This is a genomic window from Moritella sp., assembly GCF_013215705.1.
GTDB lineage: Bacteria > Pseudomonadota > Gammaproteobacteria > Enterobacterales > Moritellaceae > Moritella.
This window is the reverse complement of sequence record NZ_JABSQR010000017.1, coordinates 1-50588: the sequence shown is the minus strand read 5'-3', so window position 1 is coordinate 50588 and position 50588 is coordinate 1. Positions and strand designations below refer to the sequence as shown.

The window sequence follows — 50588 nt, the reverse complement described above, 5'->3', positions numbered from 1 at the left end:
GGTGCGGATGGGAGGAGTCGAACCTCCGACCGCCTGGTTCGTAGCCAGGTACTCTATCCAGCTGAGCTACATCCGCACATATTTGGTCTAACCTATAATTTTTATAACTAGATTAAGTATTTTCAACTTCTACTAATTACTTAGAATTAATTCTAATCGAAATAATGGTGCGGATGGGAGGAGTCGAACCTCCGACCGCCTGGTTCGTAGCCAGGTACTCTATCCAGCTGAGCTACATCCGCATACAATTATTTCTTCCAACGACCAAAAAGCTGACCAAAACACTATAACACATTTTCCAACATGTGATAGAAGCTAGGACAACAATGGCGGAGAGGGAGGGATTCGAACCCTCGATGGGATTTAAAGCCCATACTCCCTTAGCAGGGGAGCGCCTTCGGCCACTCGGCCACCTCTCCGTGTTGTTGGCGCTCATAATACGGATACTGGAAAATAAGTCAAATATTAATTAACCGCACTTAAGCAACTGTTTAAGTTTCAAACAACAAAACTACTATTGCAGCAAAAATAGGATGCAAAGTCCCAAAATAATCAAAAACAGATAAAAAAAAGGGTTTAGCATCGCTAAACCCAATCTGTAATAATCTTATTATTCTAATTTAGAAGTTGCCTTCAGGGCTTTCGCCTTTTTCTGCTTGAATTCGCATGTATATCTCTTCACGATGAACAGATATTTCTTTAGGCGCATTAACACCGATACGAACTTGATTTCCTTTCACACCTAAAACAGTAACAGTAACTTCGTCACCAATCATAAGCGTTTCGCCAACACGGCGCGTCAATATTAGCATTAATTTATTCCTCAACTAATTCATTATATTTTTGTTAGGCCGCTTATTATTCTATTAAAAGCTTCAATATAAAACAAGAAAAGAATAAACAAGACTTAATTTGCTGTTAATTCACTCAGTTCAAGCAACATCTAAGTTGAATGCAGCGTGCAATGCACGTACACCGAGTTCTAAATATTTCTCGTCAACGATCACTGAAATTTTAATTTCAGAGGTTGAAATCAACTGCATGTTGATCCCTTCATTACCTAAAACTTCAAACATTGTTTTAGCGACACCTGGATGATTCCACATACCGACACCTACTATTGAAATTTTAGCAATACGATCGTTACCTTGCACATTTTTTCCAGATAATTCTTCACAAGTCTTTTCCAAGAGTACTCTCGCGGCTTGGTAATCGTCACGATGTACAGTAAAAGTGAAGTCAACAAGGCCATCTTTACCATGTGCATTTTGGACGATAACGTCAACATCAATACCGGCATCACCAATTGGCGTTAAGATATTGGCTGCAACTAAAGGTTCATCAGGAATACCTGATATTGTTAAACTTGCTTCATCGCGGTTAAACGCAATGCCAGATATGATTGCTGATTCCATTTTTTTTACGTCCTCGTAAGTAATCAATGTCCCTTCACCGTCTTCAAATGAAGATAGTACACGTAAAGGTACATTGTATTTCCCTGCAAATTCGACCGAGCGAATTTGTAATACTTTGGCACCTAAGCTCGCCATTTCAAGCATCTCTTCGAAAGTGATGCGATCTAATTTCCGTGCGCGCGGTTCAACCCGAGGGTCGGTGGTATAGACGCCATTAACGTCAGTATAAATCTGACATTCATCAGCTTTCAGTACAGCTGCAATTGCAACAGCGGTAGTGTCCGAGCCGCCGCGCCCTAACGTCGTGATATTATTATCTTCATCACGACCTTGGAAACCTGCAACTACGACCACTTTACCTGCATCTAGATGACGTTGTAAGTTGTCTGTTTCAACAGTTTTGATGCGCGCCTTACCATGACTGTTATCGGTTTTCATTTGAACCTGATCACCCGTCATTGATATCGCATCGACACCTGCTTTTTGCAGGGCGATGGTTAACAAAGCGATAGTGACCTGCTCTCCTGTTGAAACTAATACATCCATTTCTCTGCGAGCTGCATGCTCATCAAGTGCTTTTGCCATACCCAGTAAACGGTTAGTTTCACCAGACATTGCCGACACGACCACAACTATTTGATTACCCTGTTCACGAGATTTTTTCACTCGCTGGGCAACAGCTTCAATTCGCTCAATTGAACCAACTGAAGTACCCCCATATTTTTGTACATACAACGCCACAACAACTTCCTTTAATAACCTTTAAATTTATCACCGCCTGTGCTCAAAACAACGAGCCGGATTGCCTGCTCGTTGCCATTACACTGTTTATTTAAACTTAGTTAATCACCATTAACGACTCGCTAATCATAGCTAACTAATTATTACTAGTACTGACTTACAGTTTTTCAGTTAACCAAGGCGTCACTGATTCAAGCGCTGCTGCTAGTGCTTCAGGCTTTGAACCACCCGCTTGCGCCATATCAGGACGACCGCCACCTTTACCACCAACTTGAACGGCAAGGAAGCTAACTAGCTCACCCGCTTTCACTTTACCGATTAAGTCTTTAGTTACACCCGTGATCAGGTTAACTTTACCTTCGCCTGGAATACCAAGCACAATAATACCGCTTTGCAGTTTGTTCTTCAGTTCATCCATCGAGCTACGTAGCGACTTAGGATCAGCACCTTTTAGGTTAGCAACAAGTACTTTAACACCGTTAATCACTTGTACCTGGTCGATCAAGTTAGCATTCGCAGCACTTGCTACTTGTACGTTTAACTTCTCAACTTCTTTTTCTAGGCTACGGTTGCGGTCAAGTACTTGACTCACTTTTGCCACAACTGTGTTTTGGTCCGCTTTCACTAAGCTTGCAGTTTCTTGCATTTTAGCAACAAGATCGTGCACATAAGCCAGTGCAGAATCACCAGTTACCGCTTCAACACGACGTACACCGGCGGCAATACCGCTCTCAGATAAGATCTTGAAGAAACCAATGTCACCAGTACGTTTAACATGCGTACCACCACATAGTTCAATTGAGAAGTCACCCATGCGTACTACACGCACTTCATCATCGTATTTCTCACCGAATAACGCCATTGCTCCCGCTTCACGCGCCGCATCAATGTCCATGACTTCCGTTACAACTTCGTGGTTAGCACGAATCTGAGCGTTAACAAGTCGTTCAACTTCAATCAGTTGCGCAGGCGTTACTCCTTCAAAATGTGAGAAGTCAAAACGTAAACGTTCAGGTAATACTAATGAACCTTTCTGTTGTACATTGTCGCCAACAACTTTACGTAATGCAGCGTGTGCTAAGTGAGTAACAGAGTGATTAAGGCCAATCGCTTTACGACGACTTACATCAACATCGGCGATAACTTGGCTATTTACTTCGATCACACCCGAAACTGACCCGAAGTGAACAGTTGCATTACCCGCTTTTTTGGTATCTGTTACCGTAAATACTGCATCACCAATTTTGATCACACCTTGGTCACCAGATTGGCCACCCGCTTCTGCGTAGAATGGTGTTTTGTTTAATACAATCGCACCTTCTTGACCGTCATTTAACAGCTCAACTTCAGCGTTATCTTTAATTAATGCCACGATTTGTGCATCAGATGTCAGCGTTTGGTAACCCAAGAATTCAGTTTTCGCATCAATTTTTAGCATTTCGTTGTAATCAGTGCCAAAGTTAGAACCTTGACGTGCGCGATTACGTTGCGCTTCCATTGCAGCTTTAAAGCCGTCTTCGTCAATGGTTAGCTCACGTTCACGGGCAATATCAGCGGTTAAATCCGATGGGAAGCCGTAGGTATCGTAAAGTTTGAATACTACATCACCCGGCACCACTTTACCGTCTAGTTGTGACAGTTCGTTGTCTAAAATGTTCAGACCACGCTCAAGTGTTTTACCAAACTGCTCTTCTTCGATAAGTAAGATTTTTTCAACAATTGCTTGTTGTTTTACCAGATCGTCAGAAATGTCGCCCATGAGTTCGACCATTTTCGCAACCAGTTTGTTGAAGAATGGACCTTTAGCGCCAAGCTTATTACCGTGACGTACTGCACGGCGGATAATACGACGTAGCACATAACCACGACCTTCATTTGATGGCATAACACCGTCAGAGATCAGGAAGCTACATGCACGGATGTGATCGGCAATGACGCGTAATGATTTATTTTCTAAATCTGTAGTACCGATAGTCTCTGCAACATGCTTGATTAAGCTTTGGAAGATATCGATTTCATAGTTTGAATGTACATTTTGCATAATTGCAGCAATACGCTCAAGACCCATACCTGTATCCACAGATGGTTTTGGTAATTCTTCCATGGTGCCGTCAGCTTGACGGTTAAACTGCATGAATACTAAGTTCCAGATCTCAATAAAACGGTCACCGTCTTCTTCTGGAGAGCCAGGAACGCCGCCCCAAATGTCTTCGCCGTGATCGTAGAATATTTCAGAACATGGACCACATGGGCCAGTATCACCCATTGACCAGAAGTTATCTGATTCGAATTTCTTCTCAGGCGATTTATCGCCAATGCGAATAATTTTATCTTCAGGCACGCCGATTTTGTTCGCCCAGAATGAAAATGCTTCATTATCACTTTCATACACAGTAACAAGTAACTTTTCTTTTGGTATTTTCAGAACAACGGTTAAAAATTCCCATGCAAATAAGATCGCATCTTCTTTAAAGTAATCACCAAAGCTGAAGTTACCTAACATTTCAAAGAATGTATGATGACGCGCAGTATAACCTACGTTATCTAAGTCATTGTGTTTACCACCAGCACGTACACAGCGTTGCGACGTTGTGGCACGTGTATATGAACGTTGTTCTGCACCGAGGAATACGTCTTTAAATTGGTTCATGCCCGCATTTGTAAATAACAAAGTTGGATCATTAGCAGGAACAAGTGAGCTACTTGTGCCTTTGTTGTGCCCTTTACTGGCAAAATAATCAAGAAACGCGTTGCGGATCTCAGCTGTAGACATAGTCATGTAATTGTCCTGGGTGCTTAAAATATGAGCGATTGTTTAGATTTAATAATATAAACGGATCTGTTAATGAAGTGATTATACCCAAACCGCGTCAAAATGCTAACTCAGAGACGCCCTTGAGGCTGTATTTTACCTGCGTTATTAATCCAATCAGTAAAGATATACCCAAGTTACTTCAAAATCCTATATCAGAGACGAGCAGGGATATCAGAACAAGGCACAATATGTAGATAATGGTTATTCCATTTTCAAATATTGTAACGCTGTGCTGTTATAACTGATTGTGCATCTTGAAGTAACTTGGGTATATATAACAAAAAAAAAGCACCGAACATAAATGCGCGGTGCTTTTCAAAAATTATATCTATTTCAGCGAGCCATCTCACTGATAATAATCAGATCGCTTCTTCGTTTTCTTCACCTGTACGAATACGGATCACACGTTCTACAGCGGTAACAAAAATCTTACCATCACCAATTTTACCCGTGTGCGCGGTTTCAACGATAGAGTCGATACAGGCATCAACATCATCGTCTTGCACTATAAGATCAAGTTTTACTTTAGGTAAGAAATCAACCATGTACTCTGCACCACGGTAAAGTTCGGTGTGGCCTTTTTGACGGCCAAAACCTTTTACTTCAGATACAGTCATCCCTGTGATACCAATCTCGGCAAGCGCTTCGCGTACATCATCCAGTTTAAACGGTTTAATAATCGCTTCAATTTTTTTCATTGTCAGTCCCTGTTTGCCCCTAAATATAACTCTTAGCATACCTAAGCAAATTCAAATTGCCAATCAGACAAGCAATTAAATCGATGAAATTGTTAAACTTATGATTTAACGCTAATCACCAGCAATCCGCGGTTACTGTATTTGCGCTATTCAACGAGGTCGTCACACCAAAATGATCAATCGTGAAAGAGGTGCAATCGGTATCATTTTCCTGCGTACTTGCAGCTTCGACAGTCGCGATTATCGTATAGTTGTTTTTAGTACTACTCGCGCCAAGTGCAAAACTGTAATAGTCACTGTCATCATGCCAGCCAGATCCAGATAAGGTATTCGTCGCGCCACTGGCTAATGACGTTGCATACTGGCCATGATCTAAATAAAACTGCTCTTGTAATAACTGTGCTTTATACAATGCCGTTTTCGCATCATTACGATTGTTACTCATAATATAAGCACTGTAAGAGGGATAACCAATCCCGGCTAAGATGCCAACAATCGCCACCACGATCATCAATTCAACCAGGGTGAAACCCGTCTGTTTATTTGCCATTATTGTACCGCCTCATTGAAGTAACGGTAGGTAGAATGTGGTACTAACTTCATATCGGTTTCCATCGTACCTGTAGGATTATTTCCGTCTTCATCAGTATCTCCTTTACCCACACCTAATAAGCGTAGTATCGATGCACCACTCGCCGACGCAGCATGCACTGAGATACTTTTTGCAAGTACATTGGGCAGTTCAATCGGTTTCTTAAACGTTATTCCTGTCAGAAGGTTAACGGAGTAATACGTGCTTGTTCCTGATTTATCAGTTCCACATTGCTCACCATTATTATTATTTTCGTCATAAGGAGTATAAGCATTAAAATGAACAATACCATTCACAACAACCGCATCACCGAGTGACTTTTCTCCTGATGTAGTTTCATCAGAATTTGTTCTACCTAATTTAAAACGCCAACCAGCTACACTTGAATTTGTCATCTCCTCGACATTACTTTTGTTATTCTCAAAGCTATAGGTCACCTCACTAAGGTTTGATATTAATATCGTGCTAGGAGCTGCACCACTTCCCCAATTAACTGGCGCTTTATTTGTATCTTGTATATTGAAGAAGTAATTATCCACTGTAAGATCTGAATTTGGCCGGGTAATATCACCACTACCAATTAATAAGCCATCATAAGCGATACCATTCTTTATTGTTCGTACAATACTCGGAGGGTTGAAAAATCGACGGTCGTCAGAGCCAGTTCCACCAAGGGATGCCAGTGTTATCATGTTCCATGTATCAAAATCGATCTTATCATTAATTCTAAAAACTGATGGCATATCAGCACGATAAATATTACCACTGGTATCCGGTGCATAAATTCGGTCGGTATAACCATCACCATTGCTGTCTAGCACGGCTACTTGGCTTGCAATACTCCCACTAATACTCCCATTAATAGTCGAACTAAATTTTTTAATAATGTCACCTGTATCTGCATCCACAATAAAAATAGCATTACCTACTGCATCATCTTCGCAAGAGTGATCGGTTCCAGCACCACATTCATCTTTTTGAACATCATAACCACCACCAAAAATCAGTACAGGTTTATCATTATCACTTTGAGTTTTATTACGCATAACTTTTGTTACAACAGGTGTCGACCAAGTTTGTCCGATCTTGTCTTCTACCTTGGTGCCTATATCATCCTCGTTCTTTGACCCCGACATTAGCCAATTAAGTTCAGGCTTACTTACACCATCCTCAAGATTTACAGTTAAAGAATAAAGTGTATTACCACCTCGGCGCATGCCAAAGGTGATGATATGATCAGAACCACTTCTGGCGAGAACAGGGCTCGAGTCGATACCATAAATGCGATCTTCCATCGTAGTGCTACCTAGATATAACTTCAGCGCATTATTAATATTTTCTTTAGGTATAAACGCCCATTCCTCTGTTACTTTTCTTTGCGTTGCGTCATCCTTAAACGCATGAAAGAAACCAGCGTTAGTACCGATAAAGATCCGCGTATTGCCGTCTGAATAATCAACAGCTAAAGGACTAGAGTGCATTGGGTCACCAAAGATATCATCTCTAAACTCACCGGATTCATTTTTGCCCTGCAACCAACGAATCGCATCATCTAATGTTACTTCGGATACACCGATTTTATTCGCAAGGTCAACATCATCACTGACACCAAATACTGTTAGTAAATTAGTTTTATTTAATAGTACTAAATTGGAATTGGTTTTATCTGTCATATATAAATTTCGATCTTCGGTTCTATTTTTTAATGCTTCAGCCACACCGCCAATCTTGACATCATTCAACCCAGCTGTATTACTCCAACCAGAATAGAGATCGTCATTAAAAAACATTAACCCTTCAGAAATGGCAGATTTTGTTAGGGCGGTACTTAACGTTGATGCAGCGCTTGCTGATGCGCTCCACGCACTTAATACACCATTATCAGAAATCTTCAATTTACGCAGATTACCTGACCACTTACTTGTTTGGTTTGGTGCAAACATTGAGTAATACACATACTCTTTATTTTTAGTGACATTACTCGTATTCGTTGAAGTTTCAACAGCTGTCACAACGCCTTGTTTGGCTCTCATATCGTCAATGGCTAAATTTAATTTATCACGCAACTGATTTGCATTCATCGCATTATAAAATTTACCACCTCCTCCCTCAGCTGTTTTTAACAGTAAATTTTTATTATCTATAGGAAGGTTCATCGTAGCCGCTGAACTTTCAATTAAGTTGCCATCCGTATCATATGTAGGCTCTATACTACCTAAGCCAATCGTATAAGTAACAATATGTTCCTTTTCAGGTGTTTTGTCATTAATATCATTATTAGCTAACCAATGGGATAACACAGGCAAATAATTCTTTTTACAATCATTTCCTATCGTAATGGCACGCGTTAGGTCTACACCTGGAAGAGACTTGATTTTACTATTCGCATCTTTATCATGATCATGATCTTTAATTCCCCAGCATTTAATCCAATTGAAAAAATTGCTTGTAATATCATGATATCCTGGTGAAACAATGATCACATAGGCTTTTGTTTGGCATGTTTGAGACCATTCTTTTAAAGGGTTTTTATATTTCCCATTGTCTTCAATACTCCTATCACGCATAGGCTTTGTTAATGTGGAAAATTTATTACCATATTCCATATTCTGACCGTACAAATACAAGTAACCTTCATACAAACTTTCACATAAAGCAGAACGATTTATTCTAGTCGTGAGAATATCACCGACACGATTACGTAGTAATGCTCGACTAGTTTCAGTATCATAGGGTTGAATGCCTGATATGATCCTACCGCCATGATTATTCGCAATCAGATCCCATAAACCCTTACCTTCATTCGAATTAAATATTTCTAAACCGATATCAACGTCTTCTGTGTTTAACATTAACTCATATATTATTTTTTTAGCTATTTGTAATTGAGACAGTGTAAAATTATTATTAGTATCTACTTTATTTTCTGTTTTTAATGCTGCCCATTTTACGAGGTTTTCTGAATATAAAGTTGTTTTATAACTTTCAATTGGTGGTTTATCATTATCATCATTCTCAATATCAATATCAATATCATTAAAACTAGTTTTATTTTTATCATAAGCTTTCCACCATACCTTTTTCTTAGGTATATTTAACCACCCTGTATATTGGTTCGCATTTGGAAAACCTTGTCTATCAGTATCTGCCGCATAACCATCAATTTCACCATCTGCTATATCCTTACGAGCTTCACTATTTGAATTAACCGAAAGCAGGACTTTATGTTCGAAACCAGGATTTTTAGGATCATTATTAACTAGATCCTGCTTACACTCGACATGTTCAGTAAAAAAAACATCGAATAATCCGCTACTGGGTTTTATTTTCGTCCAACTGTAAAGAGCTAGGTTTGAATTCCATTGCGTCAGATAGTCGCTATAAGCGCCTAAAGCGCTATCTAAATTACTTACTGCAGCATTACAGTTCATTTCCTCAACACGAATGAAGTTACCACTTCTTCCCGGAATCGTTTCTACAAAATCCTTATATTCTTTAGAAATATTAAATGGTATGGTCTTATCTTCACGACTCTGGTATGCGTTATACTCTGCAAGTTGCTTTTCTGCGGCGGCATGACGTTGCTTATTATAGTCTTTAGCACTGCTTTTTGTACTATCCTCTGCACTGTACTCTGTACTACCCCCTGTACTAAAATAAACTTTGTCCGCGCCAAACACGCTATTAACAAGTGAGTTACCAACTGTATCACTGGTTGGTGGATAAGCGATAAAAGGGTCATATACCTCAGGATATGGATAGCTGACTTTTTTTCTCATATGAGAAGAGGTATCCAAAATAATCAGTACTTGTGGTTTACTGTTAGCACCTGCTAATGCAGCTTGATAAATTTCACTTTCATCTGCGCTCACATTCATGGCGGTAGCCCCCAAAAGTGTGGCAAACATGGCGACACTAAGGCTTTTGGGGATGGTTTTATTGAAGTTCCATTTCATTGCTCTTTCCTATTGATTCTGTGCCGCTAAAAATGGTTGCTCTGCACCAGCTGTGATTGCTAATGGTTGAACACGTCGACTGTTATTTTGTGAAAAATCCATTTTCACAAATCGACAATTAATTAGGTTAACGCTCGACGCCTTTGCGCTTCGTTTACAATAACCTTCGCCTCGCTGAGTCAGCGCCACCGTGATATCAGGTGATTGGAGATTTCCCAATGCAGAACTTGCTGTTGCCGTCAGCCCCAGAATATCATTAATTAAATTAGGGTTACTCATCACTTCACTAAATCCGCCTAATAGCTCTTGTTCATTGGCTAATTTTTCTTGGGTTAAGCCAATCGCATTTTGTCCAAGTCGTGTCTCAGTAATAACCGCAGCAGCTAAAGAAGTAACTACAACCAATATAATTATGACGATAAATAAGGTAATTCCTTGCTGATTTTTCATTGCGTCATCGCCATCATGTTATTGATGATAACGACCGTTGTACTTAATAAAAAACGGCGATAGTTATCATCATTCGGTGGATCAAAAGGCATAAATCTGTCATTAAAATCATCATTGTTATTTAAGGTCAGATCTTTATTTTTAGCGCGCGCGAGTACATAAATGCGGGCTGCGACAATTTGATTACTATCCCACATTAACCTGGTAATGCCACTGCTCTCTATATAGCGATTAGCGCGACCATCGCCATTGCTATCAACGCCAAAATTAATGCGAATACGTTCAATGTTATTCACCACTAAATCATTAACAAATGCATTATCAATAAAACTAAAACGACTTAATCTGGAACCTTCTGAGGCGTGATTTTGTGTAAAGTAGGTATGGTGTATATAAGGGTATATATCAGCGTTTTCAATATTAGGGAGGGTACTACCTTTAAATGATGTCGCTTGAGAAGGTGAAATAGCTACATAGTTGCCATTAGTAATTACCGCACCAGAAGCGATTATGGTACCTCGGACACGTGCGATAAATAAAACATCACTATCATCCGTAATAGTAAAGCCAGTAGCAAGGCAACCTGCGGTACTTACATTCGCACCTGCCGAGATCCCACTAGTACTACTTGCAACACTTGCGGGTAGCATATTACAGCCTCCATCAGCAATAGCGGCAGTAACAGCAGACGGTACACCCGTAAATCCTTCCCCAGAAAACTCTGCCCAACTGTTAATACCACGCACGTCTTCGACTAATATCTGCAGCGCTAACTGTGCCTGCTGCTGTAAACTCGATACAGTCGAAGAGCGGTTAGCCGATACCTTCGTATCCACAAACATCGTGGTGATAGACATCATAAGCACTAAACCAATTACCATCGCAATCATCAGTTCAACTAAGTTAAAACCCGCTTGTTTCACTGTCATATCGCCCCCGAGATCAAACTGGTTAATACCACTTGTCGGCGATTGATTGCCGGATCGATTGCCTGACCACATTCAGCGCCATTAGCAGCTGCTGATGAGCTTGCTGCATTTTGAATCTGCCAACTCACCGCGAAGGTGACGGTTCCTGAGCCTGAGCCTAAACCTGTAATATTACGGCATAATGCCATATTATTGATTGACGCAGAGCTTGCTGCATTAGTGAGAATGTCGGTGATGACGGTGTTTTGGGCCGCGCTGGAATTGGTAGTAAGCCAACGGGTATCCGCGCGTAATTCTTCCAACGCTGTACGCGCAAGAAAAGAGGCTTGAATTTGCTTGTCTGTATCTGCTAATGATTTCTTCGCAATCCCTTGCAATGCCACTATGCCCAACAGGCCAACGGCAAGGATGAATGATGTGATCATCACTTCAATGAGACTGAATCCAGATTCCGTTCTAGATTGCATACTTAACTCACTTTAATAATTTGCACTTAAACATGTTACACAAATGTGCAATTAATGTAAACACAATGCACTTTCATTCTGTGAGACATAACGTTGAATTAGGTCAATAGTTCAATGAAATAGAGCCAAGGAAGGCAATACGAATAAAATAGTCAGTGTGAGTCAGTGGTATTAAAAGGGAATGGATAAACAAAGCTCGTTCAGTCGATAACTAAACGAGCTGCTTCGTCATGATGATTAATCTACTTGTTTGATACGTAATTCAGCAGGCACTTCAAATATCGTGTTTTCGGCACGACCTTCCACTTCAGTCACCAACTTGCCACCACAACTTTTCAACTTTTCAACCACTTGATCGATTAAGATCTTAGGTGCAGATGCCCCTGCAGTAACACCAACTTTCAACTTACCTTCCAATAGTACCGGATCAATATCACCAGCATTATCAATCAGGTAAGATGGTACACCAAGGTTTTCAGACTTTTCACGTAAACGGTTCGAGTTCGATGAATTTTTCGAACCAACCACAAACATAATATCCACCATGCCAGCTAATTTAGACACCGCATCCTGACGATTCTGTGTTGCGTAGCAAATATCATCTTTACGTGGACCCTTGATCTCAGGGAAACGTTCTCGCAATGCGTCAATGATACCAGAGCAATCATCAACTGATAATGTCGTCTGTGAGCTGAAAGTAAGATTCGTCACATCTTTTACTGTTAATGTCGCAACATCAGCAATCGACTCAACCAGATACATACCACCATCAGCATTATCATACTGACCCATAGTACCTTCGACTTCGGGGTGCCCTTTATGACCGATCAATACACATTCAATACCACGGCGACTGGCACGTGTTACTTCCATGTGTACTTTTGTCACTAGCGGACAAGTTGCATCAAATACCTTTAAGTCACGACGTTTCGCTTCAGCTTGCACTGCTTTTGATACCCCGTGCGCACTAAAAATAACCACACGACCATCTGGAACTTCATCAAGCTCTTCGACAAAAACAGCACCGTTCTCTTTTAGGCCATCAACCACATAACGGTTATGTACAACTTCATGACGTACATAAACAGGGGTTTCAAATAACTCAAGTGCACGTTCAACAATGCTAATAGCACGGTCAACACCAGCACAGAACCCTCGAGGATTAGCGAGTAAAATTTCCATCATCAACCTTATTTATTCTGCATTAATTTCTAAAATTTCAACTTCAAACGTCACGACTTGTCCAGCTAACGGATGATTAAAGTCGACAGTGACCGAGTCACCAATCACGTCACGGATCATACCTGGTAGCTCAGCGCCATCTGGCTGAGTAAAACCAACAATTAAGCCAACTTCCGCTTTCACTTCCGTAAACTTAGCTCGATCTAAATAGTAAATATTATCTGGATTCGGCTGTCCGAACGCATCTTCTGGTTGCAGTTCAAACTTGTTCTTATCGCCAACAGTTAAACCGAGTAAGCAACGCTCAAAATTAGGGGTTAAGCTGCCATCACCAATCACCAACTTAGCAGGCTTACCTTGTAGCTCGGTGCTATCGGCAACAGAACCGTCTGCTAAAGTAATAGTGAAATGCATGAGTACTTGGCTATCATCGCCAATTGTTGCTACGTTAACTGTCATTTGATGATTCCTTGTCGTTTTTGCTTTCCATAATGGCTTCCAAGATTAACATCGCGGCACCAATACAGATCCAGGTGTCTGCTAAATTAAAGATTGGGAAATGGCTTGAATCCCAATACACATGTAAAAAATCGATTACATAACCATGAATAATACGGTCATATAAATTGCCTAATGCACCACCTAAAATGAGCGCATAAGCAATGTTGCTCCAATATTGCTTGACTGATTGTTGCTTTAACCAATAAATCAACAAGCCAGAAACCGATACCGCGATCACGCCAAAGAACCAACGTTGCCAGCCACCTGCGTCAGCAAGCATGCTAAAGGCGGCACCATAGTTACGTGCATAGGTGAAATTGAATATAGGTAATACATTTACCGATTCACCTAATTGAAAATGACTGACTACAAAAGACTTGGTACCCAAATCAATAAAAAATGCAATAACGGCTAGCCACAGCCAAATTAATCCCGTTCTCTTATGTGTGCCTACGGTCATTATTATCCTTTGATACGTCAACGTAATGACGATAAATGTCATGCCACGACAGCATTATTATCACTATCAATCCAGCATCTTTAAATAGATTGTTAACAATCATATCATTTTCATGACATGGGTTAAGCTTTTATCCATAAAAAAATGCCTACTGTGTTTATACTGATTAAGCTAACCAGTACACAGTAGGCATTCTATGTGAACGATAATAACAACTTAATGGTTATTACCCTTCTTTACTCGCGCTGTACTTACACTCTGCACTTAGCATAAGCGTAATGAACACACTAGCGATTAAGCAAATTGACGTTTCTCGCCTTCACCTTCGATGTTGTCTTCACAACGCGCACAAATAGTAGGATGCGCTTCTGACTGACCTACTGTTTCGTTATAGTGCCAGCAACGCTCACACTTCTCAGCGTCACTCTTAGCAATGCTAATCCATAAACCGTCAATAGCGCTTGCTTCAACGCCTGCAGGCGCTTCTGTTACAGCAACAACGGTCGTGTTTGACGTCAGCAGTACGAAACGAAGTTCAGCACCTAATTTATCAAGATCAGCCGCTAATTCTGCATTCGCATACAGCGTTACGTCAGCCTGTAGTGAACCACCGACAACAGCATTGCTACGTGCTAGTTCAACAGTCTTGTTCACTTCACTACGAACCGCTTGTAGCTTGTTCCAGTAAGCGTTGTTCAGCTCAGCATCGTCTGCAAGTGGTGCTAGACCTGTGTACCATTCTTCAGTAAATACATACTCAGCACGTTCACCAGGCATTGCATTCCAAATTTCAAACGATGTGAAACTTAGAATTGGCGCAGTCCAACGAACCATGGCTTCTAAGATATGGAACATCGCAGTTTGACAACTACGACGTGCAACACCATCTGATTTTGCAGTGTACTGGCGATCTTTAATGATATCTAAGTAGAAACTACCTAATTCCATTGAACAGAATGTCATTAGCTTTTGCGTCACACTCTGCATTTGATAGCTTTCATAATCTGCTAGGATTTCAGTTTGTAGTGCGTGTGCACGACCCACAGCCCAACGATCCAATGCCACCATATCTTCTGTTGCGACAAGATCAGTTTCTGGGTTAAAACCTTCTAGATTCGACAGTAAGAAACGAGCCGTATTACGAATACGACGGTAAGCATCTGCACTGCGATCTAAGATCTCATCAGATACTGTCATTTCACCGGTGTAATCGGTACTTGCAACCCACCAACGTAGCACATCACCACCAAGGCGGTTCATTACGTCTTGCGGCGCCATTACGTTACCGATAGATTTAGACATCTTACGGCCTTTCGCATCGACCACGAAGCCGTGTGTTAATACTTCTTTGTAAGGTGCTTTACCGTGAATAGCCGTCGAGATCATCAATGATGATTGGAACCAACCACGATGTTGATCAGACCCTTCAAGATAAAGGTCGATCTCTGCGCCCGCGTATTCTTTACGTGCATCAACCACAGAGAAGTGCGTTGAGCCCGAATCGAACCATACATCGACGGTATCAGGTGCTTTGGTATAATTAACAGCGTCATCACCGAGGAGATCGGCCGGATCAAGATCCCACCACGCTTGAATGCCTTTCTGTTCAACTAACTTAGCAATATCTTCCATTAGCTCAGCTGAACGAGGATGCGGTTCTTGTGTTTCGTTATGCACGAATAAAGAAATTGGTACACCCCACGTACGCTGACGAGAAATACACCAGTCAGGGCGGTTAGTTACCATGCTTTCGATACGTTCTTTACCCCAAGAAGGTACCCATTGCACATTTTTAATTTCGCCCATTGCCGCATTACGCAGACCATTTTGTTCCATGCTGATAAACCATTGTGGTGTTGCACGGAAAATGATTGGCGTTTTATGGCGCCAGCAATGTGGATAGCTGTGTTTAATTACTTGGTGGTTTAGTAACGCACCTTTTTCGGTAAGTACTTCAATCACATTATCATTGGCTTTAAATACGTGTTGACCAGCAAATAACGGCGTATCTTCAAGGTAAACACCGTTGTTACCAACAGGGTTTGCAATTTCTAGATTATAACGTAGACCAGCCACGTAATCTTCTTGACCATGTCCAGGTGCAGTATGTACCACACCCGTGCCCGCTTCAGTCGTTACGTGGTCCGCTAAAATAGCCGGTACGTCGAAATCATAGAACGGGTGATTAAAGCGTAGGTTTTCTAGCGCAGCACCTGTACAAGTACCCAGCGTAGTAAAGCTTTCTGGTGCGAACACCGTCATGCAAGACTCAACTAAGTCAGTTGCTAGGATTAACTGCTGTGAACCCGATTCAGTGACCATATTAACTAACGAGTATTCAACGCGTTCAGCAAGTGCAACCGCGCGGTTAGCAGGTAATGTCCAAGGAGTAGTGGTCCAGATAACGGTTGATACTAAGCCTTCAACATCGCTACCAAATACCGCTTTCACTGCAGCTTGATCTTGCGCGGTAAAACGCACGTAGATAGCCGGTGATTTTTTATCTTCGTATTCAACTTCAGCTTCTGCTAATGCAGAACCACAGTCTGTACACCAATGCACAGGCTTAGAACCTTTTTGTAAATGACCGTTGGCAACGATTTTACTTAAAGCACGAATAATGTTTGCTTCAGTGTTGAAATCCATGGTGAGGTACGGATTCTGCCAATCGCCTAATACACCAAGACGGATAAAGTCTTGACGTTGACCGTTAACTTGTTTGGTCGCATATTTACGACATTCTTCGCGGAACTGTGCAGCCGTTACTTTACGACCTGGTTTGCCCACTTTCTTTTCTACCATCAATTCGATAGGCAGACCGTGACAATCCCAACCTGGAATGTAAGGTGCATCAAATCCAGACAAGCCTTTGGCTTTAATAATAACGTCTTTCAGGATCTTATTAACTGAGTGACCAATGTGAATACTGCCATTCGCATAAGGAGGACCATCGTGCAAAATAAAGGTTTTTTTACCTTTCTTAGCGGCACGGATTTTTCCGTATAAATCATCAGTCGTCCACTGCTTCAACATATTTGGTTCGCGGTTCGCTAAGTTAGCGCGCATTGCGAAGCCAGTTTTTGGCAGGTTCAGCGTTTTTTTATATTCGCTCATGTATCCTAATTCCGTTATTGGTATTATTAAAAATTAAACTGACAGGCCAAAAAAGGTTTTGGCTGCAATGACATCTCGTTCTATTTGCTGGCGAAGTACATCAAAAGATGCAAATTTCTGTTCGCCGCGTAATCTTTTCTTCAGGACAACCTCAAGCTGTTTGCCGTAAAGGTCACCATCAAAATTAAATAAATTCACTTCCAGTTGGGTACGTACGCCGCCAACTGTAGGACGTTTGCCAATGTTGGCAACGCCCTGTATCGCATCATCACTGATACCTAACACTTCAACTACATAGACGCCATTTATGGGATCTACGCAGCGTTTTAATGGGATATTAGCGGTCGGAAACCCGATAGTTCGCCCTAATTTAGCGCCGTGAGCGACCTTACCAAAAATACTGAATGGTCGGCCCAATAGTTCGGCGGCTAAATCAAGGTCGTCTTGTGCTAACGCGTCGCGGATCATGGTACTGCTCACGCGAGCTTGAGCAACGCTAAAGGTATCCATGCTCACCACGTCAAAGCCATACTTAGCACCAGCAGCTTGCAACATAGCAAAGTCACCCGTACGTTTATGGCCAAAACGGAAATCATCACCAACGACTAAATATTTAACACCTAATTTATTCACTAACAACTGGGTAATAAATTCATCCGCAGACAATGCCGCAAATTTACTATTAAAATTAACACATAATAGCTGATCGATATGTTGATCTTTTAATGCTGCGTATTTATCACGTAACCGTGTTAATCGCGCAGGTGCTTTATCGCCAATGATCATCTCTAGTGGCTGCGGTTCAAATGTCATCACCGTTGCTGGCAAATTCAATTGTTTCGCTTTTTCGATTAACTGTCTTAATACTGATTGGTGTCCGAGATGAACGCCATCAAAGTTACCGATAGTTAAAACACACCCTTGATGGTGTGGCTTCAAATTGTGAATGCCTCGAATCAGCTCCATGTCTTTGCCAACTATTCCACTAAAATGACAAATTATAACTTAGTCAACGCACAGGGTCAGCAACAATTTGTACTCAGTCAGTAATTTTAAAATGTCGCGGGCGTAAACCAAGTACCAATAAAGCCATAAAATAGCTTATTATAGCCAATCCAATTAGCCCTAGCAGGCATAAACTACTGTCTAACAGACCCCAGTCATACCACTGCTGCATGTCGGGTTTAATATATTGCACTAAACCAGCCATTAAGCCAGCCGACAAGAATAACTTGGCGATCACCTTGCCGGTAGCGGTATTAACCTGATACACACCTTGTTTGTGTAATCCCCAATATAACAACCCCGCATTTAAGGTCGCAGAGCCCGCCGTCGCCAGTGCTAAACCAACATAACCAAATGGGATCGCTAAAATGATATTAAAGCCCATATTACTGATCATCGCAATAATGCCAAACTTAACCGGTGTGCGGGTATCTTGGCGCGCGTAATAGCCTGGGGCAAGTACCTTAATCAACATGAAACTGAGTAAACCAGAGCCATAAGCCATCAAACTCATCGAGGCCATGGATACATCATTAGCACTAAACTCACCGCGCATAAACAACACTTTAAGCATGGGACTCGCCAGTACTATCATGCCCATCATCGCCGGAGCACCTAACAATAGAACCACCCTTACGCCCCAATCCATGGTTTGCTTAAACTCGCGATCTGAATTGGCAGAATGTGTTCGAGACAGCGCGGGTAAAATAACGGTCGCGATCGCAATACCGAACAAGCCAAGCGGAAATTCGAGTAACCGGTCCGAGTAATATAACCAACTAATCGAACCCGTCATTAAAAATGAGGCAATAAAAGTATCAAACAATAAATTGATTTGGCTTACTGATACCCCAAACATAGCCGGTATCATGAGTTTACGAATTTTAGTCACGCCAGGATCACGCCAGCCCCAACGCGGCTTTACTAACATCTTCTGTTTTGCTAAAAACGGGATTTGAAATAAGAACTGAATTGCACCACCGATGAATACCCCGATAGCGAGCCCTATTTCAGGCTGTTCTAGATTAGGTGCGATGAACAATGCCGCACCAATAATGGCAATATTTAAAAACACTGGGGTAAAGGCAGCAACAGCAAATTTACCCAAAGTGTTCAAAATTGCACCAGATAATGCGGTAAAAGTAATAAACCACAAATAAGGAAAAGTAATTTTTAGCATAAATGAGGCAAGTTCAAACTTGTGGGCATCGGGTCCATCATTAAGCCAATCAACAAACCAGCCAGCACCAAAGAGAATGGTAATTAATGGCGAACCTATTACCCCAAACAAGGTAACAATTGTCACCAAAACACCTAAGGTACCCGATACCGATGCAATGAGGTCCCGCACCTTTTGTTTATCACCAGTCTGTTGATATTCGGTCAGAACTGGCACAAAAGCCTGTGCAAATGCACCTTCAGCGAAAAGACGACGTAAAAAATTAGGGATCTTATTGGCGAAGAAGAAAACATCGGCAGCGGCACCCGCGCCCATTAAATTTGCAACAATAACATCTCGAACTAACCCTAAAATACGTGAGATCATGGTCATTGAACTGACGATAAGGCCAGATTTTATTAATTTATTACTCAAGAAATACCTTTTATGTCAATCAAGCCCTATTCGTCGGGCGCATTTGCTGCTAAAATATGTCCCACATCTTAACTGTCATTGCAGTTAGTTGCCAATATTTTGCTTGTTATTTACACAAAAAATATTGACAAATTTCGTTAGGCAAGGCATATTCCTCGCCTTTATAAAATTAACGTCTTTAGACATTTAGGAGTAGGACCTTGGCTAATATCAAGTCTGCTAAAAAACGCGCAATCCAATCTGAAAAACGCCGCAAGCACAACACTTCACGTCGTTCAATGATGCGTACACTGACTAAAAAAATTCTAGTAGCTATCGCTGCTGGTAATAAAGAAGAAGCGACTGCTGCATTTATTACTGCACAACCGATTCTTGATCGTATGGCTACTAAAGGCCTGATCCACGCAAACAAAGCTGCTCGTGTTAAGAGCCGTCTTTCTGCTAAGATCAAAGCACTTTAATTATTGCTTTAATACGATAATGAAAAACCAGCTTCGGCTGGTTTTTTTATATCTAAAATATAATATATCGCCTTAACCTGATAGACTTTTATACCCAAGTTACTTCAAGATACATCTTGAAGTAACTTGGGTATAGCCTATCCAGACGCTTCCTCTTCAATGTCTATCTTTTTTTCAGTTGTGGTCGCACAAGCAAGTAAATAATAACCAAATACAGCCGCCAACGTTGATCCCAGCAATATTCCTAATCGCGCCAGATCCGCCATCACCGGGTCAGTAAACGCTAATGATGTAATAAACATCGACATGGTAAAACCAATACCGCACAACACGGATACCGCGAAAACCTGTTTAAAGTTAACCCCCTCCGGTAACGTCGCAATTTTAAACCTCACCGCGAACCAACTAATACTAAAAATACCCAAAGGTTTACCAATAAAGAGTCCCAGCGCCACACCAATAGGCAGTGCTGAAGCCATATCCGTGAATTGAATATTGGTTAACGATACCCCGGCATTGGCAAATGCAAACAGTGGTAAAATTAAATATTTAGTCCAAGGGTGTAACCAGCACGCCAATGTTTTCGCTGGTGAATGCGGGTTCTCGACATCATTTTTATCATCTTTACGATACAGAGGAATAGCAAAACCAATCACCACGCCAGCCAAAGTCGCATGTACACCCGATTTCAATACCGCGACCCACAGCAACCAACCGATAATTAAATACGGCGTTAAAGTCATGATATTGTAACGGTGCAATAGCCATAATAGGCTAATACAGGCGCACGCTAAGCTCAGTGATAATACCGACATATCCACAGTGTAAAACAAAGCAATAATGATGATCACGCCTAAATCATCCATGATCGCCAGCGCTAATAAAAATATTTTCAAATTGACAGGCACCCGTTTACCCAATAGCGACAACACCCCTAATGCAAATGCAATATCGGTGGCAGCAGGGATAGCCCAACCTTTAACAGCTTCGGGATCAGCACTATTAAAACTCAAATACACCAGTGCGGGGGCAAGCATACCACCAGCCGCAGCAATAATAGGAAACAGGGATTTTTTACGACTCGCCAGCGCCCCTTCCACCAGTTCTTGTTTTACTTCTAAACCAATCAATAAGAAAAACATCGCCATCAGACCATCATTAATCCAATGACTGAATGATTTATTGATATCAATATCGGCCACACGTATTTGGATCTCAGTGTGTAAAAAATTCAAATACAGTTCAGAAAAAGGGGAATTAGCCACCACCATCGCTAATACTGCGGCGATGATAAGTAATACACCGCCTGATGATTCAGTGCGTAAGAATTGCGTTAAAGATTTATGCAAATCAGCCTCCTTGCTTGTTATTGGGTGTTTTCATTGAATAATAATCAAAAGCATCAATCACATAGATCTAGTATAGAAAGTTCACAAAGATTTAACCTTTAAATCGTTCAATTTAGCTATATTGGTATGCATTAATTATTTTTTCATCCTATCTAGGTAATTATTAATGCCCTTAAAAATCCAACCACCGCCATCGTTACCCGAACTCGAACAGTTAGAAACGCTGATAGCACTAGGGGGTAAACACCTGCATAGTCAAGTGTTAACCCATGTATCAGCTAACAACGCCAGCTATCCTGTGTATTCCGTGAGTATGGGTTCACAAGCGCCCAATGCACCGGTGATCGCCTTTATTGGTGGCATCCATGGTATTGAACGTATTGGTACACAAGTTATCTTAGCGTTGTTTGAGAGCCTCATTCGGCGATTGAAGTGGGACCAATCACTGCATCAAGAACTCAGTCACGTAAAACTGCTATTCCTGCCACTGATGAACCCGATTGGGATGCTTAATAATAGTCGCGCCAATGGGAATGGCGTCGATTTAATGCGTAACGCACCGATAGATGCTGTGGGCAGTGTACCTTGGCTGGTTGGCGGTCAACGTATTAGTCATATACTGCCTTGGTATCGCGGTAAAAAAGGCCAAGCCATGCAACCAGAATCACGGGTATTGGTGGAGCATATCAGTCAACAATTATTAACGGCCCCCTTTAGCATTGCGTTAGATTGTCATTCCGGTTTTGGTTTTAACAACCAGATCTGGTTCCCTTACGCCAAATCAAAACAGCCGATCCCACACCTTGCAGAAATATTTAAACTGCGAAAAATGCTTATTGAAACCTACCCACACCAAGATTATGTATTTGAGCCGCAAGCACGTAATTACATGACCCATGGCGATCTGTGGGACTACTTATACGACCGATCGCTGACACTCAACACCACCTTTCTGCCTCTCACATTAGAAATGGGATCATGGACCTGGATCAAAAAAAATCCACTGCAAATATTTCAATCCACGGGGATCTTTCACCCTATTCAACCGCACCGTATTAAGCGGGTATTACGACAACACCATGTCCTAATGGAGTTTTTAATCAAGGTAACTGGCTCTTATACTCACTGGCTCCCGCAACTAAACAAGGAAAGTAACCATGCCGATGCAACCTCGCTCTGGTATACCGAATAGTTTGATAACGTCATCAACGGATAACAAACCGACTCCAACCTGGTTATTAATACGGGGGTTATGCCGTCAACAGCTGCACTGGGAAGACTTTCCCGTTAAACTGGCACAACGACTTAATTGCCAAGTGTTTTGTGGCGACATTGCGGGTACAGGCACTGCATGGGAACAATTGACGCCAACCTCGATCACCGATATAACCCTGCAATTCAGGCTAGTATTTAGACAGCAGAACCCAGATATTAGTTACCCTATTCACCTACTAGGCATTTCAATGGGTGGCATGATAGCGACCGAATGGGCAACTATTTTCCCCAATGAAATTGATGCCATGGTGTTTATTAATACCAGTTTCAAACAATTCAGCCCGATCTATCAGCGCTTAAAACCCAATAACATCACGACGCTGATGCGCATACTGTGCAGCAATTCGTTACAACAAGAACAACTCATTTTAAACATGACCAGTCACACCCAACACCGCCATTTTCACAGTCATCAAGCATTAGCACAACGCTGGAGTGAGTATGCCCAGCAGCAACCGGTAAGCCGTCAAAACGCCTTGCGCCAACTGTATGCAGCAAGTCGTTTTAACCCACCGTCAACGGCACCAATTGAGCATGTTTTATTACTGGCAAGCACCCATGATCAACTCGTTGATGTGCGTTGCAGCACTGCCATCGCCACGCAATGGCATTGTCCAATCTATTATCACCCCACCGCAGGTCACGACTTACCTTTAGATGACAGTCCGTGGATCTGCGATAAAATATGGCACTGGCTCACACATCCAATCCCAAGCCGTCACTCAATTGCCATATAAAACCACTAAAAACGTCACATCAAGCTTCTATGCTAACAACCAACAATAATCTAAAGGATGAAGATTATGCTCAACATAGAAGCGGAAATAAACCAACGTTATCCGGATTTTTTGCAAAAAAAAAGTACCCGTCTCATTGCCAAACCTATACTGGCAACACTCAGACTGCTGTTCCATGAACGAGAATTACGTCAATTTGGTGAAACCTATGCTCATCTCACGGGTATCGAGTTTATCGAACAAGTATTCGAACATTTTAGCTTTAGCTATTCAGTACGTCCCAATGAGATAGAACGTATTCCGGCAACAGGTAAAGCAGTGATCGTCGCCAATCACCCCATAGGTACGCTTGATGGCATGGCGCTACTTAAAATGGTCAGTAAAGTCCGCCCAGACGTAAAGGTCGTTGCCAATGATATGCTTATGATCATCAAGCCCGTAAGAGATTATTTATTACCGGTTGATAATATGAATGGCGGTACGGCCAGCGGACGCTTACAAGCCATAAAAGACCATCTCAAAGATGAAGGGGTGATTATTATGTTCCCAGCGGGCGAGGTCTCTCGCATCAGCCCACAGGGAGTTAAAGACGGTAAATGGCGTAATGGTTTTTTACGCATTGCCAGTAGCGTCCAAGCCCCGATCATCCCCATTTATATCAATGCTAAAAATTCATTGTTTTTTTATACCTTGTCCATGCTCTCAAAACCGATATCGACCTTGTGGTTGATCCGTGAGATGTTTAAACACGCACACAACTGCGTCTCAATCCGTATTGGCGAGCAGATTAATTATCAAACCTATCAATCATTAGATTTACCCATTAATACCAAGACGGCATTATTTCGCAAACATTTATACCGTTTAACCAAAGATAAACCGTCGATTTTCAGTACCCAGTCGGCCATTGCTCACCCTGAAAATAAAGCCTTATTACGCAGTGAAATACATGCTTGCCAGAAAATCAGTGAAACCCGTGATGGTAAACAAATATACTGCTACCGCCATCAAGCAACCTCCACCATCATGCGCGAAATTGGTCGTTTACGAGAAGAGTCATTCCGACTGGTTGGTGAAGGTACTGGCGAGCGCCGTGATGTGGATATCTACGACAATTCTTATGTGCATATCCTCCTGTGGGATGATAAAGAGCTGGAGTTAATCGGTGCCTATCGTTTGCTAGAAACCAATAAAGTTGCTTTCGTTGATGTACAGCAGCAACTCTACAGCGCTACCCTGTTTGACTATCACGCGGCAATGAGTCCTTATCTGGCCGCAGGTATTGAACTCGGTCGTAGCTTTATTCAACCAAAATATTGGGGAACACGTAGTCTAGAATACTTGTGGCAGGGGATCATGGAATACATTATTCAGCACAGTGATTGCCGTTATTTATTTGGTACAGTAAGTATCAGCAACAGCTATTCTCAGCCAGCAAAAGAGTTATTGGTTTATTACTATCAGCACTTCTACGGTAATTCGAACAATATTGCCAGTGCCAGTATGCCATTCCGTTTGTCAGAAGAAACACGCTTACGTTTAATCGATTTATTTGCTGATTCTGATGCAGAAGAAGGTATGGCGATTTTAAAGGCGCAGCTTAATCATATGGGCTTTAGTGTGCCGACCTTGTTTAAACAATACACCAAGTTATGTAAACCAGGCGGAGTACAGATATTTGATTTTAATATTGATCCGAATTTTAATCATTGCATCGATGGTTTGATCGTATTAGACCTTACTCAGTTTACGGATAAGAATAAAAAACGTTTTAACGCACAAGCACTGCAACTCGAACACCCTTAACTACTGCTGATCTCCGCATTATCTTTGCTATCAGCGCAACGATAATGGCTTATCTTTGCTACATTCCTATTTGTAACCCCAGCGGATCTATGTAAAGATCCGACTCACGAAAATTAATGCACAATAATTAATGTATAACAATAAAAATAGGGTAGTAGTCGATGAAACAGTATCTTGATTTATGTACACGGATCGTGGAACAAGGTGTTTGGGTTGAAAATGAACGTACCGGAAAACGCTGTTTAACCGTAATCAATGCTGATCTCACTTATGACGTAGCGAATAATGAATTTCCATTAGTCACCACACGTAAAAGCTTTTGGAAATCAGCGATTGCCGAGATCATTGGTTACATCCGTGGTTATGATAACGCCGCAGATTTTCGGGCATTAGGCACCAAAACTTGGGATGCCAATGCCAATGACAACCCCGCTTGGTTAGCAAACCCACACCGTAAAGGTAAAGATGACATGGGCTATGTGTATGGTGCATGTGCGCGTAACTGGGTAAAACCACAAGGTGGCACCGTCGACCTACTACGTCAGATCATTGATGATCTATCCAACGGTATTGATAACCGTGGCGAAATATTAACCTTCTTCAATCCAGGTGCGTTTGAACTGGGCTGTTTACGTCCTTGCATGTATAGCCATCACTTCTCACTGTTAGGTGATACTTTGTATCTCAACAGCACCCAGCGTTCGTGTGACGTGCCGCTAGGACTAAACTTTAATATGGTGCAAGTACATGTATTGCTAGCGCTGGTAGCGCAAATCACCGGTCATAAAGCCGGTCAGGCGTATCACAAAATTGTTAACGCCCATATTTATGAAGATCAGCTGGAGTTAATGCGTGACGTGCAATTAAAGCGCGAACCATTACCGTTACCAAAATTACACATCAATCCCAAAATTAAAACCCTCGAAGATTTAGAAACTTGGGTAACAATGGATGATTTTGAAGTGACTGATTATCAGCATCATGATGTGATTAAATATCCATTTTCGGTGTAAATATATCCGTACATATTAAAATAAAAAAGGGTGTTAACTAATTTAGTTAACACCCTTTTTATTGTTTATCTGCATAAATAATTATTTTTTCTGTTTACCTGCAAACAGTGTCGGTTTTTTATAAGCCATAAACATAATTAACGCACCAAGGAAGATCATTGGTGTCGATAAAATTTGTCCCATACTAATCAAATCAAAATACAGCCCTAGCTGTGAATCTGGTTGGCGGAAGTACTCAGCCACAAAGCGGAAAATACCGTAACCGAATAAGAACAGGCCAGAAATAGCACCAACAGGTCGCGGTTTACGGGCAAATACTTGTAAGATGATAAACAGTAATACACCTTCCATGGCAAACTGATAGAGCTGACTTGGATGACGTGGTAAATCACCACCAGTGGGGAAGATCATCGCCCAAGGCACATCCGTCACACGTCCCCATAGCTCGCCATTGATAAAATTACCAATACGTCCTGCCGCTAAGCCAAACGGCACCATAGGCGCGACAAAGTCAGCGATAACAAAAAATGAACGCTGGGTTTTACGACCAAAATAAGCAAACGCTAACAATACACCAATCAGCCCGCCATGGAATGACATGCCACCGTCAGTGATGCGGAATAAATACATTGGATCATCAAGGAATAACCCAAAATTATAAAACAGTACATAACCGATACGACCGCCGAGGATCACACCAAGGAAACCATAAAATAATAAATCACCGACTTCGTCTTTATCCCAGCTACTACCCGGTTTCGCTGCTTGTCGATTACCCATCCAATTAGCAAATAAAAAACCAAGTAAATACATCAATCCATACCAATAAACATTAATAGGACCGAGGCTGATCGCAATAGGATCAATTTCTGGATATTGTAGATATGTCTGCGACATCATTAAGTTCCTGAGTAGAAGAAAGTGCTTGCCTACGCTAAGGCAATAAAGTTAAATCACACCTTACACCAAATACTAGCCACAACAAAGAAACCGCCGTCATCAAATCGGTAAAATAAGGTAAATAAAACCAAAGTATTAGGTAGAGAATGAGTATCTAAAATAGAGGAATAAAATAATCGCGTGGAAACATGAATAAGTAATGCCTTTGTATTGGATCGTACAGACAATTCAATACGCAGGCATTATTTAGCATTAACGTCGTTTACGTTTTACGTCTTTGCGTAAAAAGGGTAATGCCACGGGTGCAAACTCTTTCATTACACGACGATAGACGTCTTTTTTAAACGATACAACCTGACGAACTGGATACCAATAACTGACCCAACGCCAATCATCAAATTCAGGATGTCCTGTACATTTAAAGTCGATTTGACTGTCATCCGCTTCCAGACGCAGTAAAAACCATTTTTGCTTTTGCCCAATGCAGACCGGTTTACTATCCCATCTGACTAATCGTTTTGGTAATTTATATTTCAACCATGTTTTAGAGGTCGCCAGAATCGAAACATGTTTCGCTTTTAGCCCAACTTCTTCATATAGTTCTCGATACATTGCTTGCTCTGCAGACTCTCCATTATCTACACCACCTTGCGGAAATTGCCAAGAATGTTGCCCACAACGTTTAGCCCATAAAACTTGACCATCACGATTACAAATTAGGATGCCTACATTAAGACGATAGCCATCGCTATCAATCACATTAGCACCTTAAGGGTAGAACTTAGTTAACTTGATTGTTTCATATAAATCAATGAGCAGCAAATTTACACCCACAGTTTTGCTCAAGATCCATTTACAAAGGCAAAATATCGTCGATTTATCTCTAATTCAGAACTTCAGAGCGGCGTTGTTGAAACAACCCCCTTCTTTACAGAGAATCAAGTATGATCAATATCTTAAAATAAAACATGGGATGAAAAGAATATTTCTACCTTTAATTCCAATATAGTAGGCATTTACCTTACTCTCGATTGAGTAATAAAGCACCAATATGCCAATAATATCTCTTCTCACCCACAATATGCACAGTTATGCACATTACATGTGTGGAAAAGTAATTAAAACTGAGCTAAACAGTGCTATTTATCGCTGTTATCGATATTTATTAACAATATATGGCTATTAATCGAAAGTTATCCACCGTTTCTGTGGATAACCTTGTGAGGAGTTTACATTATTACCATTTAACATAATAAAACCATGATGAAATTATCCACAAGCTATTTTAACCACAATAAACACCTATTAAAACAACAACTTAAACACACGCTGCAGCATGAAACATCTAGGTAACATTAAAGTGAGACCTAAGTCTCACTTTGTATGGAAAACGACCGTTAACAGCTAGATTTAAAAATGTTATTCTGCTAAGTGAGACCTTAAGATATAAGAATTATTTGAAATGCCTGCAATTATAAATGAACCCCGAGATATCAATGAACTGATGTTCCGCGCCCACGCTATTGCCGGGTTTAACCTACAGCAAATAGCCGCATTGCACCAACTCTGCGTGCCTGATGATCTACGCAAACAGAAAGGTTGGATTGGACAACTGCTAGAACTGCATCTTGGTGCGACGGCAGGCAGTAAACCCATTCAAGACTTTCCAGAGTTAGGCGTTGAATTAAAAACCATACCAATCAACGCACAAGGTAAACCACTGGAAACAACCTTTGTCTGTGTCGCGCCCTTAACCGGTAACTATGGTGTTACTTGGCAAACCTGCAGTGTCGCCAATAAATTGAAGCAGGTATTGTGGATACCGGTGCTTGGTGAGCGTGATATTCCGGTGGCAGAACGTATTGTCGGTTCACCACTGCTCTGGCAACCCGATGAACTTGAAAACGCACAATTACAACAAGACTGGGAAGAATTAATGGATATGATAGCGCTCGGACAGGTGGAACAGATCACCGCGCGTCACGGTAAGTATCTACAACTTCGCCCTAAGGCGGCAAACAATAAAGTGCGTACTAAAGCCTACGGTAGCGAAGGCGAGATAATTCAGGTGCGGCCACGTGGGTTTTATCTCAAAAAGGCATTTACCCATCAGTTACTCAAAAAACACTTCAATATCTGAGCTACCTAAGAAATCAAAATGCTAAATCGCAGGCAAAAAAAAGGCCCGTCAGAAGACGGACCTTAAACTGCATGAAAAATGGATTATTTACTTTTACGTTTACCCAATTTTTCTTTAATACGTGCAGCTTTACCAGTAAGACCACGTAGGTAGTATAGCTTAGCTTTACGAACATCGCCGTGACGCTTAACAGTGATGCTTGCTACCACTGGAGAATGTGTTTGGAATACACGTTCCACACCTTCACCGTTTGAAGTGATTTTACGTACAGTGAATGCAGAGTGCAGACCACGGTTACGGATAGCGATAACTACGCCTTCAAAAGCCTGTAGACGTGATTTGTCACCTTCAACAACTTTTACTTGTACTACAACTGTAGCACCTGGGCCAAAAGTTGGTAGATCTGTTTTCATTTGCTCTTGTTCGATCTGTGCAATTATGTTGCTCATTTTCTATACCCTAGAATAAACTGAAAAACTCTACTTTAACTCGCGACTTTCGCGAACGATCTCAACAAGAATTTTCTCTTGCAGATCAGTCAGAGCTAGGTTACTTAATAAATCAGGTCGTCGTTCTAACGTTCGAGCTAAAGACTGTTTCTGTCTATATTGGCTAATTTTACTATGATTGCCACTAAGGAGAACCTTAGGAACAGCCAACCCATCTAACACTTCCGGTCGCGTATAATGCGGACAATCTAACAGACCATCTGCAAACGAATCTTGCTCCGCGGATGCCTGAGTGCCTAAAACACCCGGTATCATGCGTGAAACAGCATCAATTATCGTCATTGCGGCAAGTTCACCACCGGTTAACACGAAGTCACCGATAGACCACTCTTCATCAACTTCCGATTGGATGATACGTTCATCGATACCTTCATAACGACCACAAATAAAAATCATCTTCTCATTTGTTGCCAAGTCCAGTACGCCAGCTTGATCCAATTTACGTCCTTGCGGTGAAAGATAAATAACTTTCGCCTCACCACCTGCTGCCTGTTTTGCTGCATGGATAGCATCTCGTAATGGTTGAACCATCATCAACATGCCAGGGCCACCACCATAAGGGCGATCATCGACCGTCTTATGTTTATCGTGGGCAAAATCTCTTGGGTTCCAAGTTTGGAACTTAAGCAGATCGCGTTTTATTGCTCGACCGATGACTCCTTGTTCAGTGATGGCGTTAAACATCTCTGGAAAAAGGCTTATAACCCCTAACCACATACTAGCCTCCGCTGACAATGAGTCTTAAAAACTCGGGTCCCAATTAACAATAATTTTTTGAGCGGTAATATCAACACTGATAATTACTTGCCCATCAAGATACGGAACTAACCGCTCTTTTTTTCCGAAAGCATCTGTTGCATTGGCTTTAATTACTAATACGTCGTTAGAACCAGTTTCCATCATATCAGTGACTTTGCCTAACGTATAACCCTTGTCTGTCTCAACAGAGCAGCCAATGATGTCACGCCAGTAAAATTCATCTTCTAATTCAGGAAGTTGATCTGCGTTAATAGCAATTTCAGCACCCGTAAGGGACTGCGCTTCTTCACGAACATCAATACCTACTAACTTAGCAATTAAACCTTTGCCATGGCGCTTACAATCTTCAAGCGCCACTTCAACCCACTCGCCTTTTTGCTCGATGAGCCAAGGTGAATAGTTAAAGATCCCTTCAGGAATATCGGTAAAGGAGTTGATTTTCATCCAGCCTTTAATGCCGTAAACAGCACCAAGACGACCAACTACCATAGGTTTGTCAGTTGAACTCACAAGATCTCCTTACCTTAAGATAATTAAGCAGCTTTAGCAGCGTCTTTGATTAACTTAGCAACTGTGTTTGAAACTGTAGCGCCTTTAGCAACCCAAGCTTCAATTTTCACGTTGTCAAGACGAACACGTTCTTCTTGACCAGCAGCCATTGGGTTAAAGAAACCTAGCTTCTCGATGAATTTACCATCACGAGCATTACGGCTGTCTGTAACAACAACTGTGTAGAACGGTGATTTCTTAGAACCACCACGAGATAAACGAATAGTTACCATATCGTCCTCTTTATAAATTAAGTGTGTATTCCGGCCTTGCACTGACAAGACCCCATAGTGTTCAAATAGTACTCACGAATGAGACGATTCGAAGTCGCGCAATTTTACTCTTATTTTAATTAAAAGCAACCTTATTGTGTTTCACAACCACTTTAGTTAACGCTATTAATACTAGAAACAATCATTATATTGCGATTACGCCTATCCGGAGCATATTAGCAAGCATCAGCAGAAACAAAAAAGCCCTGCTATTAGTTAGCAAGGCTTGAGATAACATGACTATATAAAGAAGGGCTCTAGTACTGGGTGTTAACCAAACGGTCCTTTACCACCGCCCATACCACCCATGCCGCCGCCCATTCCTGGTGGCATCATACCTTTCATTTTACCCATCATTTTCTTCATGCCGCCTTTACCCGACATTTTTTTCATCATTTTTTGCATCTGAGTAAACTGCTTAAGCAGCTTATTCACATCTTGGATCTGGGTACCAGAACCCGTCGCAATACGGCGCTTACGAGAGCCTTTGATGATATCGGGACGTTTACGCTCTGCGGGTGTCATAGAATTAATGATCGCTTCCATACGGTTCGTTAATTTATCATCCATTTGGTCTTTAACCGCATCAGGAACCTGGCTCATGCCCGGTAACTTATCCATCATGCTCATCATGCCACCCATGCTTTTCATTTGCACAAGCTGGTCACGGAAATCTTCTAAATCAAAACCTTGACCTTTCTGAACTTTTTTGGCCAGTTTTGCGGCTTTGTCTTTATCTACGTTACGTTCGACTTCTTCGATAAGTGATAGCACATCACCCATGCCCAAAATACGAGATGCGATACGTTCGGGATGGAAAGGTTCTAACGCATCAATTTTTTCGCCCATACCGATAAACTTAATTGGCTTACCGGTGATATGACGAATAGATAATGCAGCACCACCACGTGCATCGCCATCGGCTTTGGTTAAGATGATACCCGTTAATGGTAACGTCTCATTAAATGCTGCTGCTGTGTTTGCCGCATCTTGACCTGTCATTGCATCCACAACAAACAGAGTCTCGATAGGGTTAATTGCCGCATGTAGATCTTGAATTTCCTGCATCATGTCAGTATCAACATGTAAGCGACCCGCAGTATCGACAATCACCACATCAATAAATGACTTACGTGCGTATTCGATTGCCGCGTTGGCAATATCAACTGGCTTTTGCGAGATATCACTTGGGAAAAATTCAACATCGACTTCTGCAGCTAATGTTTCTAGCTGTTTGATTGCCGCAGGACGGTAAACGTCCGTACTCACAACCAATACTGATTTTTTCTCACGTTGTTTTAAGAACAGTGATAATTTCGCTACCGTGGTCGTTTTACCCGCACCTTGTAAACCAGCCATCATTAATACTGCAGGCGGTTGCGCAGCAAGATTTAATGTTTCGTTAGCATTCCCCATTGCCGACTCAAGCTCAGCTTGCACTATCTTAATGAAGGCTTGGCCTGGATTCAGACTCTTAGATACATCTTGGCCTAGGGCATTTTCTTTCACATTTTTAATAAATTCGCGTACGACAGGTAAAGCAACATCCGCTTCGAGTAACGCCATGCGTACTTCACGTAGTGTGTCTTTGACGTTATCTTCAGTCAAACGACCACGGCCGCTGACGTTTTTCAGCGTGGCTGATAAGCGATCGGTTAAATTCTCAAACATGACGTTATCCGTTTTAAATTAGATTAAATTCAATTATTACTGATGATTATAACCTTATTTGAGGGCAAAAATCACACTCTCAAGGTGTGCTAGGTATTGTTTTATAAAAAAATAATATTTTCCTTTCCAAATAATGCATTTGAATATAGCTCTATAGATACAGCAAGCGTATACTGGACTGTATAATTATATATAAATCAACATTAAAGTGAGCCCTATGGAACTGTTTGCTCTTGGCGCTATTATTTTCTATATAGCTGCAATTTATCATTGCATTAAAGCCTTAACCGTAAAACAGCAGGCGAGTATACGTACTATTTTTACCTTAGGCGCAGGCGCGACACTTTGCCATCTATTCTGGATGGGCTTTGATATTGTGACGGCAGCAGGCATTAATCTGAGCATTGTCAATGTAGCTGCACTTATCAGTTTGCTGATCTCGATCATCATGACCCTGTCGATTAATAAATTTAAAATATTACCTTTATTACCTATCGTGTATGGCTTTTCAACCATTGTCATTACGATAAGCTATTTGTTACCAACAATTTACATTTCCAATTTAAGTGATAATACACCACTTGTTGTCCATATTATCGTGATCTTATTTGCTTATTCGGCTTTCATTGTCGCCAGCTTACTTGCCCTGCAAATGGCTTACTTAGATTATCAACTCAAGCACAAACGCCCAATCGCAATGCACCCAGCTCTGCCATCGTTAATGACCATAGAAAAACAACTCATCAGGTTATTAAGTATCGGCTTAGTACTGCTATCCGTGGCAATAGTGACAAGTTTTATGTTTTTTGAAGATACTTTTACCCATTCGCAAGCACATAAGACCGTCTTGTCAATTTTAGCCTGGCTGTTTTATTCTGTGTTACTCTGGGGTCACTTTAAACAAGGCTGGCGTAGTAATAAGATTGCTTTTGGTACACTATTTGGTTCTGTATTACTATCATTAGCCTATTTCGGTTCTCGTTTTGTAAAAGAGATCCTACTTCATTAATACATAAACATACTTATAACCACCATATATTAATTACTATACATACACTCGCGTAATCAAAGGATAACACTTGGACGACATATCAACAGGAACCTTATTTGGCCTCCTGACTATTTTAATCCTCATATCAGCTTATTTCTCTAGTTCTGAAACCGGCATGATGTCTCTCAATCGTTACAGGCTTAAGCACCTGGTTAAAAATAACCATACGGGTGCGAAACGTGTAGAAAAACTCCTCAACAGACCGGATCGTTTGATCGGTCTTATTCTTATTGGTAACAATCTAGTCAACATCTTGGCTTCTTCTATTGCAACGATTATCGGTATGCGCTTATTTGCAGAAAATGAAGCGCTTGGTTTAGCCGTGTCGACAGGTCTCTTAACGATCGTTATCCTTATTTTTGCTGAAGTAACGCCTAAAACTTTAGCCGCACTGCACCCAGAAAAAGTCGCTTTTCCAAGTTCACTGTTATTACGCCCGATGCTAACTTTGTTTTATCCATTGGTATGGCTGGTAAACATTATCTCGAATGGCCTGCTGCGACTCTTGCGCGTAAATATCAATCATAATGACAATGGTGCACTAAGCTCAGAAGAGTTTCGTACGGTGGTACATGAAGCGGGGGCAATGATCCCACAACGTCACCAAGATATGCTGATAAGTATTCTCGACCTTGAAAAAGTCACGGTGGACGACATTATGGTGCCACGTAACGAGATCATCGCGATTGATATTAATGATGATTGGGAAATTTTGTTACGCCAATTACGTAATATTTCACATACTAGGGTATTGCTGTACCGTGACACTATCGATGATGCAGTGGGTTTTGTGCATACCCGTGATGCACTGCGTCTATTACTCAAAGAACAATTAGATAAAACCACACTGTTACGTGCGGTAAAAGAGCTGTACTTCATTCCAGAGGCGACACCGCTTAATGTGCAACTATTAAAATTCCAACGTAAAAAAGAACGTATCGGTTTAATTGTAGATGAATATGGCGACATTCAAGGCTTAGTCACGCTAGAAGACATCTTAGAAGAGATTGTTGGTGACTTTACTACAACGATGGCCCCATCGGTGAGTGAAGAGATTCAGCCGCAACCTGACGGTAGCTATATCATTGATGGCACAGCAAACGTGCGTGACATTAATAAAGAAATGAACTGGCACTTTCCAACTAAAGGTCCAAAAACCCTCAACGGTTTGATTTTAGAATATTTGGAAGAGATCCCAGAGGCCAATATCAGTTTGATCATTGAAGGGCACCCGTTAGAAGTATTAGAAATTGAAAACAATGTGATCCAACGTGTTCGCGTGCAACCGGTAGAAAATAAGAAATCTCAAATAGCGCATTAACCGATGCCTTTATTCTTCCTTTAAACAAATTGTAGATAATAAAAAAGCACCTAATTAGGTGCTTTTTTCATTAATTTTTAAATTAATAAAAATTAATATTTATTTGTTTGCGTTTTTAACTGCGTCTTTCAATGCTTTACCAGCAACGAATGCAGGAATTGTAGCAGCAGAGATTTGAATTTCTTCACCCGTTTGTGGGTTGCGGCCAATACGTGCTGAACGTTCGCTTACTTTAAAAGTACCGAAACCAATTAGCTGGACAGCTTCTTTTTCTTTAAGACTTTCAGTGATTGCACTTAGGATCTCTTCTAGTGCTGCTTTAGCTTGTACTTTCGTTAAATCTGCTTTCGCTGCAACTGCATCGATTAATTGAGTTTTATTCATAAGAATGTCCTTTCTACTATTCAATAACATTAAACTGTTAAACACTGTATTCAAAAAAACCGTTGACCGCAAAGGATTTATCGCTTTAATTCAGTCAATTGCTGAGAGAATAGTCAACAAATGAGGTGGCGCTCACACTAATCTCACTCTATGTACAAAAAAACATCATAAAATAATCACTATTATTACCGTGACACCTTACCGAGCTTGCCCTGACTACCTGCGTTAGCGGCTGTTTAATGAGTTTGAAATCAATTAATCTAAGCTAATACCAATATTAGAAATACCGCCATTTTTAGCAAACTGACGAAGCGCCTTAATGCTATCAGGTGATTTCTGTACCGTTAATAGATCCAGTACCGCTTGCTGAAATTCAATTTCTGTTTTCATCAGCTCATCAGCGAAGATGATATCCTCGTCAAGTTCTTCACCCGCCAATGCTTCTAAATAACTTGCAACAGTACCAATAGAAACTCGCGATGCATTCATTGCTTCGTTCACATCCGGATCGGGGGCAACTAAACTATTAAAGGCACTGTTTAAAGTCACACATGCATCCAGTGCAGGGTAAACACCATACACATCAAATTTGTCTACATTGGGAATAATCGGTTCGAAACGATCAAATTGAATCGTAAAATTGATTTTGCTGTTTTTAACCGTTAGCGATTCCCAAAACAGATCTAATGATAAACGGAATTGCTTTGCATCACCGGTTTCACAAGCTTCAGAGAATAATTTGTAATTAGGAAAGCTGCGTTCAGCAAGTGCTGCAATAAAGCTCACTTTCTGCCAAGGTAATAATTTCATTAATTGCTGTTGGTAGTTTGCTTCAAGCACAAAAATAACCTCTTATTTATGGTTTTTATACCCACGTTACGTCAAGATCCTATATCAGAGACTAGCATCTTGACGTAGCTTAGGGATATTCTTTCTATAATAGTTAAATATTCTCAACGTCATGAAGATATTTATCTAACGCTATTTATCTAAACATAATTGCGACAGTCGTCTACTCGAGTTTTATCATTATCGATCCCAAGCCATGTCGATTCAACAACAATAAAGCATGAGGTATTTATCTCATACTTTGCGACTTTCATTATCGCTCAACAAACCACACGGTACTGTTTTTATATTATAAAATTTAGTATCTCACTATGAGTCCCGCTATTTATACTCGCTATATTAGTGAGATACAAGACAGACCAAACCAATCACACTAAATCGACGTCAATTCAAACGAAAAGATCAAGATCACAAATTCATTCCTGTAATCTAGTACTTAACATCAAACTTTAGTTCACTCATCCAATGCTAATATTTATTCATCAAGCAGCATACATCATTCACGGTTCATTACAGCGAAATGGCTCGGTCGGTTAACGGATTAATCAACACATTATCGCGCTAATAATTTACCGAATAAACGCTTGTCTAACAAACATTGCACCGCATAAAAATCAGGGATCGATATGAAACGTTCATTAATTATTTCAGCACTAACCTGCGCCATCGCACCAACCGCTTTTGCCTCTCAATTGTATTTTGATGCCCGTAACGATGCGATGGGTGGTGCTGGTGTGGCGTCGTCCGATTTTGTTACCGCTGCGTTTGTTAACCCAGCACTATTAGGTCAAGGTAAAACCAATTATATTGGCGTGATCTTACCAGCTATCCCATACAGCAATGATGGTCACGCTCGATATGCGCCAACCTCTTTTGGTGTCCAAACAGATACTTCAGATGCATTTTTAGGTGCCTTAGATAATGTTAAATCAGCACAAGATGCGTATGACAATAATACCAATCTACAAACCGGCGCGGCCTACGCCAGTGCCCTAGGTCAATTTGATGGCCAGCGCATGGGCATCAACGCTGGTACTAGCTTTGCGATTGCACTACCCAGCAGTGCATTGTCTGTGGCTTTTTTCGGTAACTCTTACATGACAAGTATCGCGACAGCAAAAGTAAGTCAAAACGACATCGACTTGGCAAATACGCAAAATTTGGGTGATCTTGATAGTAAAGTCAACTTGGCAGGCGTCGCAATTTCCGACCTTGGCCTTGCGCTATCAATGAATTGGGATGCAGATATAGCGAAAGTATCTATTGGTATATCACCAAAATATCAGCGTATAGATACTTACAGTTATAATATTTCGTTGAATGACGATGGTCTATCTGAGTTTGAAGATGGCTTCCTCGATGGATTAGACAAGCAAAGTCATTTCAACCTTGATGCCGGTATTGCGATCGATTTTTATGATACCTTCCGCGTGGCAATCAGTGGCCGTAACATGCTGAAGAAAAATCTAGAAATAGAAACCACAGCGTATAAAGGCATTAATCAGGCTGATGAGAAGATGATATTCACTTTAGCACCGTTAGTCACAGCCGGTTTTGCACTGCATCATGATTACGCGACACTGACAGCAGAAATGGATTTGAACGATGCGATAGGTTTCGAAAGTAACAGTAAATCTCGCTATGCACGCGGTGGCATTGAAGCGAACCTATTTGATTTCTTACAATTACGTGCCGGTATTCGTCATGACTTAAACGATATTCGTGACGATTTATATACTTTAGGTTTTGGTATTTCACCGATGAATTTAGTCCACATAGACCTAGCCGCGACGTTGAGTAAAAACGGTGCTTATAGCGTTTATCAGAACGGTAAAGTAAGTGATGGCGGTCTTAATGCTGCCAATACAACGGGTGACGACGCGGCCTATGGTATTGATGGTTTCGTATTACAAGTATCCGCTAAATTTTAAATTTAGCGGATGTTCATCACATAATATAATAACACCACATAAATCATCAAGATTGCCATATTTCAATACGTTATATTGATACATGTTAAAAGCACCTTTTGGAAGGTGCTTTTTTATTATCTAGAATCAATGAATACCCATCAAAAACAATATTTGTGTTTATCCTTAATAAGTACACTGGTCGATTTAGATAACGCCGTACTGCATCGAGCCCGCGATAACTCTCTCGAACTTGTAAGGATACGTCATGAAAAAGCATACGCTGTCGACACTCATTGTTCTCACCCTGTCTAGCGGTTACATATCCCCAATCAACGGTGCCCAACATTATTTTCAATCACGCAGTGATGCGATGGGTGGTACAGGTGTCGCATCCGCACACTACCTCAGTGCGCCCTTAATGAATCCCGCACTGCTTGCTCGCTTTTCACATACAGATACTCTCGGACTGTTACTCCCAACCATTGGTATCCAAATTACCGACAATGATGACGCGATTAATGGTATGAACCGCGCTTCAGATCTAATCGATGAGTTAAATCAATATACTTCAAACTCACTGCCAGCACGAATGACCGCCAATCAACTTGCCAATCAACTTGAAATGTTAGATAACACAACGATCCCGTGGCAAGTTGGCTTAGCCGGTGTATTAGCCATACCCAACCAGATTGTCTCTTTTGCCGTGTTTAGCAATACCTATCTTGATTTACAAGTGACTACCGATATCAATGACAGCGATATTGCCGTATTAAGAAGTCCAGATCCAACTGCCATTAATGACTTTGCCTCAACAATAACGCTACGAGGTGTAGGCGTCACCGATGTCGGGTTATCACTGGCCTCAAAATTCATGCTCGGTAACACCCCTGTTTATTTAGGCGTATCGCCTAAAATGCAAGCTATCGGCTTTTATCAATATACCGATAGTATTGATGATTTTGATGTCGGTAATTTAGAGGATGATGACGATATGATCTTTAATATCGATGCCGGTTTCGTTGTTGAACCAAGTAAATATTTTACCTTTGGTCTCGTGGCCAAAAACATGCTTTCGCAGCAAGTGACAAATACCGCAGAAACCCTTATTTATGAAATAAAACCACAGGTGACCACCGGTTTTGCACTACACAGCGCCTGGTTTACCGCGGCTGTCGATATTGATATTACCCAATCGCAAAGCCTGAGTAGTCAGGGACCGTCTAAATATACCCGGTTTGGGGCTGAAATGGATGTTGGGGGCTGGTTACAGTTGCGCGGAGGTTTCCGGTATGATGTCAATGCAAACGACAGTAATCAAGTTACATTTGGCATGGGCTTGTCTCCCTTTAGCACGTTTCACTTTGATATAACCGGCATGTTGAGTGAAGATGATACCTTTGGGTTTGTCGCGCAGACCTCATTTACCTTCTAATTCACCATCAATAAATATCAGGTAAAAAATAATGCGTGGTTTAATGATAAAAAGCATCATAAAAAAAGCAGGTATGTCGCCATACCTGCCTGCTATATCTATTCATTCAAATAGCGTAAAGCAAATCACTAAACGCTAGTTAATATTAGAATTAAAATTCATTTTCAACTTCAGGAGTCTTAACTTCAGCCACTTCGTCGCCTTTATTACCCAGTAGGTTAGCACGGATCATACCGTCAATTTCAGCAGCAATCTTCGGATTATCAGCAAGGTACTGTGATGCTTTCGCTTTACCTTGACCAATCTTGTCACCCTTGTATGAGTACCAAGCGCCGGCTTTTTCAATGAGTTTTTCTTTTACACCTAAATCAACTAGCTCACCATTACGGTTGAAGCCTTTACCGTATAGGATTTGAAATTCAGCTTGTCTAAACGGTGCTGCAATTTTGTTTTTAACCACTTTAACACGCGTTTCATTACCCGTGATCTCGTCGCCATCTTTAACCGAACCAATACGACGGATATCTAAACGTACTGACGCGTAGAATTTAAGGGCGTTACCACCAGTGGTGGTTTCTGGTGAACCAAACATCACACCAATCTTCATACGAATTTGGTTAATGAAGATACACATGGTATTACTCGTTTTTAAGTTACCCGTTAATTTACGCATCGCTTGCGATAACATACGCGCTTGCAGACCCATGTGGCTATCGCCCATATTGCCTTCAATCTCAGCTTTTGGCGTTAATGCCGCAACCGAGTCAATCACGATAATATCGACAGCACCTGAGCGGGCTAACATGTCAGTGATCTCGAGAGCTTGTTCGCCGGTATCTGGTTGCGATATCAATAGTTCATTCACATCAACACCCAATTTACCCGCATAAATCGGATCCAGTGCATGCTCAGCATCAATAAAGGCACAAACTTTACCTTCACGCTGTGCTGACGCGATAACTTCTAACGTTAATGTCGTTTTACCACTTGATTCAGGACCATAAATTTCAACGATACGCCCCATCGGTAAGCCACCAGCACCCAACGCGATATCAAGAGAAAGTGAACCAGTAGAAACAGTTTCTACGTCCATGGTACGGTTATCACCTAGCTTCATGATAGAACCTTTACCAAATTGTTTTTCAATTTGTCCAAGTGCTGCAGCTAAGGCTTTTTCTTTATTCGCGTCCATTTTATTCCCCTGAGGCATAATCGAGTATTTAATTTATAGGCATAAGTATACTGTTCGTTCATACAGTATCAAGCAATAAACGCATATTTTTTTAATTATTATGAGTGACGCATATTTACGTACAAAAAAATACAGTCGCCACCGTGCTTTAGCATTGTTATTATAGCTGCAACTATTATTTTCAAACCGAGCCGCTATGCAACCTAACTTTCTTGCACCTCAAGACTTAACCAATCACACCCCTATGATGCAGCAATTCTTTAAGTTAAAAGCTGAGCAACCAGAGATCTTACTCTTTTATCGCATGGGCGATTTTTATGAGTTATTTTATGATGATGCCAAAAAAGCGTCGCAATTATTAGGCATCTCTCTGACCAAGCGTGGTAAGTCAAATGGTAACCCGATCCCAATGGCAGGTATCCCTTACCATTCATTAGAAGGTTATTTAGCAAAGCTAGTACGTAGTGGTGAATCGGTAGCGATCTGTGAACAAATTGGCGATCCGGCAACCTCTAAAGGTCCAGTCGAACGTAAAGTGGTCCGTATTGTGACACCCGGCACGGTCAGTGACGAAGCGTTACTTACCGAACATAATGACAATTTATTAGCCGCATTATTCCAAGATGGTAACACCTTTGGTTATGCCACCCTGGATATGGGTAGCGGCCGTTTTCTGATCAATCAATTTAGCTCAGAGGAAACCTTACTTGCAGAACTACAACGTACCGACCCCGCAGAGCTACTGTACTGTGAATCATTGGAATCGGTGCAACATATTAATCACCTTAGAGGTCTACGTCGCCGCCCAGAGTGGGAGTTTGATTTACAAACTGGCCGCAGCGTTTTATGTCAGCAATTTGGGACCAAAGATTTAATCGCTTTTGGTGTCGAAAATGCGCCAGTGGCTCTATGTGCTGCAGGTTGCTTGATGCAATACGTGAAAGAAACCCAGCGTACTGCATTGCCGCATATCCGCTCGGTCAAGCTTGAACAAACAGAGCAAATGGTGGTGATGGATGCGGCAACACGCCGTAATCTAGAACTCACCCAAAACTTATCCGGTGGTTTTGACAATACCCTGGCAGAAGTACTGGATCATACTTCAACACCGATGGGCAGCCGACTATTAAAACGTTGGTTGCATCAACCAATCCGCGATAGCTTGGTGTTACAGCAACGCCAATCCAGTATTCAGTCATTACTCGACGTCGGTGCGTTAAACGAGCTACAACCGATATTACGCACTATCGGCGATATCGAACGTATCATTGCCCGTTTATCATTACGCTCAGCGCGTCCGCGCGATCTGGTACGGTTACGTAATGCCTTTCAGCAATTACCGGCATTACACACGCTACTGGCAGAACACGATGCCGAACACTTAAGCTCATTACAGCAATTAGCTGGTGAGTTCAGTGAACTGGAACAGTTACTGACGTTCGCCGTTATCGACAACCCGCCAGTATTAATCCGTGACGGCGGCGTGATAGCACCCGGTTATAACCAAGAATTAGATGAATGGCGCGCGCTAAGCAAAGGGGCGACGGATTATCTCAAAGCCTTAGAAGAACGGGAAAAACAACAAACCGGTATTCCCACCTTAAAAGTTGGTTATAACCGAGTACACGGCTACTTCATCGAAGTCAGTCGCCTACAATCGGATCAAGTGCCAGCAAGCTACATCAGACGTCAAACGCTAAAAAACACCGAACGTTACATCATTCCAGAGCTGAAAGAACACGAAGATAAAGTACTCAGTAGCCAAGGTAAGTCACTGGCACTAGAGAAACAACTTTATGAACAATTATTAGATAAGTTGTTACCGTATATTCCCGCACTGCAAGACAGCGCAGCGGCATTATCGGAACTGGATGTACTGTGTAACTTTGCTGAACGCGCAGAAACCTTAAACTACTGCCGCCCGACAATTAGTATCAAACCCGGTATCGACATTATCAATGGTCGTCATCCTGTCGTTGAGCAAGTGATGACAGAACCGTTTATTGCCAATCCCGTACAGCTTAACCCTGAGCGTCGCATGTTAATCATTACCGGTCCGAATATGGGCGGTAAATCGACTTATATGCGTCAAACAGCGTTAATCACCCTGATGGCTCATATCGGTAGTTTCGTCCCAGCAGAGCAAGTGACGACGTCATTAATCGACCGTATTTTCACCCGGATTGGCGCATCCGATGATTTAGCATCGGGTCGTTCTACTTTTATGGTAGAAATGACTGAGACAGCGAATATCTTACATAATGCTACCGCGAATAGCTTGGTATTGATGGATGAAATTGGACGCGGTACCAGTACTTACGATGGTTTATCATTAGCCTGGGCATGTGCTGAATACCTGACCAATAAGATCCAGGCTTATACGCTCTTTGCAACGCACTACTTTGAGCTAACCACGTTAGCAGAGAAGCATTCAAGTCTGGTCAATGTACACCTCGATGCGGTTGAACACGGTGACTCCATTGTCTTCATGCATGCCGTACAAGACGGTGCAGCAGATCGCAGTTATGGTTTGCAAGTTGCAGCATTAGCAGGTGTGCCAAAACCGGTTATTCATGCGGCTAAAGTGAAGCTGCATGAGTTAGAACAACTCTCACACCAACCAGTGGTGACAGGTAAACGTCCACCGTTGGAAGCAACGCCCGTTTCCCATCCTGTGATTGATGATCTGAGCGCCTTGAATATTGATAATATGACGCCACGTGAAGCACTCGAGGTATTGTACCGTTTAAAAGAACAACTTTAATTGCCCTACTGGAATTGTCGTTAGTTTAGTTTAAATAGTTCTCGGTAAATTAAAAAGCCCAAATTATCCAAGTCATGCAAAATGGCGGTTCGCTGGTTTGGGCTTTCTGTTACATAAGTCACCACACGCTCTAACGCCTGTCGCTGAGTCGAATAGATCCCCGCGATCACCCGATATTTAATTAGTTCGCCAGCCTGTGATACGCCCATGCTATCAATATGCGCCACCGCGATATATTCCGGTACCGCAGACAAGTGATACTCTTGCTGTAACCATTGGCTCAAATGGTACAAATCATTATCCAGTGCCCTGAATTTACTGCTCGTTTTACCCTTATTAAGCGCTAATTGATACGCATCCGTATAACTAAAACAATCATGTTCAGTAACAAGACGATGCATCGCATGACTCATTTCCCACGAGACATCAGCAAAGTCATGCTGTTTTAATCGTGAGGCTAGCTGCGATAAATGAATCGCTTGTTCAGCAAATGCAGTGTTAAATGATGCGTAAAAAATAGTTTCTTTTTCTGGCCTTGAACCCGATAAACCATGTATATCGGTTGGCAATACAATAAACTTAGCATCATCAGCAATGACAGGCAGATCACTATTAATAAAGAGTCTTGGTGTGGAACAACCCGTTATCAGTGATGCTAAACTAAGCGCTAATAACAAACTGCACGAAAAACGAATAAACGACATAACCGTCCTTAAACAATCCATGTTTGCAGAGGGTTACTAAAATACTAGAAACGTATGAATAGTATGACTGATTTTAATAAAATCAGCATAAAGGCTGAATGAAGTACTAAGCATTAAGACTAGCTTAAATTTAATGACTAACTACTCAATAACCATGCTTCCCAGCATATTATAGCCTAACTTTTTATAATCTAAACAACGCTTCAACAGATAAGCCTTGCTGGGCGAGTACCTCCCGTAGCCGTCGCAATGCTTCGACTTGGATTTGCCGAACACGCTCGCGGGTTAAGCCTATTTCACGCCCGACATCTTCCAGCGTTGAAGCATCATAACCTAACAGCCCAAAGCGCCTAGCCAGCACTTCTCTTTGTTTGGGATTCAGTTCTTCAAGCCAGCGGACGATACTGAATTTAATATCATCATTTTGGGTTCGGCTTTCCGGTCCATCACCTTTTTCATCCGATATAATGTCTAATAACGCTTTTTCGGAATCACCACCAATAGGCGTATCAACCGAACTTATCCGCTCATTCAAACGCAGCATTTTACTGACATCAGCAACCGGTTTATCTAATTTATCCGCAATGTCTTCAGCGGTGGGTTCATGATCTAGTTCATGGGCGAGTTCACGCGCAGCGCGAAGATAAACATTGAGTTCTTTAACAACATGGATGGGCAAGCGAATGGTTCGGGTTTGGTTCATGATGGCACGTTCAATGGTTTGCCTTATCCACCATGTTGCATAGGTTGAGAAGCGAAAACCACGCTCGGGATCAAATTTCTCTACGGCACGGATCAGACCCAGATTCCCTTCTTCAATCAAGTCTAATAGAGCCAGCCCGCGGTTATTATATCGTCTCGCGATTTTAACCACTAAACGCAGATTACTTTCGATCATACGTTTTCTTGAACTGGCATCACCGCGTAATGCGCGACGTGCATAAAAAACTTCTTCTTCTGCGGTCAACAATGGTGAAAAACCAATTTCCCCAAGATAAAGCTGCGTTGCATCTAAGCTTTTTACATCGTTAGGAATGAGGTGCTCATCTTCAAATATTGCCATCCTTGGCCGTGATTTTTTATCGTTGTCAGATACTTTATTACCTGCAACGTTTAACTTCTTTGCGTCAGTTATCTTGCTCATTACGGTTTGCCTCCTGACTGAAGTAAATAACTTATTAAGATTAGTCTAATAAATTAATTTCAGTCGGGCTTAACGCTTAGGCAAGTAGCGCATGGGGTTAACCGGTTTACCGCGATAACGGATCTCAAAGTACAATTCAGCACCTGAATTAGGACCCGAATTACCCATGGTTGCGATCTTCTGACCAGCCTTAACCCATTGCTGCTCTTTCACTAATAGCTTTTGGTTGTAGGCATACGCACTTAAGTAATCATCGTTATGTTTGATGATGATTAAATTACCATAACCACGTAAACCATTACCGGAATAAACCACACGACCATTTTCTGACGCGATGATATTTCGCCCCAATGAGCCGGCAATATTGATACCTTGCTGTCCTGATTTACTGCTAGAATAAGTGCGAATTAATTTTCCGGCAGCTGGCCAGCTCCATTTCAACTTATTATTACTCACCATCGCTTTGGGTTTCACCACCTTCACCGCAGGCTTGGCTTTTACCGGCGATTTACTTTTCACTGGCGGTCTATATTTAGCCGGAGCGCTTGTTTTTGCGGTAACCGTTTTGGTGATTGCTGGTTTAACTAATGGTTTTGATGGTGCCTTAACACTGGTTTTAGCGGTACTTTTATTGGCATTACTATTGGTTTTTTTAGCTATTTTCACCGGGGTCGGTTTTTTATACACTGGCGCGGGGATTTTCCCTTTCAGTTTTAATACTTGACCAGGGTAAATTTGATAAGGATTTGGGATCTGATTTAAGGCCGCTAAAAATTTGAAATCTTGCTTACTTCGCCAGGCAATTGCATACAAAGTTTCACCTTTTTTAACACGATAACTTGGCGTATTAATATACGATCTTAGTTCAATCTTATAACCTTGGACACTCGTGACAGGCGCGGGGTTATGATTGGCCGTAGTACAACCAACTAACTGTAGTAGCAGTAAATAACACCCGATACGGCACCATAGGTTGCACGCGCGTACATGATTTAATAGTCTCCTGACCATCTCTACACCTGACTCCCTGATCCGCTCTCCTGCGCATTTAATACCGATAATAGACTCACGCTAATTCACCTTGAACTAACGGTACAAAGCGTACATTTTCAACATTCTGACTGGTATAGTTATCGCCATTACGGGTAATAACTTGTAATACTTGAGATTCGACACCCAATGGCAGAATAAGTTGCCCACCATCCGTTAACTGCGTTAATAATGCTTGTGGCACTGCAGCAGGTGCAGCGGTTACTATAATCGCATCAAATGGCCCCTTACTTGGCCAGCCTTGCCAACCATCGCCGTATTTCATCATGACGTTATGTAGGTCAAGATTCTTTAACCTACGTTTCGCTTGCCACTGTAATGCTTGGATCCGTTCAACCGAATAAACACGCGGAAAAACCTGCGCTAAAATAGCCGTTTGATAACCCGAACCAGTGCCAATTTCCAGCACCCGTTGTGGATTAGTTTGCATTAACAGTTCCGTCATTCTGGCAACGATGTAAGGCTGTGAGATGGTCTGCCCTGCACCAATGGGCAAGGCCTGGTTGCCCCATGCTTGCAATGCAAACGCTTCTTCCACAAAATAGTCACGTGGCGTATCTTGTATGGCAGTCAATACACTTACTGCACTAATGCCTTGTTGTTCAAGCAACGATCTTATACGCAGCCCTGCTACCCCAGTATTACCAAGTTGGATCATACGGTTCCTGATTTAAGTTCTTGGTCAAAATGACGAATCACTACTTTTTCTTCAATCAATTCACGTACAATACTTGTCGCAAAACACCCTGATGGCAGATAGAAGCTCACCGTTAAGCTATCCTCAGCTAATTCATAACTGAAGTTTTGTGGACGCAATATTATCGCTTTGCGCTCCTGACGTAGACCTGCGGTAATGAGGCCGTCAAGCAATTCTGGATATTGCGTAATAACGCTGTTTTCAAATGCCAATGCGTCGTTCATTGCACTGCTGTTACCTTTGCCTACTAACGGGGCAGATAGTTGTAGCGCGCCTTGGGCAACACGTTCAATAATGTCGTCAGTTAAGGTTTCTTCCACAAAGAACGAATTAGACCCCTGTAAAATGAAGCAATCACCTGACAGCGCCGTTTGCCATTTATCTTGTTTAATACGTTCACTGACAACTTCGTTGAATATCAAACTGCGTGCAGCCGAAATATAAAAACTGCGCTTATTACGATCTTTTACTACGTGACCCGCAAACATCTCTTGTGCACGCACAATGTTATTACCGTTTTGACCAAATCGCTGTTCACCGAAATAGTTTGGCACGCCGGTGGTTTTAATTTTATCTAAACGCTCGGCTAATCCATCGGTACTGCTTAGGTCCGTTAATTTTAATGTAAATTGATTACCTTTTAATGCACCCGTACGTAATTTCTTGTTATGACGAACAATTTTTAATACTTTAATTTGTTCTGTTTCAATAACAGAAAAATCGGGGGTTTCTTTACCCGCCATGTGAATACCAAACCATTGTTCAGTAATGGCATGGCGGTCTTTAAGCCCTGCATAACTCACATCCTTACCTGAGACACCGGCCGCTTTGGCTAATGCCCGAGCAACATATTGGGTATTCTCACCGATCTTACGGATAGAGATGAAGATGTGCTCACCTTCACCGGTTAATTCAAAACCCAGGTCTTCAATAACCACAAAGTCGGCAGCTTCCTGCTTAATAAAACCTGTGACGCTAGGTTTGCCATATAGATATTCAAATTCAGGAAGCATTGATCTCTCCGCATTAGGATTAGTTTGCATTAATTGATTTTCACTTATTATATATTTTTCATTAACAGCACGACAGCTTCGCATGCCACGCCTTCTTTACGACCAGTAAAACCGAGCTTTTCGGTAGTGGTTGCTTTCACATTTACGGCTGATAATTCGGTTTCAAGATCGGCACTTAATACGGCGCGCATCGCTTGAATATGCGGCGCAATCTTAGGTGCTTGTGCAATAATGGTGACGTCTAAGTTACCAATGCGATAACCCAACTCTTTTACTTTACTAAATACGTCACGTAATAAAATACGACTGTCGATATTTTCAAACTCTGCAGATGTATCAGGGAAGTGGTGACCGATATCGCCAAGCGCTAAAGCACCAAGCAATGCATCGCAGATCGCATGTAAAGCGACATCACCATCAGAATGCGCCAAAAAACCTTGTTCATAAGGGATCGCGACACCATTAATCATCACCGGACCAGCATTACCAAATTTATGTACGTCAAAACCATGGCCAATTCTAAACATTATCTCTCTTCCCTATTGCTCTTCGTGCTTATTTTTCGCTATTGTTTTTCGTTATTAACGCTGCGTTAATTGCTGTAAAAACAGGGTTGCTAACGGCATGTCCTCTGGACGGGTTATTTTAATATTATCCGCGCGACCAATCACCATGTTAGGTGTAAACCCTAATAACTCAATCGCAGATGCTTCATCGGTGATATTGGCCTTGTCTGCCAAGCCAGTCGTTAACGCGTTAGTCAGTAACATCACTGGAAACATCTGTGGCGTTAACGCATGCCACAGTAGCTCACGATCGACAGTGGCAATAATGTTACCTTGAGCATCTGTACGCTTCATCGTATCGCGAACCTGACACCCTAGAATAGCACCATGTTTAGATGCTAGCGCACCAGCAATAAGACTGTCGATATCAACATGAGTTAAACATGGGCGGGCAGCATCATGTACCAACACCCAGTTATATGACTGACAGGCTTGCAATCCTGCTAATACCGAATCAGCACGCTCTTTACCACCATCAACGCGGATAATAGCCGGGTCATTGGCAATCGCCAGTTCAGCAAACCAATCATCTTCGGGTCCGAGAGCCACCACAACTTGGGCAATACGAGGGTGGCTTAATAGTGCCGTTAGCGTATGTTCAATAACCGTTTTGTCTTGCAGCATTAAGTATTGTTTGGGAATACTCGCACCCATGCGAGCGCCGACACCTGCGGCAGGGACCACAGCAATAAATTGTTCAGTCATCTCAGTAGCCTAGTGATCATCATTAATTATACGGTAGAAAGTTTCACCTTCTTTAATCATACCCAGTTCATTACGGGTACGTTCTTCAATCGCGTCGTAACCATTGCGCAGATCTAAGATCTCGTTTTTTAGCGCAGTATTACGTTCGATTAACACTTGATTATTGCGGTGTTGGATATTGACTTCACGTTCGATACGCTTGTAGTCCATCACGCCATTATTACCGACAATAAAATGATAGCTCAATAAGCTGAGAATTAAGATTAATACAAAATAAAGCAGGCGCATGACAATCATCCCGTAAATGAATCAGTTATTGTCACATATAATGCAGAAATTGGTTAGCGTATAAATAAAAAAACCCGCTTAAAAGCGGGTTTTTATTCTATTCAGAATTAACAGTTAAGCAAATTAAGCTTGACCCTTAACCTCTTTAAGACCGT

The 50588-nt window shown here is 41.6% G+C and carries 45 protein-coding genes and 3 tRNA genes; 11 read left to right on the top strand and 37 right to left on the bottom strand.

Translation table 11 applies throughout. From position 1 onward, the window contains the following. Nucleotides 1-2: 2 nt before the first annotated feature. The 18 genes from HRT96_RS12625 to murJ form a co-directional block, all read right to left on the bottom strand. A tRNA-Arg gene (locus HRT96_RS12625) sits at nt 3-76 on the bottom strand. A gap of 89 nt (nt 77-165) precedes the next feature. Further along, nucleotides 166-242, bottom strand: a tRNA-Arg gene (locus HRT96_RS12620). An 85-nt stretch (nt 243-327) separates the two neighbouring features. Continuing rightward, nucleotides 328-419, bottom strand: a tRNA-Ser gene (locus HRT96_RS12615). Between the two features lie 201 nt (nt 420-620). Continuing rightward, nucleotides 621-812: a carbon storage regulator CsrA gene (csrA, locus tag HRT96_RS12610; RefSeq protein ID WP_112715342.1), complete on the bottom strand. Its 192-nt coding sequence runs from the start codon at nt 810-812 to the stop codon at nt 621-623. Nucleotides 813-932: 120 nt separating this feature from the next. Then, nucleotides 933-2156, bottom strand: coding sequence for an aspartate kinase (locus HRT96_RS12605; protein ID WP_293132698.1), 1224 nt, complete (start codon nt 2154-2156; stop codon nt 933-935). Between the two features lie 157 nt (nt 2157-2313). Then, nucleotides 2314-4935: an alanine--tRNA ligase gene (alaS, locus tag HRT96_RS12600; RefSeq protein ID WP_293157124.1), complete on the bottom strand. Its 2622-nt coding sequence runs from the start codon at nt 4933-4935 to the stop codon at nt 2314-2316. A 395-nt stretch (nt 4936-5330) separates the two neighbouring features. Next, a complete protein-coding gene (glnB, locus tag HRT96_RS12595; RefSeq protein ID WP_006033375.1) occupies nt 5331-5669 on the bottom strand; it encodes a nitrogen regulatory protein P-II in 339 nt (112 codons plus the stop codon). A gap of 115 nt (nt 5670-5784) precedes the next feature. Continuing rightward, entirely contained in the window at nt 5785-6219 is a 435-nt protein-coding gene (locus HRT96_RS12590) for a type IV pilin protein (RefSeq protein ID WP_293157121.1), read from the bottom strand. Next, a complete protein-coding gene (locus tag HRT96_RS12585) occupies nt 6219-10217 on the bottom strand; it encodes a PilC/PilY family type IV pilus protein (RefSeq protein ID WP_293157118.1) in 3999 nt (1332 codons plus the stop codon). The genes HRT96_RS12590 and HRT96_RS12585 overlap by 1 nt, the downstream gene beginning before the upstream one ends. A 9-nt stretch (nt 10218-10226) precedes the next feature. Further along, nucleotides 10227-10667, bottom strand: a complete 441-nt coding sequence (locus HRT96_RS12580; RefSeq protein WP_293157115.1) for a hypothetical protein — start codon at nt 10665-10667, stop codon at nt 10227-10229. Further along, a complete protein-coding gene (locus tag HRT96_RS12575; protein WP_293157112.1) occupies nt 10664-11596 on the bottom strand; it encodes a PilW family protein in 933 nt (310 codons plus the stop codon). The genes HRT96_RS12580 and HRT96_RS12575 overlap by 4 nt, the downstream gene beginning before the upstream one ends. Continuing rightward, complete coding sequence (locus tag HRT96_RS12570) at nt 11593-12063, bottom strand: prepilin-type N-terminal cleavage/methylation domain-containing protein (protein ID WP_293157109.1); 471 nt, start codon at nt 12061-12063, stop codon at nt 11593-11595. The genes HRT96_RS12575 and HRT96_RS12570 overlap by 4 nt, the downstream gene beginning before the upstream one ends. A 237-nt stretch (nt 12064-12300) precedes the next feature. Further along, a complete protein-coding gene (ispH, locus tag HRT96_RS12565) occupies nt 12301-13245 on the bottom strand; it encodes a 4-hydroxy-3-methylbut-2-enyl diphosphate reductase (RefSeq protein WP_293157106.1) in 945 nt (314 codons plus the stop codon). Nucleotides 13246-13257: 12 nt separating this feature from the next. Further along, nucleotides 13258-13704 (bottom strand): FKBP-type peptidyl-prolyl cis-trans isomerase, encoded by a 447-nt coding sequence (fkpB, locus tag HRT96_RS12560; RefSeq protein ID WP_006033382.1) that lies wholly within the window; start codon nt 13702-13704, stop codon nt 13258-13260. Then, nucleotides 13694-14206, bottom strand: coding sequence for a signal peptidase II (gene lspA / locus HRT96_RS12555; protein ID WP_293157103.1), 513 nt, complete (start codon nt 14204-14206; stop codon nt 13694-13696). The genes fkpB and lspA overlap by 11 nt, the downstream gene beginning before the upstream one ends. Nucleotides 14207-14500: 294 nt before the next feature. Continuing rightward, a complete protein-coding gene (gene ileS / locus HRT96_RS12550; RefSeq protein WP_293157100.1) occupies nt 14501-17320 on the bottom strand; it encodes an isoleucine--tRNA ligase in 2820 nt (939 codons plus the stop codon). Between the two features lie 33 nt (nt 17321-17353). Beyond that, nucleotides 17354-18286, bottom strand: a complete 933-nt coding sequence (gene ribF / locus HRT96_RS12545) for a bifunctional riboflavin kinase/FAD synthetase (protein ID WP_006033385.1) — start codon at nt 18284-18286, stop codon at nt 17354-17356. Nucleotides 18287-18359: 73 nt separating this feature from the next. Continuing rightward, nucleotides 18360-19919, bottom strand: a complete 1560-nt coding sequence (gene murJ / locus HRT96_RS12540; RefSeq protein ID WP_293157096.1) for a murein biosynthesis integral membrane protein MurJ — start codon at nt 19917-19919, stop codon at nt 18360-18362. Between the two features lie 200 nt (nt 19920-20119). On the opposite strand from murJ, the gene rpsT reads away from it, so the two are divergent. After that, nucleotides 20120-20380 (top strand): 30S ribosomal protein S20, encoded by a 261-nt coding sequence (gene rpsT / locus HRT96_RS12535; protein WP_293157094.1) that lies wholly within the window; start codon nt 20120-20122, stop codon nt 20378-20380. A gap of 137 nt (nt 20381-20517) precedes the next feature. Here rpsT and nhaA read toward each other — a convergent pair whose 3' ends face one another. Next, nucleotides 20518-21729: a Na+/H+ antiporter NhaA gene (nhaA, locus tag HRT96_RS12530; protein ID WP_293157091.1), complete on the bottom strand. Its 1212-nt coding sequence runs from the start codon at nt 21727-21729 to the stop codon at nt 20518-20520. A 166-nt stretch (nt 21730-21895) separates the two neighbouring features. On the opposite strand from nhaA, the gene HRT96_RS12525 reads away from it, so the two are divergent. The 4 genes from HRT96_RS12525 (at nt 21896) to HRT96_RS12510 (ending at nt 26560) form a co-directional block, all read left to right on the top strand. Further along, nucleotides 21896-22921 (top strand): M14 family zinc carboxypeptidase, encoded by a 1026-nt coding sequence (locus tag HRT96_RS12525; protein ID WP_293157088.1) that lies wholly within the window; start codon nt 21896-21898, stop codon nt 22919-22921. Beyond that, nucleotides 22887-23741 (top strand): alpha/beta hydrolase, encoded by an 855-nt coding sequence (locus HRT96_RS12520; protein ID WP_293157085.1) that lies wholly within the window; start codon nt 22887-22889, stop codon nt 23739-23741. The genes HRT96_RS12525 and HRT96_RS12520 overlap by 35 nt, the downstream gene beginning before the upstream one ends. A gap of 66 nt (nt 23742-23807) precedes the next feature. Next, nucleotides 23808-25547, top strand: coding sequence for a GNAT family N-acyltransferase (locus HRT96_RS12515; protein WP_293157082.1), 1740 nt, complete (start codon nt 23808-23810; stop codon nt 25545-25547). 161 nt (nt 25548-25708) lie between these two features. Beyond that, the gene (locus HRT96_RS12510) at nt 25709-26560 is read left to right on the top strand and encodes a thymidylate synthase (RefSeq protein WP_293130710.1); all 852 of its coding nucleotides are present in this window, start codon (nt 25709-25711) and stop codon (nt 26558-26560) included. A gap of 81 nt (nt 26561-26641) precedes the next feature. On the opposite strand, the gene lgt is transcribed toward HRT96_RS12510, so the two are convergent. Next, on the bottom strand, nt 26642-27457 hold the full coding sequence (gene lgt / locus HRT96_RS12505) for a prolipoprotein diacylglyceryl transferase (protein ID WP_293130728.1): 816 nt from the start codon (nt 27455-27457) through the stop codon (nt 26642-26644). Between the two features lie 255 nt (nt 27458-27712). Further along, on the bottom strand, nt 27713-28219 hold the full coding sequence (gene rppH, locus HRT96_RS12500; RefSeq protein ID WP_293157079.1) for an RNA pyrophosphohydrolase: 507 nt from the start codon (nt 28217-28219) through the stop codon (nt 27713-27715). 703 nt (nt 28220-28922) lie between these two features. Here rppH and mutH point away from each other — a divergent pair. Then, nucleotides 28923-29600 carry a DNA mismatch repair endonuclease MutH gene (mutH, locus tag HRT96_RS12495; RefSeq protein WP_293157075.1) on the top strand — a complete coding sequence of 226 codons (678 nt, stop codon included), beginning with the start codon at nt 28923-28925 and terminating at the stop codon, nt 29598-29600. Nucleotides 29601-29683: 83 nt separating this feature from the next. Here mutH and rplS read toward each other — a convergent pair whose 3' ends face one another. The 5 genes from rplS to ffh form a co-directional block, all read right to left on the bottom strand. Further along, the gene (rplS, locus tag HRT96_RS12490; RefSeq protein ID WP_112715384.1) at nt 29684-30049 is read right to left on the bottom strand and encodes a 50S ribosomal protein L19; all 366 of its coding nucleotides are present in this window, start codon (nt 30047-30049) and stop codon (nt 29684-29686) included. 30 nt (nt 30050-30079) lie between these two features. Further along, entirely contained in the window at nt 30080-30826 is a 747-nt protein-coding gene (gene trmD / locus HRT96_RS12485) for a tRNA (guanosine(37)-N1)-methyltransferase TrmD (protein WP_043994854.1), read from the bottom strand. A 24-nt stretch (nt 30827-30850) separates the two neighbouring features. Then, entirely contained in the window at nt 30851-31378 is a 528-nt protein-coding gene (gene rimM / locus HRT96_RS12480; RefSeq protein ID WP_293157072.1) for a ribosome maturation factor RimM, read from the bottom strand. 23 nt (nt 31379-31401) lie between these two features. Continuing rightward, the gene (gene rpsP / locus HRT96_RS12475; RefSeq protein ID WP_006033748.1) at nt 31402-31650 is read right to left on the bottom strand and encodes a 30S ribosomal protein S16; all 249 of its coding nucleotides are present in this window, start codon (nt 31648-31650) and stop codon (nt 31402-31404) included. A gap of 309 nt (nt 31651-31959) precedes the next feature. Next, on the bottom strand, nt 31960-33360 hold the full coding sequence (gene ffh, locus HRT96_RS12470) for a signal recognition particle protein (protein ID WP_293157069.1): 1401 nt from the start codon (nt 33358-33360) through the stop codon (nt 31960-31962). A 217-nt stretch (nt 33361-33577) separates the two neighbouring features. On the opposite strand from ffh, the gene ccsA reads away from it, so the two are divergent. Both ccsA and HRT96_RS12460 read left to right on the top strand, forming a co-directional pair. Further along, the gene (ccsA, locus tag HRT96_RS12465; RefSeq protein WP_293157066.1) at nt 33578-34369 is read left to right on the top strand and encodes a cytochrome c biogenesis protein CcsA; all 792 of its coding nucleotides are present in this window, start codon (nt 33578-33580) and stop codon (nt 34367-34369) included. Between the two features lie 70 nt (nt 34370-34439). Continuing rightward, nucleotides 34440-35732, top strand: coding sequence for a CNNM domain-containing protein (locus HRT96_RS12460; RefSeq protein ID WP_293157063.1), 1293 nt, complete (start codon nt 34440-34442; stop codon nt 35730-35732). Nucleotides 35733-35831: 99 nt separating this feature from the next. Here the strand turns inward: HRT96_RS12460 and HRT96_RS12455 are convergent, their stop codons facing one another. Beyond that, nucleotides 35832-36116 (bottom strand): HU family DNA-binding protein, encoded by a 285-nt coding sequence (locus HRT96_RS12455; RefSeq protein WP_006033752.1) that lies wholly within the window; start codon nt 36114-36116, stop codon nt 35832-35834. A 255-nt stretch (nt 36117-36371) separates the two neighbouring features. Beyond that, nucleotides 36372-36956, bottom strand: a complete 585-nt coding sequence (locus HRT96_RS12450; protein WP_293157060.1) for a YjaG family protein — start codon at nt 36954-36956, stop codon at nt 36372-36374. Between the two features lie 635 nt (nt 36957-37591). Between HRT96_RS12450 and traF the strand changes: the two genes are divergently transcribed. Beyond that, a complete protein-coding gene (traF, locus tag HRT96_RS12445; protein WP_293157057.1) occupies nt 37592-38896 on the top strand; it encodes a conjugal transfer protein TraF in 1305 nt (434 codons plus the stop codon). A gap of 247 nt (nt 38897-39143) precedes the next feature. Continuing rightward, the gene (locus HRT96_RS12440) at nt 39144-40310 is read left to right on the top strand and encodes a conjugal transfer protein TraF (RefSeq protein WP_293157054.1); all 1167 of its coding nucleotides are present in this window, start codon (nt 39144-39146) and stop codon (nt 40308-40310) included. A 151-nt stretch (nt 40311-40461) separates the two neighbouring features. Here the strand turns inward: HRT96_RS12440 and recA are convergent, their stop codons facing one another. Further along, a complete protein-coding gene (gene recA, locus HRT96_RS12435) occupies nt 40462-41520 on the bottom strand; it encodes a recombinase RecA (RefSeq protein WP_293157051.1) in 1059 nt (352 codons plus the stop codon). 178 nt (nt 41521-41698) lie between these two features. On the opposite strand from recA, the gene mutS reads away from it, so the two are divergent. Then, on the top strand, nt 41699-44266 hold the full coding sequence (mutS, locus tag HRT96_RS12430; RefSeq protein ID WP_293157048.1) for a DNA mismatch repair protein MutS: 2568 nt from the start codon (nt 41699-41701) through the stop codon (nt 44264-44266). Nucleotides 44267-44286: 20 nt separating this feature from the next. On the opposite strand, the gene HRT96_RS12425 is transcribed toward mutS, so the two are convergent. The 8 genes from HRT96_RS12425 to ftsB all read right to left on the bottom strand — a co-directional run bounded on the left by HRT96_RS12425 (nt 44287) and on the right by ftsB (nt 50433). Further along, nucleotides 44287-44970 carry an RNA polymerase subunit sigma gene (locus HRT96_RS12425; RefSeq protein ID WP_293157045.1) on the bottom strand — a complete coding sequence of 228 codons (684 nt, stop codon included), beginning with the start codon at nt 44968-44970 and terminating at the stop codon, nt 44287-44289. A gap of 184 nt (nt 44971-45154) precedes the next feature. Beyond that, entirely contained in the window at nt 45155-46114 is a 960-nt protein-coding gene (gene rpoS, locus HRT96_RS12420; protein WP_293157042.1) for an RNA polymerase sigma factor RpoS, read from the bottom strand. Nucleotides 46115-46183: 69 nt separating this feature from the next. Next, the gene (locus tag HRT96_RS12415; RefSeq protein ID WP_293157039.1) at nt 46184-47125 is read right to left on the bottom strand and encodes a peptidoglycan DD-metalloendopeptidase family protein; all 942 of its coding nucleotides are present in this window, start codon (nt 47123-47125) and stop codon (nt 46184-46186) included. A gap of 55 nt (nt 47126-47180) precedes the next feature. Then, on the bottom strand, nt 47181-47822 hold the full coding sequence (locus HRT96_RS12410) for a protein-L-isoaspartate(D-aspartate) O-methyltransferase (RefSeq protein WP_293157036.1): 642 nt from the start codon (nt 47820-47822) through the stop codon (nt 47181-47183). After that, nucleotides 47819-48874 carry a tRNA pseudouridine(13) synthase TruD gene (gene truD / locus HRT96_RS12405; RefSeq protein WP_293157034.1) on the bottom strand — a complete coding sequence of 352 codons (1056 nt, stop codon included), beginning with the start codon at nt 48872-48874 and terminating at the stop codon, nt 47819-47821. The genes HRT96_RS12410 and truD overlap by 4 nt, the downstream gene beginning before the upstream one ends. Nucleotides 48875-48921: 47 nt before the next feature. Next, nucleotides 48922-49401, bottom strand: coding sequence for a 2-C-methyl-D-erythritol 2,4-cyclodiphosphate synthase (gene ispF / locus HRT96_RS12400; protein ID WP_293136407.1), 480 nt, complete (start codon nt 49399-49401; stop codon nt 48922-48924). Nucleotides 49402-49455: 54 nt separating this feature from the next. Next, nucleotides 49456-50145: a 2-C-methyl-D-erythritol 4-phosphate cytidylyltransferase gene (gene ispD, locus HRT96_RS12395; protein ID WP_293157031.1), complete on the bottom strand. Its 690-nt coding sequence runs from the start codon at nt 50143-50145 to the stop codon at nt 49456-49458. A gap of 9 nt (nt 50146-50154) precedes the next feature. Further along, entirely contained in the window at nt 50155-50433 is a 279-nt protein-coding gene (gene ftsB, locus HRT96_RS12390) for a cell division protein FtsB (protein WP_293157028.1), read from the bottom strand. Nucleotides 50434-50588 lie beyond the last annotated feature (155 nt).

What these genes read in the sequence shown, in the direction of transcription:
- csrA (WP_112715342.1), bottom strand. Translation starts at nt 812, where the DNA reads ATGCTAATATTGACGCGCCGTGTTGGCGAAACGCTTATGATTGGTGAC.
- alaS (WP_293157124.1), bottom strand. Translation starts at nt 4,935, where the DNA reads ATGACTATGTCTACAGCTGAGATCCGCAACGCGTTTCTTGATTATTTT.
- glnB (WP_006033375.1), bottom strand. Translation starts at nt 5,669, where the DNA reads ATGAAAAAAATTGAAGCGATTATTAAACCGTTTAAACTGGATGATGTA.
- HRT96_RS12590 (WP_293157121.1), bottom strand. Translation starts at nt 6,219, where the DNA reads ATGGCAAATAAACAGACGGGTTTCACCCTGGTTGAATTGATGATCGTG.
- HRT96_RS12585 (WP_293157118.1), bottom strand. Translation starts at nt 10,217, where the DNA reads ATGAAATGGAACTTCAATAAAACCATCCCCAAAAGCCTTAGTGTCGCC.
- HRT96_RS12580 (WP_293157115.1), bottom strand. Translation starts at nt 10,667, where the DNA reads ATGAAAAATCAGCAAGGAATTACCTTATTTATCGTCATAATTATATTG.
- HRT96_RS12575 (WP_293157112.1), bottom strand. Translation starts at nt 11,596, where the DNA reads ATGACAGTGAAACAAGCGGGTTTTAACTTAGTTGAACTGATGATTGCG.
- HRT96_RS12570 (WP_293157109.1), bottom strand. Translation starts at nt 12,063, where the DNA reads ATGCAATCTAGAACGGAATCTGGATTCAGTCTCATTGAAGTGATGATC.
- ispH (WP_293157106.1), bottom strand. Translation starts at nt 13,245, where the DNA reads ATGGAAATTTTACTCGCTAATCCTCGAGGGTTCTGTGCTGGTGTTGAC.
- fkpB (WP_006033382.1), bottom strand. Translation starts at nt 13,704, where the DNA reads ATGACAGTTAACGTAGCAACAATTGGCGATGATAGCCAAGTACTCATG.
- lspA (WP_293157103.1), bottom strand. Translation starts at nt 14,206, where the DNA reads ATGACCGTAGGCACACATAAGAGAACGGGATTAATTTGGCTGTGGCTA.
- ileS (WP_293157100.1), bottom strand. Translation starts at nt 17,320, where the DNA reads ATGAGCGAATATAAAAAAACGCTGAACCTGCCAAAAACTGGCTTCGCA.
- ribF (WP_006033385.1), bottom strand. Translation starts at nt 18,286, where the DNA reads ATGGAGCTGATTCGAGGCATTCACAATTTGAAGCCACACCATCAAGGG.
- HRT96_RS12525 (WP_293157088.1), top strand. Translation starts at nt 21,896, where the DNA reads ATGCCCTTAAAAATCCAACCACCGCCATCGTTACCCGAACTCGAACAG.
- HRT96_RS12520 (WP_293157085.1), top strand. Translation starts at nt 22,887, where the DNA reads ATGCCGATGCAACCTCGCTCTGGTATACCGAATAGTTTGATAACGTCA.
- HRT96_RS12515 (WP_293157082.1), top strand. Translation starts at nt 23,808, where the DNA reads ATGCTCAACATAGAAGCGGAAATAAACCAACGTTATCCGGATTTTTTG.
- HRT96_RS12510 (WP_293130710.1), top strand. Translation starts at nt 25,709, where the DNA reads ATGAAACAGTATCTTGATTTATGTACACGGATCGTGGAACAAGGTGTT.
- lgt (WP_293130728.1), bottom strand. Translation starts at nt 27,457, where the DNA reads ATGTCGCAGACATATCTACAATATCCAGAAATTGATCCTATTGCGATC.
- mutH (WP_293157075.1), top strand. Translation starts at nt 28,923, where the DNA reads ATGCCTGCAATTATAAATGAACCCCGAGATATCAATGAACTGATGTTC.
- rplS (WP_112715384.1), bottom strand. Translation starts at nt 30,049, where the DNA reads ATGAGCAACATAATTGCACAGATCGAACAAGAGCAAATGAAAACAGAT.
- trmD (WP_043994854.1), bottom strand. Translation starts at nt 30,826, where the DNA reads ATGTGGTTAGGGGTTATAAGCCTTTTTCCAGAGATGTTTAACGCCATC.
- rpsP (WP_006033748.1), bottom strand. Translation starts at nt 31,650, where the DNA reads ATGGTAACTATTCGTTTATCTCGTGGTGGTTCTAAGAAATCACCGTTC.
- ffh (WP_293157069.1), bottom strand. Translation starts at nt 33,360, where the DNA reads ATGTTTGAGAATTTAACCGATCGCTTATCAGCCACGCTGAAAAACGTC.
- ccsA (WP_293157066.1), top strand. Translation starts at nt 33,578, where the DNA reads ATGGAACTGTTTGCTCTTGGCGCTATTATTTTCTATATAGCTGCAATT.
- HRT96_RS12455 (WP_006033752.1), bottom strand. Translation starts at nt 36,116, where the DNA reads ATGAATAAAACTCAATTAATCGATGCAGTTGCAGCGAAAGCAGATTTA.
- traF (WP_293157057.1), top strand. Translation starts at nt 37,592, where the DNA reads ATGAAACGTTCATTAATTATTTCAGCACTAACCTGCGCCATCGCACCA.
- HRT96_RS12440 (WP_293157054.1), top strand. Translation starts at nt 39,144, where the DNA reads ATGAAAAAGCATACGCTGTCGACACTCATTGTTCTCACCCTGTCTAGC.
- recA (WP_293157051.1), bottom strand. Translation starts at nt 41,520, where the DNA reads ATGCCTCAGGGGAATAAAATGGACGCGAATAAAGAAAAAGCCTTAGCT.
- mutS (WP_293157048.1), top strand. Translation starts at nt 41,699, where the DNA reads ATGCAACCTAACTTTCTTGCACCTCAAGACTTAACCAATCACACCCCT.
- HRT96_RS12425 (WP_293157045.1), bottom strand. Translation starts at nt 44,970, where the DNA reads ATGTCGTTTATTCGTTTTTCGTGCAGTTTGTTATTAGCGCTTAGTTTA.
- rpoS (WP_293157042.1), bottom strand. Translation starts at nt 46,114, where the DNA reads ATGAGCAAGATAACTGACGCAAAGAAGTTAAACGTTGCAGGTAATAAA.
- HRT96_RS12415 (WP_293157039.1), bottom strand. Translation starts at nt 47,125, where the DNA reads ATGGTCAGGAGACTATTAAATCATGTACGCGCGTGCAACCTATGGTGC.
- HRT96_RS12410 (WP_293157036.1), bottom strand. Translation starts at nt 47,822, where the DNA reads ATGATCCAACTTGGTAATACTGGGGTAGCAGGGCTGCGTATAAGATCG.
- truD (WP_293157034.1), bottom strand. Translation starts at nt 48,874, where the DNA reads ATGCTTCCTGAATTTGAATATCTATATGGCAAACCTAGCGTCACAGGT.
- ispF (WP_293136407.1), bottom strand. Translation starts at nt 49,401, where the DNA reads ATGTTTAGAATTGGCCATGGTTTTGACGTACATAAATTTGGTAATGCT.
- ispD (WP_293157031.1), bottom strand. Translation starts at nt 50,145, where the DNA reads ATGACTGAACAATTTATTGCTGTGGTCCCTGCCGCAGGTGTCGGCGCT.
- ftsB (WP_293157028.1), bottom strand. Translation starts at nt 50,433, where the DNA reads ATGCGCCTGCTTTATTTTGTATTAATCTTAATTCTCAGCTTATTGAGC.